39 protein-coding genes and 1 riboswitch (1 of these 40 running past the window's edge) are annotated in these 57,671 nt (G+C 39.8%); of the genes, 19 read left to right on the forward strand and 20 right to left on the reverse strand.

All coding sequences use genetic code 11. From position 1 onward, the window contains the following. Positions 1-193: 193 nt before the first annotated feature. Entirely contained in the window at positions 194-2,920 is a 2,727-nt protein-coding gene (locus N475_RS14215) for a polymorphic toxin-type HINT domain-containing protein (RefSeq protein ID WP_063365460.1), read from the forward strand. Further along, complete coding sequence (locus N475_RS14220) at positions 2,920-3,276, forward strand: DMP12 family DNA mimic protein (protein WP_063358892.1); 357 nt, start codon at positions 2,920-2,922, stop codon at positions 3,274-3,276. The genes N475_RS14215 and N475_RS14220 overlap by 1 nt, the downstream gene beginning before the upstream one ends. Positions 3,277-3,586: 310 nt before the next feature. Here N475_RS14220 and N475_RS14225 read toward each other — a convergent pair whose 3' ends face one another. From N475_RS14225 to N475_RS14235, 4 genes are read right to left on the reverse strand one after another with little or no spacing between them, the layout of a single operon-like run. Continuing rightward, entirely contained in the window at positions 3,587-4,027 is a 441-nt protein-coding gene (locus tag N475_RS14225) for a hypothetical protein (protein WP_063358891.1), read from the reverse strand. Further along, complete coding sequence (locus N475_RS26205; protein WP_264373395.1) at positions 4,024-4,146, reverse strand: hypothetical protein; 123 nt, start codon at positions 4,144-4,146, stop codon at positions 4,024-4,026. The genes N475_RS14225 and N475_RS26205 overlap by 4 nt, the downstream gene beginning before the upstream one ends. Positions 4,147-4,199: 53 nt before the next feature. Beyond that, positions 4,200-4,793, reverse strand: a complete 594-nt coding sequence (locus tag N475_RS14230; protein ID WP_063358890.1) for a Crp/Fnr family transcriptional regulator — start codon at positions 4,791-4,793, stop codon at positions 4,200-4,202. Between the two features lie 53 nt (positions 4,794-4,846). Further along, positions 4,847-5,197 carry a cupin domain-containing protein gene (locus tag N475_RS14235; RefSeq protein WP_063358889.1) on the reverse strand — a complete coding sequence of 117 codons (351 nt, stop codon included), beginning with the start codon at positions 5,195-5,197 and terminating at the stop codon, positions 4,847-4,849. Between the two features lie 204 nt (positions 5,198-5,401). Here N475_RS14235 and N475_RS14240 point away from each other — a divergent pair, with 204 nt between their 5' ends. Beyond that, positions 5,402-6,712, forward strand: coding sequence for a cysteine hydrolase family protein (locus N475_RS14240; RefSeq protein ID WP_063358888.1), 1,311 nt, complete (start codon positions 5,402-5,404; stop codon positions 6,710-6,712). Between the two features lie 64 nt (positions 6,713-6,776). Here N475_RS14240 and N475_RS14245 read toward each other — a convergent pair whose 3' ends face one another. Both N475_RS14245 and N475_RS14250 read right to left on the reverse strand, forming a co-directional pair. Next, the gene (locus N475_RS14245) at positions 6,777-7,817 is read right to left on the reverse strand and encodes an AraC family transcriptional regulator (protein ID WP_063358887.1); all 1,041 of its coding nucleotides are present in this window, start codon (positions 7,815-7,817) and stop codon (positions 6,777-6,779) included. Between the two features lie 248 nt (positions 7,818-8,065). After that, complete coding sequence (locus N475_RS14250) at positions 8,066-9,037, reverse strand: haloalkane dehalogenase (protein ID WP_162269600.1); 972 nt, start codon at positions 9,035-9,037, stop codon at positions 8,066-8,068. Between the two features lie 480 nt (positions 9,038-9,517). Between N475_RS14250 and N475_RS14255 the strand changes: the two genes are divergently transcribed. The 3 genes from N475_RS14255 to N475_RS14265 all read left to right on the forward strand — a co-directional run bounded on the left by N475_RS14255 (position 9,518) and on the right by N475_RS14265 (position 15,075). Further along, complete coding sequence (locus tag N475_RS14255) at positions 9,518-10,639, forward strand: heme-binding protein (RefSeq protein WP_063358886.1); 1,122 nt, start codon at positions 9,518-9,520, stop codon at positions 10,637-10,639. Positions 10,640-11,655: 1,016 nt separating this feature from the next. Next, positions 11,656-14,088 (forward strand): TOMM precursor leader peptide-binding protein, encoded by a 2,433-nt coding sequence (locus N475_RS14260; RefSeq protein WP_063365461.1) that lies wholly within the window; start codon positions 11,656-11,658, stop codon positions 14,086-14,088. Positions 14,089-14,103: 15 nt separating this feature from the next. Next, the gene (locus N475_RS14265; protein WP_063358884.1) at positions 14,104-15,075 is read left to right on the forward strand and encodes a Gfo/Idh/MocA family oxidoreductase; all 972 of its coding nucleotides are present in this window, start codon (positions 14,104-14,106) and stop codon (positions 15,073-15,075) included. Positions 15,076-15,507: 432 nt separating this feature from the next. Here N475_RS14265 and N475_RS14270 read toward each other — a convergent pair whose 3' ends face one another. The 4 genes from N475_RS14270 to N475_RS14285 form a co-directional block, all read right to left on the reverse strand. Beyond that, entirely contained in the window at positions 15,508-15,993 is a 486-nt protein-coding gene (locus N475_RS14270; RefSeq protein ID WP_063365462.1) for a GNAT family N-acetyltransferase, read from the reverse strand. Positions 15,994-16,287: 294 nt separating this feature from the next. Beyond that, entirely contained in the window at positions 16,288-16,962 is a 675-nt protein-coding gene (locus N475_RS14275; RefSeq protein WP_063358882.1) for an alpha/beta hydrolase family protein, read from the reverse strand. A 197-nt stretch (positions 16,963-17,159) separates the two neighbouring features. After that, the gene (locus tag N475_RS14280; protein ID WP_063358881.1) at positions 17,160-17,591 is read right to left on the reverse strand and encodes a hypothetical protein; all 432 of its coding nucleotides are present in this window, start codon (positions 17,589-17,591) and stop codon (positions 17,160-17,162) included. A 111-nt stretch (positions 17,592-17,702) separates the two neighbouring features. Next, positions 17,703-18,011 carry a hypothetical protein gene (locus N475_RS14285; protein WP_063358880.1) on the reverse strand — a complete coding sequence of 103 codons (309 nt, stop codon included), beginning with the start codon at positions 18,009-18,011 and terminating at the stop codon, positions 17,703-17,705. Between the two features lie 728 nt (positions 18,012-18,739). Next, positions 18,740-18,822: riboswitch (cyclic di-GMP riboswitch) on the forward strand. A 225-nt stretch (positions 18,823-19,047) separates the two neighbouring features. On the opposite strand from N475_RS14285, the gene N475_RS14290 reads away from it, so the two are divergent. The 3 genes from N475_RS14290 to N475_RS14300 are packed head-to-tail and all read left to right on the forward strand — an operon-like array spanning position 19,048 to position 25,286. Next, a complete protein-coding gene (locus tag N475_RS14290; RefSeq protein ID WP_063358879.1) occupies positions 19,048-20,850 on the forward strand; it encodes a cellulose binding domain-containing protein in 1,803 nt (600 codons plus the stop codon). A 12-nt stretch (positions 20,851-20,862) separates the two neighbouring features. Beyond that, positions 20,863-24,030: a DUF1592 domain-containing protein gene (locus tag N475_RS14295; RefSeq protein WP_063365463.1), complete on the forward strand. Its 3,168-nt coding sequence runs from the start codon at positions 20,863-20,865 to the stop codon at positions 24,028-24,030. A 29-nt stretch (positions 24,031-24,059) separates the two neighbouring features. Then, positions 24,060-25,286 carry a DUF1552 domain-containing protein gene (locus tag N475_RS14300; RefSeq protein ID WP_081216066.1) on the forward strand — a complete coding sequence of 409 codons (1,227 nt, stop codon included), beginning with the start codon at positions 24,060-24,062 and terminating at the stop codon, positions 25,284-25,286. A 541-nt stretch (positions 25,287-25,827) separates the two neighbouring features. Here the strand turns inward: N475_RS14300 and N475_RS14305 are convergent. Both N475_RS14305 and N475_RS14310 read right to left on the reverse strand, forming a co-directional pair. After that, the gene (locus tag N475_RS14305; protein WP_063365464.1) at positions 25,828-28,737 is read right to left on the reverse strand and encodes a hypothetical protein; all 2,910 of its coding nucleotides are present in this window, start codon (positions 28,735-28,737) and stop codon (positions 25,828-25,830) included. Beyond that, on the reverse strand, positions 28,737-29,375 hold the full coding sequence (locus tag N475_RS14310) for a hypothetical protein (protein ID WP_063365465.1): 639 nt from the start codon (positions 29,373-29,375) through the stop codon (positions 28,737-28,739). The genes N475_RS14305 and N475_RS14310 overlap by 1 nt, the downstream gene beginning before the upstream one ends. A gap of 1,105 nt (positions 29,376-30,480) precedes the next feature. Here N475_RS14310 and gdhA point away from each other — a divergent pair. Further along, entirely contained in the window at positions 30,481-31,824 is a 1,344-nt protein-coding gene (gene gdhA, locus N475_RS14315; protein ID WP_063358875.1) for an NADP-specific glutamate dehydrogenase, read from the forward strand. A gap of 153 nt (positions 31,825-31,977) precedes the next feature. Here gdhA and N475_RS14320 read toward each other — a convergent pair whose 3' ends face one another. Both N475_RS14320 and N475_RS14325 read right to left on the reverse strand, forming a co-directional pair. Continuing rightward, entirely contained in the window at positions 31,978-32,979 is a 1,002-nt protein-coding gene (locus N475_RS14320; RefSeq protein ID WP_063358874.1) for a sensor domain-containing diguanylate cyclase, read from the reverse strand. A 612-nt stretch (positions 32,980-33,591) separates the two neighbouring features. Beyond that, positions 33,592-34,014 (reverse strand): hypothetical protein, encoded by a 423-nt coding sequence (locus tag N475_RS14325; RefSeq protein WP_063358873.1) that lies wholly within the window; start codon positions 34,012-34,014, stop codon positions 33,592-33,594. 390 nt (positions 34,015-34,404) lie between these two features. On the opposite strand from N475_RS14325, the gene N475_RS25520 reads away from it, so the two are divergent. Further along, positions 34,405-34,548, forward strand: a complete 144-nt coding sequence (locus N475_RS25520) for a hypothetical protein (RefSeq protein ID WP_155732580.1) — start codon at positions 34,405-34,407, stop codon at positions 34,546-34,548. Positions 34,549-34,865: 317 nt separating this feature from the next. Here N475_RS25520 and N475_RS14330 read toward each other — a convergent pair whose 3' ends face one another. After that, entirely contained in the window at positions 34,866-36,695 is a 1,830-nt protein-coding gene (locus N475_RS14330; RefSeq protein WP_063365466.1) for a hypothetical protein, read from the reverse strand. A gap of 765 nt (positions 36,696-37,460) precedes the next feature. Between N475_RS14330 and N475_RS14335 the strand changes: the two genes are divergently transcribed. Then, positions 37,461-39,224: a S41 family peptidase gene (locus N475_RS14335; RefSeq protein ID WP_063358871.1), complete on the forward strand. Its 1,764-nt coding sequence runs from the start codon at positions 37,461-37,463 to the stop codon at positions 39,222-39,224. 104 nt (positions 39,225-39,328) lie between these two features. Here N475_RS14335 and N475_RS14340 read toward each other — a convergent pair whose 3' ends face one another. Further along, a complete protein-coding gene (locus tag N475_RS14340) occupies positions 39,329-39,856 on the reverse strand; it encodes a TerB family tellurite resistance protein (RefSeq protein ID WP_063358870.1) in 528 nt (175 codons plus the stop codon). 383 nt (positions 39,857-40,239) lie between these two features. Between N475_RS14340 and N475_RS14345 the strand changes: the two genes are divergently transcribed. The 7 genes from N475_RS14345 (at position 40,240) to N475_RS25200 (ending at position 55,965) form a co-directional block, all read left to right on the forward strand. Beyond that, positions 40,240-42,279, forward strand: coding sequence for a S9 family peptidase (locus N475_RS14345; protein ID WP_081232436.1), 2,040 nt, complete (start codon positions 40,240-40,242; stop codon positions 42,277-42,279). 667 nt (positions 42,280-42,946) lie between these two features. After that, the gene (locus tag N475_RS14350; RefSeq protein WP_063358869.1) at positions 42,947-47,038 is read left to right on the forward strand and encodes a hybrid sensor histidine kinase/response regulator; all 4,092 of its coding nucleotides are present in this window, start codon (positions 42,947-42,949) and stop codon (positions 47,036-47,038) included. A 195-nt stretch (positions 47,039-47,233) separates the two neighbouring features. Continuing rightward, the gene (locus N475_RS14355; protein WP_063365467.1) at positions 47,234-49,741 is read left to right on the forward strand and encodes a GH92 family glycosyl hydrolase; all 2,508 of its coding nucleotides are present in this window, start codon (positions 47,234-47,236) and stop codon (positions 49,739-49,741) included. A gap of 262 nt (positions 49,742-50,003) precedes the next feature. Beyond that, positions 50,004-51,383 carry a lipase family protein gene (locus N475_RS14360; RefSeq protein ID WP_063358867.1) on the forward strand — a complete coding sequence of 460 codons (1,380 nt, stop codon included), beginning with the start codon at positions 50,004-50,006 and terminating at the stop codon, positions 51,381-51,383. Between the two features lie 669 nt (positions 51,384-52,052). Continuing rightward, entirely contained in the window at positions 52,053-53,864 is a 1,812-nt protein-coding gene (locus N475_RS14365) for an RICIN domain-containing protein (RefSeq protein WP_063365468.1), read from the forward strand. 194 nt (positions 53,865-54,058) lie between these two features. Next, complete coding sequence (locus N475_RS25195) at positions 54,059-55,162, forward strand: hypothetical protein (protein ID WP_081232437.1); 1,104 nt, start codon at positions 54,059-54,061, stop codon at positions 55,160-55,162. A 47-nt stretch (positions 55,163-55,209) separates the two neighbouring features. Continuing rightward, a complete protein-coding gene (locus N475_RS25200) occupies positions 55,210-55,965 on the forward strand; it encodes an alpha/beta hydrolase family protein (RefSeq protein ID WP_162269601.1) in 756 nt (251 codons plus the stop codon). A gap of 51 nt (positions 55,966-56,016) precedes the next feature. Here N475_RS25200 and N475_RS14375 read toward each other — a convergent pair whose 3' ends face one another. From N475_RS14375 to N475_RS14390, 4 genes are all read right to left on the reverse strand, one after another. Continuing rightward, positions 56,017-56,238, reverse strand: coding sequence for a hypothetical protein (locus N475_RS14375; protein WP_063365469.1), 222 nt, complete (start codon positions 56,236-56,238; stop codon positions 56,017-56,019). A 10-nt stretch (positions 56,239-56,248) separates the two neighbouring features. Next, positions 56,249-56,941 (reverse strand): DUF2589 domain-containing protein, encoded by a 693-nt coding sequence (locus tag N475_RS14380; RefSeq protein ID WP_063365470.1) that lies wholly within the window; start codon positions 56,939-56,941, stop codon positions 56,249-56,251. A 23-nt stretch (positions 56,942-56,964) separates the two neighbouring features. Beyond that, on the reverse strand, positions 56,965-57,459 hold the full coding sequence (locus N475_RS14385; protein ID WP_063365471.1) for a DUF2589 domain-containing protein: 495 nt from the start codon (positions 57,457-57,459) through the stop codon (positions 56,965-56,967). 72 nt (positions 57,460-57,531) lie between these two features. Continuing rightward, positions 57,532-57,671: the final stretch of a DUF2589 domain-containing protein gene (locus N475_RS14390; protein WP_063365472.1), read on the reverse strand. Its footprint extends 520 nt past the window's final position; only the last 140 of its 660 coding nucleotides appear in the window; the start codon falls outside the window, past its right edge; the stop codon is at positions 57,532-57,534.

The raw sequence follows: 57,671 nt of genomic DNA on the forward strand, positions 1-57,671 counted from the left end.
CAGGGCTGTTCATGCCTAAAATCCTGCTTTTATAGCTCATTGGACAAAATAGCCGAGCAATTGCTGCATATATCACTTTTAGGAGTTGTTTGTTCCTGTTTAGAAACTTGCTTAGTGCTGTGGTAAATTAAGATGGGTGATGAGATGGACACTCCCAAATCGGCGTCAATATGAAATTTGAGATGGGTGTCATATGAAATTTGACCCAAATTCAGGTGAATCCACTTTTATATACAATGGATTAGGTCAGCTACGCCAACAGGTTGATGCTAAAAATAATAAGTTGAACTTTGACTATGATGGTTTATCACGAGTTATTAGGCGTAAACTAAATGAGAACGTTGAATCTGTATGGGTATTTGATTCAAATAAACTGGGCCAACTTACGAGTGAAGCAAGCAACAATATCAGCAAGGTATACACTTATGATGAGCACGAGCGTGTTATAACTAAGACAGTGACATTGCCGATAGAGGGCGTAAATCAAAGCTTTGAGTTTAAAAATAGGTATCACAGTGAAAGCGGCAAACTACTTGCCAAGCGTTATCCATCTGGAGAAATAATTGTAAACAGATTTGATAAATTTGGTATGCCGCATGTTTTTGAAGATGGTAACACCTCAAATATTTATCATAGCTACGATAAACTAACTGCTAGAGGTACAAATTCAGTTACGACGCATGGTAATGGCATTGTTGAAAGTGTTGACTATTTGCTTTCTGGGTTGATAGGTAAAGTCTGTGTTAGTGGGAGTGCAGCATGTGACCAAGGTATTTTAGTCAATGAAAATTACACTGAGTTTGATGGCTTTGGTAATTTAACACTTAAAGAGGACCTAGTTGCCAGTGTGGCTGAATCATATCAATACGATGCGTTGCATCGGTTGAAACAGAGTACTCGCACAGCAAGCGGATTAGTATTGCCAGAGTTTTTGCCAGGAAGTGTTATAAATTATGACTATGATGCTGCCGGCAATATATTGTTGAAGTCAGACTATGCAACGAGTTACCGTTATGACGGAGGAAATACTGGCGGACCAAATGCTGTTAAGCAGGTTACTAAGCTTGATGACACAGTGGTGACTTTTAAATACGACGCAAATGGTAATCTAGAAGTCGGTGACAATTTAACTATAAGCTATAACGCATTTAATAAACCGGTTGAAATTCAACGTGGTGGAACCAAAATTAGGTTTGAATATGGCCCTAATGGGGCGCGTTATATGCAGGAAAAAACCACAGCAAATAATAGGCAAAGTACTTACTACATAGACTCCGATTATGAACTAACTGTGACCAGTGCAAATCAAGTGGTAACTGACCGAGTTAGGCATTATTTAACTCCTCACTTGATAGTTGAGCACAATAGCTCAGGACGTTTAGTAAACTATCTCCACAAAGATAGACTAGGCTCTACAGTGGCTATTACCAGTGGTAGTGTCGACGTGAAATTGGACGAAAAGCGTAGCTTTGATCCATTTGGAAAGCCAAGAGATGAATTTTATGGAGACACAGTTGCTGGTCGGTTGCAGTCAAACTTAAATGACAGAGGGTTTACAGGTCACGAGCATTTGGATGATGTGGAGTTGATCCACATGAATGGTCGTGGTTATGACTATAACTTAGGCCGCTTTTTAAGCGTAGACCCTTATATTCAATACCCTGAAAATAGCCAAAGTATCAACCCCTATAGCTATATTTTAAATAACCCGATGGCAGGAGTCGATCCAACAGGATATAGGTCTAGTCTATTTCGTAGTGATGATTGGGTAACGACCTACAACTTAAGTACATCAAATACTAAGCAGATAAATCAGAAATCTAATGGAGTCAACCATCAGCAAGGCGATACTGGAACTAGTCAGTCTTTATTAGTTCAAGTAGGGAAGGAGTTTTGGGAAAACGCGGATGAGTATGGGAAGTTAATTTTGACTGAAGCTGTCAAGCAATTAGTTAAGCATTCCCCTCAAGCATTTGCTGATGTTTCAGGTTATTCATCAGCTCAAGACTTAGTGACAGCCTTAGAAACTGGCGAGGTCGATGATCTTGGTTGGGTTGTCGTTGGAGCGATAACCAGCCGGTTTGGAGGCAGAGTCTTTAGCAACACTATAAGGCGTAATCCTTGTAACAAAAGCTGTTTTGTTGCAGGTACAATGGTCCTTACCGATAAAGGGTATGTTCCGATAGAGTCTATTGGTGAAGGTGACAAGGTACTCGCAACAGACATCCACACAGGAGAGCAGTCATGGAAGCCTGTGACTCATACTTGGGTAGTTTTTGACAAAGATATTTATGAAGTCCAAATAAAAGCTAATGACGGAACTTATCAAACCGTTGAAGCGACAGATAGTCATCCATTTTACGTTGTTAATAAAGGCTGGGTAGAGACAATAAACTTAACTCTGGGTGATAAGTTTATAAATGAGCAAGGGGAACATTACTTAGTTACCGGGCTACGGTCTCTTGATAGAAAAGATATCGCGTATAACTTTACTGTCCAAGATTTTCATACTTATTATGTAACAGAAAAAAATATTTTAGTGCATAATTGTGGTGAAAAGCTTACTGAAAGTAATAGGGTAAAGTCAGACGCTACAAACACTGGAGCACAAAAAAGGCTGGCGGCATATTTAAAGCATAGTGCCAATTGGGCAAGTGGAAGTCTAAAAGGGACTCTTGATAAGTATGCAAAAGAAATCAAGGGAGAGCTTTCTCATGACGGAGTTAAAACAAACTTTGTAAATGAAAAGTTAGGCATAAAAGTGATGCAGGATAATGAGAACAATTATTTTAGAATCTATGATATAAACAGAAAAACATATCTTGATGCTTCAGGAAATATTCCGAAAACCGGTGCTCTAAGAGGTAAAGAAGCTAAAAACTTTCTACAAGAACAAACTCATATTAGGAATACTGACTAATGTCTGATTTATTTACGATTTTTGTTACCGATGATTCAATAGATGAGAATATTGCTGAGCATCATGAGGTTGTTCAGTGGAGCTATCAAAATTTGGAACATCCAAATGTCATTCCCGTAACCTCCAAGCAAATATATCATTTAGGTAATATTGGAGTTTTGGATATTATTTCAGAGTTAAATGGTAGTATGCTTGGTGAAGGAGAGGATGATTGGATTATTGAGAATGAAATCAAAAAAGAAATATTAGATAGGCTTGAACGAGGTTTTAATTTTGAAGATGCTCTACTAATTAAGTTAAAAGAGTTATTTAAATGCTCTATTAAAAATGAGCGAAATATCTATTTTCATTTTTGATACCAAAGCCCTTCGGGGCTTTTTCTTTGTCCAAAAAACATTAAAAAACCAATATTTATAAGTCTGAAAAATAGACTTTGATTTATTTTTAGAAAGTTTGCTGCAAGCTCCTGAACTAAACTTTTATTGTGTCACTGCATTTGTGCAAAAACTTTCTCTTTCTACTACTCTTCCGTGGTCGATTGCTTTGCTAGAGTGGAACATTGCGCCTATTTAGTTCGATGGGTACAGTTTTTGGGCTAAGCAAAAGCTTTTGCTAGGCCCAAAATGTTAGGTTGAGGGAGAGCAGCGTGATGGCTTGAATGTATATTTATTGCAGCTGTGTAAGTATGTGCAACAACCCAAAAGTCAACAAAGTACACGCGATTAGTGATAGCAGTGAGCCTGTTCTTACCATAATCTTGACCATCGATTCGGTAGTTTCGGCCGCCGAAAATCCAGCGCCAGCGATAGGAAGAGCCTTACTAGCACCTGTTACAGACGCAATAGTTATTCCGAGCCAGATCAGTATAAATCCTACTGTACAGCCATAAGCCACAAAAACCTCTAAATATAAAGGCAACTCAACCAGCGACCAAATAACACCAAAGATCGCCAGAGCCATTGCGCACTGAACAGCTGTCAAGTGACCAGAAAGAGCCATTCGAGCGTTTTTTACTGCTGGTATCAATGCACCTTGTATTAAACCAACAAGGAAAAAGACAGCTCCAATAAAGATGAGTTGTGCACCAATCTGTGTAAGTTCTATCATGACGCCTCCAATGTATCTATGGCGCTAGGCGCAGTGGCACTACTTACATTCCAAACATTGACAATGTAAAGCGAAAAGCTTTGTGCATGTTGGCTTTTAAATCTTTTAGAGGTATTCATTGTTAGTCTCCATAGAAAAAACACAGGGTAGACAACGGAATACTAAAATTCATTCACCTAGATTCATTTTTTAATTTACTCAATGTTTGGGGAGCAACACCAAGATAAGAGGCTATATGATATGACTTAACTTGTTTAAAGATATAAGGGTATTCGTCCAGTAAACGCTCATACCGTTCGGCTGCCGTCTCGGACATAAGTGAAAGCACACGCTTGTATGTTGCGGAATAATAGGTGTTGTGTATCCATATTCTTGCTAATAACTCCCACTTTTGCTCCTGAGATATAAATTTATCAAGGGCTTCTAAAGATGTGACATAAAAAACTGAATCTTCAAGAATTTCAAAATTGAGCATGGATCCTGTTTTTTCGTAAAAGCTTACACTATCGTCCATAAAGTGATTTAAACCATGTTTACTTTTTCCGCGAAAGTAGAGTTGCCAAGTATGATCTTTGCCATTCATATCACTAAAATATGATCTGGCTAAACCACTTTTAATAAACCATATTTCATTAAACACGTCACCTGCACGGTGCACTATCGTTCCTTTTTTGACATGTTTTATATCGAATATCTCGCATGCATAAGCCCATTCATCATCATTGACAGGAATATACTGCTCAATCATTTTTCTAAAGTATTTCATGGAATTAAATTTTTATTTTTAATATTACACTGTAGATAAAAGGAAAAATTAGTTTACTTTAGACTTGCTTGGATGATAAGTAACTCAATCTCACTGCTTGAAGTATTTATTAAGCCATGTGTACCAAAAGGTTTGTTTACAATCATATCTCCTGCAGTAACTTTTCTAGTTTCACCCTCAATGGTCATGGTGCCTTCTCCTTTCAATATGATATACATTTCTTCATCATTACTGTGCGTATGTTCCCCCATGGAGCTTCCTGGTGGCATAACTACCCGAAGTGCAAAGTCCCAAGCACCGGTAAAATCTTTGCGCCTAAATGCTCTATAGATATCGATTGAGCCCACACCCCCATGGCTATTTTTGTCAGTTTCTTTATCACAATTGTAAAAGTTACGTATCATTTATTCTCAACTCCTTTTTCTTGTTCTACATATCGCTACAACGCCAGCATAAACCACATACATCGCTTACAGCCAGCCTAAAAAGCAAATTAAGCACTTGATATATCCTCAATTGACTTTGTTAACAAAGCGTTTAAATATCGATGGTTGTTCATAATTTAATCGTGCGTTTACTTTGAAACAAGGATAATTAAAAGGTGATTTATGAAAAATTCTCTATTGGTAATTTCGCTGGCGCTTGGGCTGTCCGCTTGTAACATTGACGACAGGCTGCAATTAGCATCAGAAACAAAAAAGAGTGAACAGGTCCATTTGAGTGCACAAAATACGGGTCTACTCATTATTGATGCTCAGCAAGGATATGTGATGGATAGTGACGACTTTTGGGTCAAGATATATTATCCACAGTATCAAATACCAGCCCAAAATGTAGATCCTCAGTTGCACGCCAGTATTGACCGTATTGCGCAATTAGCGCAAAAAGCCAATGATTTGAATATGCCAACAACCATTACTTACGAAGCTTTTAATTCTGAGCAGGGGCTTGAGTATACACCCTATATCACACGCATTGCCCAAGCGCTCGATGAAAATACCCAGAGCTTTTTTAAACAAACATTTAATTCAACATTAGAAGCAGATATTCATGCGGCGATGACGGCTTGGTCCGATGCTGGTATCTCTCGTGTGGTAGTCGCGGGTGCAGAAACCGATGTATGTGTTATGCAAACAGTTTTAGGGCTTAAGAAAATGGGCTTTGATGTATATTTGGCGAGTGATGCGACGTTTTCTACCGAAATTTACGAGCGACCTACCTTTAAACGTTTGCAGCAAGCTGGCGTAAAGTTGGCAAAAGCCAGTGAAATTATTGAATCGATGGAATCCAAAGACAAATTAGTATATAGCCCGCGCTATGCGGTGGGACAACGTGATGAACTTTATCAGGGCGACCGTCATAAAATGGCGAAGATCAATTTTAATATGGATGATGCAAGCCTAGCTAAGGCGGAGCATGATAACAAACCAGCAACAGAGCCTAGGTTTACGTATTTAGGCTCGGAACAGGAGTTTTTATTTAGCTACATACCGAGCTTTCATGTGAATAAAAAGGGTAAGGCTTATACATCTAAATATCGCAAGAGCCCCAATGTGGTTAGCTATAAAAAAATTGATCCTGTGATTGCTGATATTAAAGCAGCTGGAAAGACTCAAGCTGTGATATCCGGTGTGGTTTCCCAATTAGGACTGTATGACGCTGTCTATAAGCTGATTGAGGCGGGTATAACGCCAATCATTTTAGAAGATGCATTGTTAGGTTCAGATGTAGATCCTATTCACTACTTAGATTACATCTATCAGCTGGGGGCAGTGCCAAGTACGCAAAAATCACATGGGTATGAGATGTTTGTCGAAATACAGTTAGGTGACTTAACAGAAGAGGAAATAGCGGCTTACTATCAAATGATAGAGCTAAATGAAGTCGTGATTCCAGAAGTATACCCACGTCTACGTTAATTACTTAGTGCTTGTTTTCTATAAAAAGCAGCATAGCTTAAGGCTAGCTGCTTTTAATTTATAATCAGTGCTTTGTAGCTTGGCTAAATCTCGTTTTGAACTCTCCAGGAGACATATCAAAAGTCTTTTTAAACTCGCGATAAAAAGTATTTTTGTTGTTAAATCCTGCATCTAAATAAAGCTCAGACACTTTTGTCTTCTTACTAGCGAGTTTTAGCATTTGTGCTGCAGCATGAACTCGGTATTTATTAACAAACTCATAAAAATTGGTATCTAGATGCTCATTAAGTAACTCAGATGTCTGATTACTGGTCAAATCTAGCTCTTTAGCCAAGCAGTTTAACGACAGTTCATTGTTTAGGTGCAACTGTTCCTTTTCAAATAGGTCTATCAATTGCTTTTTTTGTTGGTTGGCCAAATCCGGTGTAAGCTCCAAAACTCTTATGGGTTTTGCCTGCTTAACTTTAACAATATCTATAAACCCTTTAGAAAGCATCAAGATATAAATAAACGTCAGTGTATTGCTCAAATCCCAAAGTAAACGTAAGTACTCAGATCCCATTTTATGTAATGTTACTTGGGCAAAGTAGGCGCTAGAAACGACCAAAAAGAACACAACAATGGCTTTTTGGCTGATCAATTGTTGAGCGCGATTGTTATTGGTTTCACTATGACTAAACCAAGTCGATTTAGCGAGTAGGAATTGATAAAAGAGCACATGTGAAAAATACAGTAATGCTAAAAGTGTTGGGATCTCATTTTGCTCTACCAACCTTCCGGTGTAAAAGATTACAAATGGAAAGAAATGGAGAAGTGATTTAGCATAGTCAAAATGCTTTTCTGGTTTATATGTTATGTAAAAATAAATTGCTGGACCAAGTAATAGTAGAGATGAGTGCACAAATGCGATAAACGGATACGGCATATAATTAAAAGCAATGCCAATATATTCCAGCATAGGTGTGGAAAGCAGTAACCAAAAAATAAATAATGCAATCTGTTGCTCTACTGCTAATCGGCCTTGGATCAATGCCAGTGCAATGGTCACAAACACAACGTAAGCAGCTGAAACAATGTAAAGTATTTTGAGCGACTCTGCTATCACATTTAATCCTTTATAAGCAACGGGGAGGTTAGAACTCAATAAACTAACCCACAACAAAAGAAAGTAAAAGAGCACAAAGATGACCGTTTTTAATATCTATTGGCATAACGTCTGAATTTAAGGAAATGGCAATTTTTAATTTGCCTTTACTGTAATGATGGGCAACAAGGAAAAAGGTAGATGACAGCAAAAAAAATAGCCCCTAAGTAATGGAGGCTATTTTCGCGGTGAGTATTGCTGGTAGGTGGCTAGTCGTCGAGTCGGCGCAGCCAGTCATCAAGAGAGCGGCCTATCGCGTCTGGTTGGTCTTCAGGTAGATAATGCAGCCCTTGTCCAACATAAGAAGTCTCTAGCTCATCAATATTGTCAACATACCACTTGAGTACTTGGGGTGATCTTTCAACGCTTGGTGAGCCATAAATATACAAAGTTGGCATATCCGTTTTGCGCATAAAGCGTTTAATTCCTCTCATTAAGCGGTCGGCTTGCGCAGGTTCATGAGCAATAGGAAGTTGATTTGGCCAAGCAAGTAACGGCTTTCTAGACTCAGGAACAAGATATGGTGCACGATATGCTTCCATTGCATGTTCGCCTAATGTGCGGTTAACGGAAGCGGGCAAAGCTTGCTCAATCCACATATTTTGCTCAATTACCAACATTGGCCCTAATACCGGGTCTCTGAGAGCTCTAAAAAAGTCAGCAACAGGACCAAGTCTTTCATAGCTTTCGGCTGGAAATTGCGGCGGTAAAACACCTTCCATAAAGGCAAGTGCTTCTACTTTACCAGGATTTCTTTTTGCATAGAGCCACGCAATTGCCGCGCCCCAGTCATGACCAACCAAAATTACTTCATCAAGATCTAGCCCTTTTATAAAGCGGCTAAAATACTTGTATTGCTCTTTAAATGTGTACTCTATATCTGGTTTGCCCGAATCACCCATGCCGATAAGATCAACAGCAATAGCTCTGTGCGTATCAGAAATATAAGGCATAACATTACGCCAAGAATAAGATGAAGTTGGGTTGCCATGAACAAAAACCACTGCTTTACCTTCACCTTGTTCTAAATATGTCATCCAACTATCTTTTACTTCAATAGAGTGTTGTTCAATATTATGCGTTTCATCAACAACAGGTAGCGGAAATTTTACATTGCTAGCGGCCATGAATGGAGTTGAAACCCCCAATAATGCGAATAGTAAGATGCGTGCATAAGTCATATTTTTGCTCCTTGAGATTTTTAAATTACCTATAGCGCTCATCCAATCTATATGACGTTACAAGTGTATCTTTCTCTTTAGTGCAAAATGAAAAATTAATTATATTAGTATATTTTTCTTATAGTTAGATATGTCACTTTGATTAGGGTGACGGTTTGGCTAGGGGGGAATGAGGTGGCTTTCAGCACAATTGAATATTTGAAACATTGAAAAGCCAAACTCATGGGTATTTTCAAAATGCCTGTGCAGTTTTCATCCTCGCAGGGAAGTGTGTTACTAGTCTTCATCCCAATGCTCAAAGCGAATCGCGGTTAGACATCTAACGCTGATTTTAACAAATAATAATATATTCCTTTAATAATAAATGCTTATTCCTGTGTAATGGGTGTGTAATAAACTAAAAAAAACCTTGCTGATATACTCAAAATCCAGCTTAAAAATTAATCAACCGTTAATTTATGCACAGCAAGGATAGTAACCATGAGCAAGCAAGATCCAATCGCGCAATTACAAGTCGAAATCGCGCAGCTTCAATCTGCATTTGAAGATCTTAATAAACAATGTTCCACTGCAAGTGAGCACAATGCCATTTTACGTTGCGCTACATGCATTCCTCAACAGTTTAGTGACTGTACAGATAAAGCCACTAACCCGCAGCAGCCGCAGTTTGTTCCTGATTTTAATGTACCGCTGATAGCGGCAGGTGGTGGCGACCACAAGTGTGAGATCCTTGAAAAACTCGGCCCGTTGGCTAGGTTAATCGGTACTTGGGTCAGTACGCGATATGGGGGCTTCAATGTTATGCCTATTCCGCAAGATAACGCACCTAATGGCTTTATTTTAAAAAACTTTCCTTACTACGAAGTCATGACGTTTAGTGCTATTCAGGGCAAAGTAGCTAATCGCGCAGGTAATTATGAGCAAGATGCTTATACTATTTTTTATTCACAACGGGTATTTTTTGCCGATGGCCCTCAAAAAGACACTCTTGTGCATGCTGAAAATGGGAGCTGGTTACATCAGGTGATTGCGCCTCAAGGACAGGGAACATTGAATGTTGAACCTTGGGTACCAGACACTCCCAATCCATTACCAAAGCAAGAGCAAAGTCGAACAATAGTTAAACAGGTTTCTGTGCCTCATGGGAATTCTATTTTAGCGATTGGTCATCACGACCGCTTTAGAGGGGCACCTAACATTCCTGTTGCTAATGCTTTACCAACTGCTGGTGGCAACAGCTTTAAAGCACCATATGGTTCCGATATTCCAGAGAACCCAAATGTTAATCCTAATATTGTACTGCAAGTAGCCTTAGACAGCCTATATCAACAAGGCATAGGTGTGATCGATACCACTGTGTTGGATGTAGATACCGAAACCGATGGTAATATTGCCAATACTCCCTTCATGAGAGCACATTCTGATGTGCCTCGATTCAAAACTACACTGTGGCTGGAACATTTATCCAATGGCCTAGATATGCTGCAGTACACCCAAGATATAACTTTGGACTTTAGTTTGGCAAACGGGAAAGACCCAAGTAAACGCAGCCGTTATAAGTTTCCGCATGTTACTGCGAACACATTATTTAAAGTTCAATAAAGGCAATATCGCAATGTAACGAATATGTCTGGTCAAGGCATTTTGTTTGCAACGTTTGGAACACAAATGGCAAGCAACAACCCCAAGTTGTTTTTGGTATGAGGTACCAAATACAGCATTTAAATTAACTTTAAGGAAAGTATTATGAGCGAGCAAGCAATAAAAGAACTTCAATTACAAGTGACTGAGCTCACTTCAAAAGTCAAAGCGCTAGAAGCGCGTTGTAACCCTCCTAGGGTCGTAGATTGTGCTGTATGTTATTACTGCACGCCTTGTGCTCCGTGTATCACACCCACAATTTTATGCGCCCCGTGCACAACTACACAATGTGTTACCTGTGCGCCAGTTGGTACTAGCTATCAACCGTTAGGCCCTCCAACTCCATGTGTGGCATGCGTACAATGTGATGACAACTACAAATGTGTAACTTGTGAGCCTGTCGCTAACTGTGTCACTTGTTACCCTTGCATTGTTAATTTCTGCGCGCTGTGTCAACAAGGGCAAAACTTACAATGTCAGCAATGTACACACATCACCAAGTGCGAAACTTGTTATCCGTGTATTGTAAACTTCTGCCAGCAATGCGCACCTATTACTAAGTGCGAAAATTGTTATCCATGCACAGTTAATTTCTGTCAACAATGTGAGCCAGTGACGCATTGTGATACCTGTTACCCTTGCATCGTTAATTTTTGCGCTCTATGTCAATCGGAGCAAAAGGCACATTGTCAGCAGTGTACACATATTACCAAGTGTGAAACCTGTTACCCTTGTGCCATGAACTTATGTACACAGTGTTATCAATGTGCACCTCAATGCGTGCAGTGTTACCAGTGCGCTCCTCAATGTACTCAATGTGTATCGCAATGTGCACAGTGTTACCAATGTGCCCCGCAGTGTTTGCAATGTTTTCAGTGTGTAACTTGCATACCGTGTAGTACTGGCGGTTAGCACGCAGTGATTGGCATTCCCTGAGCGCAAATCAGGGAATGCCCTTAGAAATGGATGTTTAATTTATGAAAAAACTAAGATTAACCCCTGCTGCGAGCATTATTCCCAACAACAGCGGTGTGTTATTAAGTTCAGATTTGGGAGACTTTCAAATTCACGGTCGAGATACATCAGACTTTGTTGAGAAAATACTGCCGTTACTGGAGGGGGAGCTTACTGAAGCTGAAATCTGTAAGCGCCTACCTGAATATGGTGATACGAGTATTCAGGCTGTTCTGCAAATGCTTAGCCAATATGGTTTATTAGAAGAAGCCTCTGAGCAACTAGAGTTTAGGCCCCCTGGTTTAGTACAAACTCGTTTCTTACGCCCATGGCACCAAGCAAGTCAAACGCCGCATAGCCAAGAACAAATATACTCTCTTGCTCCTTGCAAAGTATTGGTCGTAGGCATAGAACCTTGGGCTGTAACTTTGTTAGAAGAGCTAGGCACAGCAGGAGTAGGCCACATTCATTTATTAGATAAAGAAAGTATCACGAGTGACGACTTAACATGCCACCGTTTTCTCTCTGCTGAGGATATTGGCAAACCAAGAGCGCAGGTATTTAAGGCTGTACTACAGCAACGTAACCCTTGGATGCAGATCAGCCACTCAGCGCTCACTTCAAATACCAAAAACTTAGGCAGTCCTTCAAATGACTGGGACTTAGCCATTGTTACTTTGGGCAAAGATGCCAACTTTTGGTCACATAAAGTATCGGAATATGTGCATCAACATACCATTAAAGCCATTTATGGCCATTTAGATGGTTTAGAAAGCTGGATAGGTCCTGCTGTCAATATAAATAACACCTCTTCAAGCTCATGTTGGAACTGCTTAAGGTTAAGAAAGTTAGGTGCAGAGCAGCATGGTGAATTGGCGCACGAATTAGAAAAAAGTAATAAAAAAAATCGTGACGGGCGAGCTCGCAGCATGTTGACTCCTATGTCTGCTATCACGGGCCAACAGCTTGCAATGGAGGCATTAAAAATTCTTTGGGGCTTTACTACGAGTGAGCTGTCATCCCATGTATATGTACAAAACCTGATTACGCACAAATCAGAAAAACATGCGATTATTCCTATTCCTTGGTGTGAAGTTTGCGGCTTTGATCATAGCCACACTAATACTCACGCTTTATCAATGCAGCGCGACAAAAAATCAGCCGCTAACCCGCTCAATCAAATACAAGACATTGAGCAATTTAAATCCCTATTTGAAGGCTGGGTGGACCCGATCACGGGGGTAGTGCGTCAGCTCACAGGTCATGCATCACATTTGCCTGATTTTCCTATCACCGCATCTGCTGGGGTATCCTCGTTTACCGAAGGTGAGTTTGATCCCAGAGCGTCAGGTCAAGTCGGTTCCGGTAAGGGGTTAGACCATATTTCTGCACATATTAGTGCGGTAGGAGAGGCACTGGAGCGATATTCAGCGGCGCGATACCAATTAAGTGATTTTAAATACGCATCTATTAGCCAGTTACACGGTGATTATGTGGACCCTGATACTTTGGTTTTGTACTCCAATAAGCAATATAGTACGCCCAACTTCCCATTTCACAAATGGCATAAAAAGCAAAAGATACACTGGTGTCGAGGTAGCTGGTTAGCGACCGATAAACCAGTTTGGGTTCCTGCTTTGGTCAGCTATTTTAATTTTGCTTGCCCCTATAAAGAGCAATTCAGTCAAGTATCTTCAAACGGACTCGCAGCAGGTCAAAACAATGATGATGCTGCGCTTAGAGCCTGTTATGAATTAATTGAGCGCGATGCCATGATGCTTACGTGGTATGCGCAATTACCTTGTGAGCGACTGTGCTATGAGGCACTTAACAAGGGCAAAATGCGGGTTATGATAGATGATTTAACTAAACTCGGCGTAGAGCTCGAATGTTACTTGCTTGAGGTGGGTTTACACGTACCAACTGTCGTATGCCTAGCAATAGGAGATGGCTATCGCACCCCAGCAGCATCAGTTGCACTGGCCACTCACGGTGATATTAAAGTTGCTATGCGCAAGGCATTATTGGAGCAAGGACATGTAATGCCGTACCTGTGCCAACTCATGCGTTCGGGGCATAAAATTCCGAATCATGTCAGTGAAGTAACGAGCCTGGAAGATCACGCCGCATATTATTTTAATACGCACAAGCTCGCCGCATTTGATTTTATGCGTCGCCCCCTAAATGAGGCTAAAACGCTGGATGACTGGCCTTATGAAGTGATCACGCAAGTTACTCAACTCAAGCAGCGTTTAGATTCGGCAGGCATAGAGGTTGCCATTGTCGATGTCACCTCACCAGACATGGCTTTAAGTCCATTTAGAGTCGCACGGGCTATTGGGGTCAATATGCAACCTATTCACTTTGGTGAGCAATTTAAGAGGGTAGACAATCCAAGGTTACGCAAATTGTTGCAAGGGCGCCCCGTTAATAAAGAGCCACATCCCATTGCTTAGAAAAAGGACAATATTATGAAAGTACTCGTGTGTGGAACCCATTATGGTTCCACTTACATTCGCGCATTAACTCGTTTTCCACAAGAGAATTTTTCATGTGCCGGCGTATTATCAAAAGGAAGTGAATACTCTCAACAGATTGCCAAGCAGGTTGGAGTACCATACTACTCTAATGTAAACGCTATTCCAGCAGACAATATTGACATTGCGTGTGTCGCAGTATCGGGAGAAGCCGGAAAAGCAATAGTATTGTCTTTGCTTAAAATGGGAGTGTCCGTATTATGTGAGCACCCCGTTGAACAAGCGTTTGTGCAAGAAGCACTAGCACTTGCCAAGCAGCACCAAGTACATTTTCATGTCAATGGACATTTTGCCGACCTATATGCACCGCAAGCATTTTTGAAATCTGTACTTGCCGCATATCAACAGGGGTTTGGCTGTATGCACTATGCAGTGGGCGCCAATTTAAGAACGTTATATTCGGCGCTGGACCTTTTGGGTCGAGCGTTAGGTGGGTTCGAAGAATTGAAAGTAGTCAAATATAGCGGTGAGCCTATGGCATTTCAGCCTGTGATGCTTAAAAATAAAAACCTCACCGTGTCTGTCTTATGTCAAAATTTTTCGTCAGTTGAAGATGACGGCAGTGCTACTTTTTTGAATCATCAGTGCTCTGCGTTATTTCCTCATGGCACTTTGACATTAAGTGAGACTACGGGTCCTTTGAGCTGGTTTCCTTCCAGTCATTGCTTGCCGGCCGAATCATGGAAAACCTATATGCCCATTGAACTCCTTCCTATGGACCAACAGCAGTTAATGGACCACAGAGACCAATGTAACCTTGCAGCTATCGCAGCATTAGCTGCCACTATCAAGGGCGAAACACAACCTGTATACCAGCAGCCACATTATTTATTGGGGTTGAGTGGATTATGGCAAGCTGTTTTGATGGAGTTGCAACCACAAGCTAAAGACAATTGTGCAGCATAATGGTGGTTTGTTGGTACACCTAGAGCATTTGGACTGCGCTAGGTGTACGGTAGTGTAGTTAAAAATATCTGACGTCAGTAAATATGTACAAGCAATAGGGTATACATTGACACCCATGCCTAAACTCATCTTGTTCTTTTTTGATGATTAATCTATACCTTCACAAGTTATTACACCCTGATGAGTTGGTTGAACCTGCCACCTATAGCAAAACTTGAGCGTAGCGAGCAGGGGACTTATCAAATTGGTGAAGCCAAACAAACATGTGAGTGCGCTTATAAGCGCATCTAGTGAATACTCACTTTAATAACAGTCTATAAAAATAGAGGAAATGTCGTGGCACTGCGCCATATAGTCGTTTTAAGCGGTAAATTTCAGTTAGCTAAATTATGTGGGCAGCCAACATCAACTAGTTACACTTGAAAGCCTTTGTCATGTTGTTAACTCTAATGTCATTAACTTGGAGTTATTTCCATAGCTTGGGCAAACTAATGCATTAGGTGTAATCGTAAACCCAAACTTAGCCCAAAACGTATCAGAGCCTTGTACTGCCACCAACATTATTTTAGTAAAGCCTTGTGATTTGGCCTTGGCTATTACATTAGTTACCAATTTCTTAGCGATACCTTTACCTCGAGCCTGTTGCGCGATAGCTAAATCATGTAAATACAAATTCGGGCTATCAGTAATTTGGGCCTTTTCATTTAACTTAGGTGGTAGTTCACTTCCCCATGGGTGAGACAACAGGTAAGCTACGATTTTGTTGTCATTATTTAAGTAAACAGCACAGGTGTTCGGAGATGCAATCCATTTACTTTTAAGCTCATTTATTTCCTCAGGTAAAATATCGGTATAAGCCTCTTCTTGAATTTTTAAAATACTATTCCATGAACTGCCTGAAATTGAGTTTATAGGCATAATTTAATCTCCTGAGATATGATGCGTTGTGTATTTAATATTAACTTGTAAATAAATTATTTGTATTTTTCTTTGTTGAATTCGATTTGGAGTTGTTTGATGTCAATTTTTCGTTCGTATATTTTGGCGCTAAGTTTATTTTTTCTCTATTATATAATGGTGTCATTATTTTAATTCTAGTTGTTTTTCTACAGGTTCCTCCTTTTATTTTTAAAAAGTAGCACATATTATCATGTGAAAACTAGGTGGGAAGAAGCATACACAAGCCGATTTCACCACTTGGTGAAATATTTTTTATAAGGCAATTAAGCTTTGGACCAATTTTGAAAAATAATGAGGATTACTCTGTACTATAAAGTGACCACCTGCGGCCTTAACCACGTTTATATTTGTACATAATTCCTTAAATGCATTCACTGATTTTTTCGACACCAAGTAATCATTGCTCGCTTGGACATAAGTACATGGAATGGATAAGCGCCGATTTGGGCGGGTCAAGTCAGCTATAACCTTAAGACGCTCTCTTAAAATTACGTTATTGATAGGCTGAAGAGAAGAGATAAATAACTTTACTAGTTTTTTGTTTTTGCGTTGAGCAAACAACAGAGTGCTCAAAACAGTGTCAGGAATTATATTCGAACGAACTAAGTTTAAAGGAAGAAGGTTGTGAAAGCGACTGAACCAGGATGGGCTTTCTAAAAAGCTGGCTGCGAAAATTACGTGTTTAATATTTAGATATGGAAGAAGCGAAAGGTGGTAAGCTATAAGCCCTGAATAAGATTCAGATAAAATTATAACTTCTTCACTACCGATTAAAGATGCTATTTCTAGTGACTGCTCTATTGGAGTTGTTGCTATTAATTCATTTAAGCATATGACGTGAGTATCTATACCGGCAGGTAATTGATCTAACAATGGACAAAATAACTTACCAGTTCCATCCATTCCTGGAATAAGTATTACTTTCATAGAATAAATCTCTTATTTGATGGCGCCTCAATATGGAGCACACAGTTGCATGCCGAGGCATAGAGGTGAAGGAGTGCAGCCATGCGTTTCGCGAGCTTATTCATAACTTGTCATGCTTCTCTCAATCTTGGCCCTCGTCACCTGCGACTATAGCTTCAAGTAATTTAGTTAGTTTTTTGCCTTTGCTCAACAGCTCATTAGATATGTAATGATAACCAGATATGGTAACTATCATTACCATCTAATTTATCTTCAGAGATGTCCTCTAAATTTTTGTAACCAATTTGAACATTATATTTACCAGGAGTAAGCTCAATGCGCATTGCCTCGGGGAAGTAGTCGGTGCAACCCGCAATAACAAGCATTCCACTTTCGCAGAGAATGGTTGTTTGATTAATAAGATCAAACTCCGCCTCAGCGATAACTTGAGCAGACTTGCTGATATGAATGGAAACTGGAACGTCCATATTACGAGCAGTTCCGACACCTATAATACTTTCAGACTCAGCTAACCGATTAGCTACAGCTTCATCAGTCCAAACATCCGCAAGATTAACATTGAGCTCTTTATCATCTTGAATGTAAAATTGAAAATAATCTGCGAACAACTCCAGCTCATAGCTTCTCATATTGCACCATATGGCCATAAAAATCGTTATAAAAAGTAGGTTGAAACTTGAGACAAAAGGCCGCTAGCCTGTTGCTTTATATCCTTTTATCAACTGCTTCGTCAGTTGCGCTCATTCGATACGGTCAACAACTTCGACTCGAGAGCCTTGTGGACAATAAATTTCAAGTGTTTCTGAATGAGCGTTGGTTTTACCCCAAGTACGTTCGATATGCCATGCTGGCAACTCATCTGACTCCTCATTAGAAGGACTAACTGCAAACGACCAGTGGCCGCTGTAAAAGCAGTGAATGAAAATTCCCTGTGATTCGTTAGGTGCACTAATCTCGAGAGTACAAATGTAACCGCCTTCTTTTAACTTGGGGTTAGCAGTGATATTAAACTCATTTGTTTCACAATCAATGCCATCGTAACAAACCATTCTGTCACTAGCCCCCAAAATATTGCTCTTTTTCCCTCGGGCTTTAACTTTTTAGTTGGTTCTTTATTCTTTTTCTTGAGTAATCCGAACAATCTTAGTTTTCCCTATATGACTATCGACTTTATAAATGGTGAAAATAGCAGGGTAAGATTAGTGATGAAAGAATGCAAGTCTAATATTTACATTTGTACTGTTTATTAATATTTATCGGTTGTTTTAATGGGTTTTAGTTAATTTTAAATTAAGAGTATGGTTTTATTTTTCCCTCGGGTTTAGCCTTTGATATGTGGGTGAGGAGGCAGCGTAAAACACTAGAGGTTAAGGTGTTTTGGATAATGGGGCGGTAAAGTTTTTATAGCGTAAAGCTGTTTTAAATGATGGTTTTTATTCTGAAAAAATTCAAATTAAGAGTGGTGCTATTATTTGTGGGGGGATTAATTTTGTAGTGCTTTCTTGGTTATAATAAATTAAATATTTATATTTATATATTGTTATTTTGGTTTTTTATTAACTAAAATTCGAATTTAGTTGAGAACTACTTTGATGTGTATAAATAAAAGTCATATTTCAACTTTTTCATAAGTTACTAATTTATATAGAAGTTATAGGAAAATACTCATAATTTGGTATGGCTGTATAGCGCTCAACAAAGTGAAATGTGCAAATACTGTGAAAGTTGAGGTGATGGCTTTGCGATTATTGCAATTTTAAGCTAATTTGCTTTAACAGGCTTAAAATAGCAAACCTTTTGAAAGAGAGGGACGCAAAGCTTCCGGTCTAAGGTGAACACTAAGATAGCGGGGTTGCTGAATGCCACTGTTTATAATGCTGTAGTGAGCATACTTTTGTGTATGCTCATTGTGCTGCTGATCGGTATTCACGCCTATGACATATGTTGTCATCCCCTTAATTTGTCAACTTTCCTTATTCCCGAACTTGCTCTAGCTATTGCGGCCTGTTAGCTCTGGTCAACGCGTATTTAGCGAGGAGCAGTAGGGAAATAGCATGCCAAACGGCAATGTTTCGGGGAATTTTCATGAGACAACATAGAGATAGCAATAAGCAGCGCAGTTTGTTAAAAATTGGACTCTGCTTTATGGCTTTGGGGCACTCCATACACAGCTTGGCTGCGCAATGCGAATTCAAAGTTAAAAATGAATGGCAAAGTGGGTATACCGCAGAAGTCACAATACATAACGCAACTGACTCCGCCATAAATGGTTGGAAAGTTGGATTGGAATTTACACAAGGTGAGTCGATAAGTAATGCTTGGCGAGCGCAACTTAGCGGCAACAACCCATATCAATTTGAAAGTCACAATTGGAATCGCAATATAAATCCAAGCTCATCTCAGTCTTTTGGGTTTAACGTTAAAAAAAGTAATGGACAGGAAGCTATTGCACCAAGGTTGTCAGGCATTTGTGAAAATGGCTCACAAGACGACGTTGATGAAGTCAAAATTGAAATTACAGCGTCAGAAACTCTGGGTACAGCACCTGCCTCAATAAGCTTTTCTAGTGAGATAGAAAACTTATCGTCAAATAATGTGAGCTACCGTTGGCGTTTTGGTGATGGCCACAGCTCCAGTGACATAAACCCGCAGCATATATTCGAGCAAACAGGCTCTTATCAAGTTTCATTGACCATAAATGATGGCAATACTGACTACCATGCAGCACCAATTGAAGTGGCGATTGGTGCTGCTGAGCCAGAAACTGCACTTTGTGCTTTTGAGGTTGAACAAGAATGGATCTCTGGCTTTCGTGGCAAAGTTACGATCACCAACACCGAGAGTGTTGCCATATCAAGCTGGAAAGTCTTAATGGCCTTTGCAGACAGCACCAAGCTGACGGGGGTTTGGCATGGTAAACATAGTGGTACTAACCCTTATGAGATTATTAATGAAAACTACAACGGTACGATCAATCCTGGTCAGAGTATAGACTTTGGTTTTAATGCGCAAAAAGCGCACGAAAATGACGAACCAAAAACCCCTTCACTTGGCGGCTTATGCACAGTAGATGGCAATATTAATCACGCCCCAACGGCTGTCGCCTCAGCCTCTGTTACACAGGGAGAGCGGCCGTTAATTGTCAACTTTGACAGCAGTGAATCTTCTGATTTAGATGGAGATGCGCTGACTTTCAATTGGGATTTTGGAAACGGAAGTACATCAAACGAACCAAGCCCAGCAGTTACTTTTGAAGAAGAGGGCATATATTCTGTTAAATTAACCGTAAGCGATGGTGTCAATAACTCGGTGAGTGAACCGATCAGCATTCAGGTATCCGAGCCTGATGTAACACCGATAGTTCAACCACTTGTGTTAAATCCCCAAAGCTCAAGCCTGCATTTTGTTTCTACCAAAAAACAGCATTTAGTCGAAGCACATACATTTGAAAATTTAAGTGGCGTTATCTCTACAGAAGGTGAGGCGAGAATAGCCATTGATCTAGCAAGTGTCGATACGGGGAACGAAACCCGAGATGACAGAATGAAAGCGTTTTTATTCGACACAGAGCTCTTTCCAACAGCCGAAGTCTCAGCCTCAGTTGATTATGCCACCGTGACATCGCTACCCATTGGCAGTACCGAAAAACAAACTATCTTAGCGACTGTTAATCTCAAAGGAATCATCGCAGAAGTAAATGCAGACATTGTGATTCGACGTCTTACGAGCAACAAAATATTGGTACAAAGCCTAACGCCCATTGTGCTAGACGCAACAGATTTTGGTTTAGAGTCTGGTATCGAAACGCTAAAAACACTGGCGGGTTTATCGGTTATCAGTTACGCGGTTCCCGTGAGCTTTAACTTAGTATTTGAAGTTCAACAATAGGAGGGTAAGAAAATGAAATTCAATAATTTACAACGTTTTGTTGCTTTTACTCGCCTTAGTTTTGTGGCGCCAGCATTTGCGAAGTTAGTCACTTATATCTGTTTACTGGCGAGTGTGCCTTTGGCTCAGGCCGCACAGTGTTCATTCACAATCCCTGATAATTGGAACAATGGATTTAAAACCGAGATAGTGATTGCAAATAACTCAGACCAAAATCTCAATGACTGGACCATTGAGCTAACATGGAATCAAGGCATATCACTACAAAACAGTTGGAATGGCAATTTTAATTGTGATGACGGCGGTTGTACGATTACTTCTCAGGGTCATACAGTCCATGCCAATCAATCATTTGGCTTAGGTTTTGTAGCCAGTAAAAATGGACTGGCCGATGAAGTAGTAATTAGCCTCACGGGTGATATTTGTACAAATTCAGAACCTACACCACCAGGTGATGTAACAGAGACGGGCTTATGGCAACTTGACAGTACTGAGTCCTTGTTGAGCTATGTTTCAGTTAAAAAAGATCATGTTGCTGAGCTGAACCAGTTTGTAGATATCGATAACTCGGCTCCTGCTGTGTCTGGCAGTATTGAGGCTGACGGGAGTGTTAAGATTGGCGTCGATCTAAATAGTATTTCTACTGGTGTGGACATCAGAAACAGCCGGATTTTGGATTTACTCTTTGAAACTGATTTATTGCCTATGGCTTATTTCAGCACTCAGATTGATCAGGCACTGTTGAGCAATCTGGATATTGGTACTTCGATGACTCAGAGTATAACAGGCGAGATTAGTCTACATGGTGTTAGCCAAGAGGTTAGTGTAGACGTTTTAGTTGCAAAACTCGCTACCGGAAGGGTTAATGTCAGTACCTTAACGCCTATGATCATCGACAGTAAATCCTTTGATATGGACTATGGGATAGAGGCTTTACGTGTTGTCGCAAACCTAAGTAGTATTGGTGAGGCCGTTCCGGTTTACTTTAACCTCACATTTTTATCAGCTGAGCAAGACAATTTCCAACCTGTTGCTATGGGTTCTAAACCCGCTGCGCCTACTCAATTAAGTGCAAGTGTGCTCTCGAGCGATAGCAAAGCGCAATTAAATTGGCGTGACAACAGTAATAACGAGACTAATTATCTGGTGCGTTTTAAAAGTGTTGAAGGCCGTTGGCAAACAGCAGCAGAGTTGGCATCTAATTCGAACTTTTATGAATCCGGTTTGCCAGAGTCAGGCGAGTTCGATTACAAGGTAATTGCGCTCAACAACTCCGTGCCGTCAGAGCCAAGTAACATTGAACGTATCGTTGTCACACAAACAGACCCAGTTGCCAGAGGCATGCAATTATATAAAACAGGCTGTGCAGGTTGCCATGGCTCAGAAGCGGGCGGTTTAGGCTCATTTCCAGCGCTCAATACTGAGCGAGATATACAAACCATGATAGATATCATTACCACAACGATGCCTTACGGCACGCCGAGCGCGTGTGACGAACAGTGTGCAACAGATATTGCTGCATATCTACAAACACTCTGGCCTGCACCTTTGACCTGCGACTTAGCTTTAACGCCTGTTGCTTATGGTGCGAGACAATTAAAGATTTTGACTCAAACTGAGTATCAAAATACCGTGGAAGACCTGTTAGGTGTTAATTTTGAGGTTTCAGATGGTTTATCGCCTGATTCTCAGGTTGGCTTTTTTATAAATAATACGCATGCCAGTGTACAGCCCTCAAACTACAGCAACTACTTATTAGTAGCTGAAGAACTTTCACAGTGGGTGGCTGAGAATAACTTTTCACCCGCTCTAAATTGCGCTGCAATTGACGAAGATTGTGCCAATAGTTTGGTTGATGAACTCGCGCCAAAGATATTCCGCCGTCCATTAACGCAAGAGGAGTTACAAAACTACAGACTGATCGCCACCGGCTTTTTCCATAATGGAGATATTGAAGCCGGAATGAAGCTGGCTTTGGAAGGGTTACTGTCTTCACCACAGTTTATCTATCGTCATGAGTTAGGGGAACGCAATCCAGATAACTCTGAATTAGATGCTGATGCCTTTGAACTTACATCGTGGGAAATGGCCACTTTCCTGTCTTACACGTTTACAGGCTCAACCCCAGATCAGCAACTTTGGCAAGCCGCTGAGCGTGATGAGCTTCGTGATGAAGATAATATCATTGCCCATGCCAATCGACTTGCAGGCAGTGCTAAGTCCGTGCTTGGAGACTTTGTTGGCAGTTGGTTAGGTACAGGTAGTTTAGAAGTGGCAACCAAAGATCAAAACGTGTACCCAGGCTTTGCTCAATTGGTGCCTGCTATGAAGGCAGAGATGAATGAAACCTTTTCATACATCATGACTCAACAGGATGAGAGCTTCAGCTCGTTTTATGCCGCAAATTTCACCTTTGTAAATCAGCTATTGGCTGAGCACTACAATATTGCGGGTATAACAGGTGATGATTTACAAAAAGTAGATACAACAGAGCGTGGTGGTATTTTAGCCAATGGGGCGTTTATGGCTCGCTGGGCGGAGGTTGCAGAATCACACCCAATTTTACGCTCAGTACGCGTACGTCGTCGCATGTTGTGTCAAGATCAACCAGATCCACCAGCTGGTACCTTTGAGGCCAGAGAGCAAAGGCTTGCCGAGTTATCTGACATGCTACAAGATCCGGCAACAACCAACCGACTCAAGTATCACAGCTTAACTGAAGGTCAGCCTTGCTCTAATTGTCATGAAAAGTACATCAACCCAATGGGATTCGGGATGGAAGACTTTGATGCTGTGGGCAAAATTAGAAGTGCGGATAACAACGGCAATGCGATAGATGCATCTGGCGTCCTCTTCGCTCCAGAAAAATACGCAGAAGTCAGTGATTCTGTCGCATTTAATGGGGCCAAACAATTAGGTGCAGTTATTGCGGATCTTTCGTCTGCGCAAAGTTGTTTACCCCAACAAATGTTCCGCTATGTCATGGGTGTTGGTCATGACTCTGTCGATCCATCAAGTGAAGAAGACCGACGCCTCTCTGAAACAGAGCAAATCGGGTACATGTGCGAAATAGACACACTCACAGACGCCATGATGCAAAACAGCCCAAGAGCCATGTTAGAGAAGTTTGGCTCATTGAAGTCTGTTCGCTATCGCAAAGCTTGGTCCAGAAATGAATAGTGCGGCTCACAATACAGAAGGTTAGCAAAATGAAAGATGAACATTTAAATAACATGATGATGTCACGCCGTAGACTATTAAAAGTGTTTATGGCATCGGGGATCTCTACCGCCTTGATCCGTACTTCACCGCTAGTATCAGGTTTACTTTTTGCAAGAGATGCGGATGCTCAGAGCGCAGGGTTGCCTAATAAAACAGTGTCGATTTATATACCTGGTGGCTCAATAGCATCGCTGTGGAACCCCACCGGAAGCGGCGACAACATGCAGTTAGGTGCTATGTCTGCTGGGTATGAAGCAGTTAAAAATGAATGTAACTTTATGGTCAATATGTCACATTCAAATGCAGGACATGGCCGTATGCCAATCCTACTTGCTCAGAATTGGGGGAGTGACAGCTATGATGTCACTATGGGTAATGCGTTAGGTCCCAACTTGCCATTTCGCTATCTGAATTTGGGCGTTCACAGTAACGGCCAAGGGCAGTTGACCAAAGACAACCGCAATCACTTGCCGTTTCAAGAAAACCCCTTCACGGTATATAAAATGGTGTTCGGCACCGCACAAGGTAGCAATAGTAAAACGCCAATCATGAATGCACATATGTCAGCAGCCAATGCGATTAAGAGCAGGCTTGCAGGGTACGAAATACAGAGGATGAATGACCACCTTGATGCGATTGCAGACACACAAAGGCGATTAGATGACCTATACGGAGGCGTTTCTTGCGGTATAGCTCCTGATGATACTGAATTTCCTTTGACCTTTGATACATTTAGTCAGCAAGCGCGTTTGCAAGCAGATATCGCGGTGGCAGCACTGCAGTGTAACCTGACGAGTTCTGTATCATTGGCGTTTGGCAATCACCAAGCTGAGTTTCGTATTCCTGAGTTGAATTTCCAAGGACACTATCACAATGCAATACATGGCGGGAGCAATGGCCAGCCTAACTATCCGTATTACACCGAGATGCGCAGTCACTTGGGTAGCTTAAGCGCATATTTGATTCAAAAGCTTAAAGCAGCAGGCATACTTGATAGTACGATTGTGTTAGAAACCTCGGATATGGGACATGCAGATAAACACTCAGCTAACCCATGTGCTTATCTAATTGCAGGCGGCGGTGATCGAGTAAATCGAGGTGTAGTCAGTGATATGGGCTCAGGTTTCAATCAACATGATGTATTGCATACCGCAGCTAAAGCATGTGGTGTTGACCTTGGCTTTGGAAAAGAGATCCCAGGGATTATTGTTTAGGAGATAAATGCTGCTCATAGCTGGCTGCTATTTACAGATGTTTTCAAGGCTTCAAATCCGATATTAGATAATAATATCGGATTTGCTCTGCAAACCTATCAAGCTTCTCGGTCCATAAACCTGAGCACTCTAATTTAAAGTCGCGAGTTTGTTGTCTATTTTTTTACTTGGCAGAGAACAGTATAAACCTCTATCGTGTTAAGTCTAAACCTGTAGGAGAGGTGGCATGTATCTCTGAGCTTGGTTTGATGAGAAAAGTAAGATGGCCTTTACCAACACTTGCATTACTACATCGGTGATAGCAATCATCAATTGAATTTTTCCTTTTTTAAGCTTTATGAATCCGCACGCTACGGATTTTCATTGCCCATGGAACTGCATTCAATGGCAAAGTTGGCTATGATGACTTTCAGTTGTATCAACCTAGAAATGACAGCTACCGGTTGAACAACCAGTCGCTATCTGAGTATGTCTGAGTGAGTGCATCTATGGCACACAAAGCCCGGAAAACGTATTGCTAACATGAATCAAGTTTGTACTGTTACTCCTGTACTGCTCCTATGAACGCCAATACAAAAGGCTCGACTTGCGATGTATGCTGACGCATTATCGTCACGCTAACTCTAACTTTGTTTGCTATTTGCTGTTTAATTGCAGTGCATTGCTCTTTTTTAACTGTGACATCCTTAGTACACTCACCTAGTGCTTCATGGAACCTGGCCAGTAAATAAATATTCTCTAGCACACCGTTGGCTATTTGGCTTCTACTGCTACTCTTTAGTGCTTTTGTATCGTCTATTATCTTTTTTGTTTTAGTTTTTGCGGCTTTTAATCCTAAAAATAGCTTGTCGTTTTGAGTGTCATACTTTTCTAGGTTATCCAAAAGAGATTTTTGTTTAACTAACTCATCTCTCAATGGTAAGGTGTGTTGATGCAAAAAAGATGTGAACACTTTTTCGCTTGTAGATTGTGCTGTTTCTTGATTTACCCCATTGGGGATGACACCTGCCAAATTAGAAATATTTGATTTTTTTATATTGAACAAAGCAATATTCTTTATTGAGTCAATCATTTCTTTCTTATCTTCGGAGTACTGTTTGATATACCAGTTTCCTATATCATCCTTAGCGACCACATAGTTGACATCTCCACCTCCTTTCACTGCAACACGGTTAATATTGTGCCAATTCTGGTTGTCTAACTTTTGTAAAATGGCATTACTTGATTGAACAAGACTCCTGTTTAAAAACCGCATTCTTTGCATAAGTTCTGAGTTATCTAGCAAGGTTGTCGGTCTCATTGTCATTCGGATTGCATCTGAAGTAGCTCGAAGAAATGAATTCTCTGAGCGAAAATATCTAGCAGTTTCCAGTGCTTTATTTAGCCTTTTAACTTTTTCTGTATCTCCGCGTTTATCTGCCAATACTCTTTCTACGGCAAGGTGATACAATAAGCTATCCCACACTTGCTCAGTATTGAGGCTGCTACTTAACTCATCGTCTTTGTTAAAGTCTGGTAAGTTGTGTTTTGTGGTGGTTTCTCGCAACTGTGTTAGGTACTCATTTAAAACCTTTTGCTCAGCGCTTTTCAACTCAAGGGATTTACCTTTTGGAGTTTGGTAATTTTTTACGATGCAGTTAACAATATTCTTAGCGCGCCAATTAACAGACACAACGTAATTGTTTGCTTCTACAGCTAAACACTTTGATTTCAATGTCGCCTTCAGGTTAGTTAATAGATCGCATTGAGCCTTATTATTGTTGTTGCATTTTGACTCTGGCTTCAAACGTTCTTCACTATCTAGCCAAAGCGCCAAATCTTCGGTGATATTTGAACTCTCTGACCTTATTGTGTTTGCAATGGCATTTTTTAGTAATTTTGCATGATCACCATTGTTTCTTTTAGTGAATTGGCTTTGTCTTTCAATATCATTTGCAAGTACTTTAGTTGAATTTCCGATTGCTTGAAGCACAGCAATAAACTTTTTAACTTGCTGCTTTGCTTTATTTTTTTCCTCTTCGCTATCATCGAGGTTCGCGTTCCCATGAAGTAAAACGAGGTTATTTGCTAAAAAGAGTATTTTCTCTGAAAAGCTCTTTAAGTCAGATTGAAATTCACGTTTGACATCCTTGGCATTTTCACACTCTATATCGTGTTTAAGCTTATTATACTGGTCATGCTCACTCTTGCTATCGGTTTCATAACAGCCTGAGTAGAGGAGCTCTTTGTAATCATTAATAACCAGTTCTAAGCCTCTACTGGTATCGCTCCCTAATCTTTTAAGCCCTCTGCTAAAGTTTAAGTCATCCCATTCCCCAGTTTGAGCGTTTAATCTTTGGTCTACGTTTGGGGCCTTTGCTAGTCGTTTATCTAAGTCTGTAGTTTTCACTCCTAATGAGTCCAGCTTAGCCTGTGCAGCGAGAACACAAATGGAAAAGAGGTGAACATCTTGGTTTATTTTTAACTCAGCGCTACATTTCGGTACACTCAATTGTTGCAGTTTTTCCAAATCTGCATTGCTAGTTAGCACTGAAAGCAACTCATTTTTTAATAGCCTCACATCCTCGTTCGTCAGTTGAGGCTCATTATTTTCATTGCTTTGTAGCAACTCTTCAAGTGAGATTACTGTTTTAGCTGCTGTTATTAAACTCTCATTAGCTGCTAACCAAGCACTATCATAATACAAGCTGAGATTCTTAAATCTTTCTGTAATACTGTTTATCTGCTCATTTTTTAAATGACTGTCAGTTAGAGAATCTATTATTTTTTTGAAATTTATATCTTTGTTGACTGCATCGATTAGGAAGTTTGAATCTTCGCAGGGCCCCATCTGATTGGGTTTACAAAACACCGATTCAAACGCTTGTTCCTTTTCAGTTAATGGTGCAATAAATGACTTAACTGCTTTGACTTCATTTGACTCATTTTTAATATTAGAAAAATTACTTTGAATAAAACTCTGGTCTTCATACTTGTTAGGCTTTAATTTTGCGTAAATACCATCTTGGTACTTGAGCTTTCTGAACAATAAGTTGTAGTTACTTTTAAAGGTCTGAAAAGCACCTTGCTCATTGGTATACATATGGAGTATTTCGTTTGCAAGATAGTAAGTTATATCTCCTTCATACGCGAGATACTTCGCAGAACTAGGATATGTACGATAACGATCTACTTCTATTGGGTTTATCCTTCTGCATGACTCTAATTTCTTTGATTTCTTTGATTTCTTTGATGATTTGGAGATTAGTTCGTCATCGCACTTATATGTATCTCTGATATATCCAAGCATAGGTCTTGCTGCGGTAACCATGGCTGCAACTTGGTCTAGACGTTCGGTTGCTTGACTATTTAACGGGCCATTGTAAACATCAACCTCAATTAACAATGTGGAGCATCCAGACATAAATGCAGTAATAGGGAAAAGTAGATTAAATCTATTTATTCTCATCATTATTCCGCTCCCTCTGTACACAAACTTGTAGAGTTGCGACAAAACCCTTCAAGAAGTTGCCTTTCTTGCGCTATGGATAAAAGTTCTTCCATCAGCATACGATTAACCGGATCATGTGCTTTGGTTTGTTCAAAGCTGAGTAATTCCCCCATCGCACTATCAATAGCAGAAAAGAAATTATGAGGAGAAGATCCCATAACAATGACGAGACGGTGATTTTCAGGGCCCTCTCTGACTCCTTCCGGACCCATTAATACAAACTTTCGCCTAGCACTGGTTATTTGTTCGCCACCATTTGCATCTACGTTTAGCCCTTGATTTGTCATTTCAACTTTGCTGGTTAATGTATCAATTGACTCTGCTGGGACCCAACCCGATGCAAACTTCATGTCACTGAATAGGTTCGACTGACCTCTAACTGTTATTCTATAAAACGTGGGAGAGATTTGATTAATGGGGTCGAAAACTCCCAAGTAATATACTTGGTATACTTCGCCAGTGACAGTGTGGGTAGTAAAGTATGTGCTTCCGCCTCCAGCTATCGCACCAACAACGCCTGCCTCTTGAGGCGTTAATCCACAGCCTCCGAGCGTGTAGCATAAAAACAAAGCAGATAATTTTGCGCGAACATGCCTCATACAAATTTCCCTATCTACATGAATTGAAGATTGCCTACAAAGTGAAATTTAAGTAAAGGCAATAGATACATACTTTTCAAGCAAAGGTGCCCTAAATTGCTAAAGTCACACATCAAAGGTATTGGCATAAATATTCATTGATACACACCATATATAATTTATCTTTGTTTGTTTTTATTGAGGTGTCGGATTAATTTTAATTGTATTTGTTAGTGTTGTTGTAAATGGTTGAAATTTTATTTGTTTAATTTAAAAAAAGGACGTTTAAGTGGTTTTTAATTTGTGGTTATTGGTGCTTGTTAATTTATTTTAATGGAGGGTTTTTTATATATTTTGTTATATGAGAATTCCATTTGTTCTTGTTGTAATGCTGGAGGTATTGAAACTGTTGTGCATCAAAGTTTGGTATTTGATTATTATTTAATGGTTTATAAATGACGGGCTATTCTAGAGGTGAAAAGTATGCTTGCTAAATTCACCAATTTTAAAAATACAGGAGCAACTTCGGAGAAAAGTCCCAGTGAAAAGGTAAATACCAGTGCTTTTGAAAGGAGAAGATCATTGGAACTCTATAATTGAACAACTTAACTTTCGATAGAACGGTATTTTTGCCACAGGGTAAATCGCTTAGGCTAATGAGACTTTCAAGTTGTGAGACTCAAAGGTGATGATCAGCAACGAATAGCTAGATTGAATGCGAGCTACTCACAAATAGTCAAGAGTATTTTCCAAGTGACAGCGGTGTACAGCGTATATGCCCTTAAATGCTTCACTTAAACAAAACCTAAATATAATCAAAATATTACTTACTTAAATTACCTGTATATATGACTTCTGGGTCAAAGCTAGCAATGCTCATTTAAGTTTTAGGCAGTGGTATGTGGTAGCAGTAGAACAGTTCTATGTAGACTAAAGAAAGGCAGCAGTTGCTATTGCTATTCATAGGTTAAAAGGTGCTCATTTAATCTATTTTTACGAACATGGTGTTCTTAAAATACCGCAAGTGGAATAGTCAAAACTAAGCTAACATCAATATCACTGAAAGAGTTTGAACGCAGCTACTTTTAAAAAGAGTAGTCAAAATATGATTTAAGTAGGTATACATATGTACGATGATTTAACACTAGAACACTTCATGGATGGATTGGTAAAACGTAACCCTTATGAGCCTGAATTTCATCAGGCGGTTAAAGAGGTTGCGGAGTCAGTTATTCCTTTTATTAATAAAAACCCAAAGTATAAACAAGCGCATATTCTCGAAAGAATGACTGAACCAGACAAAGTAGTTTCGTTCAGGGTATCTTGGGAAGATGATGAGGGGAATATCCGTATAAATCGTGGATATAGAGTGCAATTTAACAATTCAATTGGCCCATATAAGGGAGGTTTGAGGTTCGACCCTTCAGTAAATATGAGCGTGCTTAAATTTCTTGGATTTGAGCAGACCTTTAAAAATAGTCTGACAACATTGCCTATAGGCGCAGGTAAAGGTGGGTCAGATTTTAATCCAAAAGGGAAATCTGACCGTGAAATTATGCGATTTTGCCAGTCTTTTATGACGCAACTCTATCAACACATTGGCCCTAATATGGATGTGCCGGCGGGAGATATTGGTGTAGGAGCACGAGAGATTAGCTACCTTTTTGGCCAATATAAACGTTTAACTCACCAGTTTGAGAGCGTGTTAACAGGTAAGTCGCTCGAATTTGGAGGGAGCCTGATCCGAACAGAGGCGACTGGATATGGAAATGCCTATTTCATGCAGTCTATGCTAATTCATAGCGGCCAGATTATTGAAGGTAAAACCTGCCTAGTTTCGGGCTCTGGGAATGTTGCACTGTACTGTGCAGAAAAAATCATTCAATTGGGTGGTAAAGTACTCACGTTATCTGACTCGAGTGGCACACTGCTGGTTCCAAATGGTATTGAGCAAACACAACTAGATATTATCAAAGATATAAAAACAAATAAGAGACAGCGTTTAGGCGTGTTGACTGAGTTGTTTGAGTGTGAGTTTTATGAAGGTAAAAAGCCATGGAGCATCAAAGCGGATCTAGCCTTTCCGTGTGCGACACAAAATGAACTAGACGAGGACGATGCTAGTTTATTGGCTGAACATGGCTGTTTAGCTGTATCTGAAGGGGCAAATATGCCATGCACCCCTGAGGCGGTTCACACATTTCATGAACGCGGTATCCTTTACGCGCCTGGCAAGGCCGCAAACGCTGGTGGAGTTGCAGTCTCCGCACTGGAGATGTCTCAAAATAGTATTCGCATGTCCTGGTCTGAAAATGAACTTGAGCAAAAGCTACATAATATTATGCAGCAAATTCATGATCAGTGCGTCAAATACGGTGAGCATGATGGCAAAGTCAATTATGTAGATGGTGCGAATATCGCTGGGTTTATTAAAGTTGCAGATGCTATGTTGGCCTATGGTGTTGTTTAGTAAAAGCTAGCTTAGATTACGTAAATATCACCTACCTTCTACTCTATAAACCCCAAGGTAGGTGATGTATATGTGTAGATTTGTTTTTAGAGCTATGGGGGTTGGTAAGAAGAAACAGTGCACTTAAAGTGAGAGCTGTAATTTGTAAATTGATTATATTACAGTAGTTAAATTACGCCCATTTTGTTTAGATTGATAGAGTGCCTGATCAGCGCGGCAATAAACGCACTCAAGCTTATCATCCTCACGATGCACAGATGTGACACCACAACTGATTGTGATTTTGATCTTGCTTTGCTCATACTGAACAGACATATCTTCGACTGCTTGACGGATTCGCTCAGCATACTTAGATATCGATTTGTCGTTACCCTCAACCAATATGACAAACTCTTCTCCCCCCATTCTAAAAAAATGGTCGGATTTGCGAATAACTTGCCTGACTACACTGCTAAAATTTATCAGCACTTGGTCTCCTGCATTATGTCCATAGCAGTCATTAATACGTTTAAAGTTATCTATATCTATCATGATCATAGAAAATGGTTGATGTTTGATTTTCCATCTACTAAACATCTCATTGCCTACCGTGGTTAAGCACCTTCGATTACTTGTTTCGGTTAAAGGGTCCGTTTCGGCGCGCTTTTTCTGTACTGAAATTTCCATTTGAGAGTGAAGGTAGTTTGCTAACCAGTTAGCGATGCACTCTAGCATGACTGCATCCTCAGGCTGATATGCACTATCGCTTAAACTACCAATATTTAGTGTGCCAAAGCAATTGCCTAGCTTCTGTAATGGTGCATCCATACAAGAGTTTAATCCTCCTTGATGTAACTTTTTACAATCTAAATCCTCTGACTTTCTTAAATTATTTTGGATCTCAAGGGTCTTATTTTGGTACACCCTCCCTACCATTGTTCCATGGATAGGTAAGATTGTTTTCGCTTTGATGGCATTGTTACCGAACAACGCATAGACTTCTAGCGTTTCGTCTGGTCGGTTTCCTAAACAGACACTTGCTCGGTCAGATTCAATGATTTTGGGTAGCCAGTATGATATTAGGTTTAAAGTCTCATTCAGATCTTGAGAACGCGACAGTGCATTCATGAACTTTATAGGTAGGCAAATTGATTCATAGCTGGGTGACGCTGACATACTCAACTACCAAAAGATTAATTAGGTTTTTAAAATTATAGCCGAAGAACAAACATCCAATACAATTATGTGACATCTTTTGATGTTGCCTAACGTCGAGAGGAAGCAATAATGTGTATAAACTATTTATACTGTTTGTTGATATTTTTATTCTTGAGCTTCATACGGAATTGGAAAAGCGATTGAGTAAAATATTTTACGACAGCTAAATTCTTTATGTTTAGATATATAACAGGAGTTTCTACAAAGGCTATTTATAGGCTATGAGGGCTCTTTGTTAACAAGTGTTGTGCTACTTTTTGATAGCTGCATGCTGGCTAAAGTGAGTCCAAATACAGTATTTTCCACTTTTACCCGTGTTTCTATGTACTCGATAACAATAAACAATGGAAGAGGCCTTTAACTGGTAATTTCACGTTCAATTCTTTAAGGATATGAACGCATTAAGGCTCTCTTCTAAGTTCATGCATTTTAATATACAAGATTCTTTATCTTTACTAGTGACTATATTTTCGCTTTTTCAAAAAGATAACCCAGCTAGGGATTACTTACTTTTAGGTAGCTTATACTTAATTGCATTCTTGCAATGCAGTATGCTGTTTTGTGCCATGATTAAGCTTTACTACTCAGAAACATACCACTATGAGTGCTTCCTTGATTTGGCGAGTTTGAGAATAGTCCACTGACATAAGTTGACGCTTGGTTTCGAATTAGCGATTGAACCTCCGATAGTTCCTTTTCAAGATTATTTTTAAGCTCGTCCAGTTTAGTGCGTTTTTCATCGTTAAGCTCACCGGACTCAAGTTGCAATGACTTGATTTGTTGCTGTAAAGACAGAATACTTTGTACTCGCTTATCCTTAGTTTGTACGTTCTCGCTTTTTGTGTCTTCTTTATTCTCTGCGTTGGCTTTTTCCGCCTCTACTTTCTGGGGATCAGTTGTATGGGACGTCTGTGATTGATCGACCTCTTCTTCCTTGGATTTTAAAAGCGAGTTGTATCCGGTATATCCGGCAGGTAAGTTGTTAACATTCATACAGGCAGTTTCTTGACAGAAATTAAATATTTACTTGTTTAGCAAGAATAGTGCCTGCATTTTTAACTATCCTAGGTGTTACTGCGTGATGATACAAAAGAGTAAAATTAACAATAACCTTTCAAAACAATGAATACTATAACGATAGTTAGAATTATTGCCCCAAACTGGCTGTTAGTATTTCAAGTGAGAGTAAATATTCAAAATTTAATATAGTTATTTAAAATCAGTCAGTTACTTTTTTGTTCGATTTTCTCAAGGCTTGGTGAAACTTAAATGTAGCGTTTTTGTTTTTAATGTTAATTTATAAATATAATCATATTGCTCTATTCCTTTTAAAAGTTGCTCATGTAATAATCGATTTGGGTTTTAAACAAAAAGGAAATTAAAATGAAACTGAAATTAAAATTGAAAAAAACGAAACTTAGAGAGTTACAGGCAAAAGATATTCTGCGTGATGGTCAGACTAAAAAAATCGGTGGTGGCTGGTCTAATTCAGGGTGTTTTTTAGACGATCCATGTAAGCACTACTAATCGTCCAGATTTTGAAGAGTGATCAATCACTCTTCATTTGTGAACGAAAGAAAGCCACATAGCAGAAGTTTTCGTATTTCGTGATAAAAGCTAAACAACCTCCTATATTGTTTTCAGATCATCCTCTTCTATTCAATTAACGAAAAATAGCGCCATAAACGGAACTTTTCTTGTACCTGTGGAAAGCTCTAAAACATAAAAGAGTTAAATGGGTAGTACCGTGAAAAAAAGGGCCCAAGTTCGACCCCTGATTATATGCTAAGGTATGAGCAAAATCTTACACTTTAGTCTGTTTCTAAGCGCATAAAAAAGCTGTGCTAGCTGGGATTTTTATCACTTAAACATGCGCTATTTGGTCGTTCGGAAATACGACGCCATACTCCCCAAGGATCTTGACTGAATACTTTACTGGGGGCGTTACCTCCTACAATATACCATTCGTTTTTGTACTCATGACAGTCCAGAGCATCAATAACAATTTGACCAGGTTGGTTATATAGTTTACTTGGATCCCAATAACCATCCTGTACTGGAGGTGGGGGAGTGTGCGGACCATGCTCAAACGAGCAGGTGTTTTCTGATAAGGTTAACTTGAGTTGCGCGCTCAGTGATACATAGGTCTCATCTATTGTTGCTTTTAAAGCTGCAAGTGCGTTATTTGCTTCATTGGTGCAGTCATATGCTCCATCGCTCGACTTGAGTTGAACAAATTGGCCGTTGATATCAACTGCAATTCGATTTTGAGATAGCACGAATTCGTTGACATCCGCTTGAGCAGCCTCATTATTGGCGACAACTAAGGCCGTTTTATCTGTGTAGTTATATAAGTAGAATTGCTTTTTACCTTGTTCGTCGTACGGACCTCCTTCGCCTAATTCATAAATAGGTAAGTTAACCATGATTTGCTCTAGGACATGGCCAAACTGGGTTTGATAGGAAATAGTGCCATTGCTTTTTAAATTATCGAATACAGCTTTAGACGCCGATTTGGCTTTGTCTATAACGACTTTCGAATAAAAACCATAGTTTTGTAGCAAGGACAGATAATTTGCAATGTCATCCCAGCTTAATTGAGAATCGTAGGTACTACCTTGTATAGCTGCTAGTGTTAAAGTGTTAGTGACATCTGGGATTTGTCTAATATATCGCGCGCCAAAATCATTTTGTTTTTGAAAGCAGGTCCAGTCGTCCTCTAAATCTTCAGTAATTGATACACAATGATCGAATATTTCTTGAGAGCGCAGTAATTGATCTTTGGCGGCATAAGGGCCGCGATTATACATAAAAGACATGAGCATAGAGAGTGCATCAGGATCTTTAGATTGCTGTAAAAACAAGTGCATTGAGTCTTGTGATAAATCTGAGCCCTGATTCCATGGCAATGAGCCACTTACAATAGCCAGCGCTGAGCCGTTATAAAAGCCACTACTGAGTGAGGAGCCGAGTATGTTTCTAGCTGGACCTGTGTGTGAACTGAGTACCGTCCTTGGATCGAGATTTTTGAATGGAAGAGGAAACCCACCGCCAACAACTCCTTGTAGTTCAGCCCATGCGCTTCCCGGGTATTCAATTTGGAGTACACCATCATCTTCATCTACACCCGCAGGTAGATCTTTTCCCAAAGAGCTCTCTTGCAAACCTTTTGACACAAAGTAGTTTGGGTTCATTTGTCGTTCGAAGTAATCACCAAAGCGTTCGCCAGTAGCAAATGGTTTAGTGAGATCAAATGTTCCATTTGCGCCCTTTCTTAGCCCATATTGCATTTGAATTCGGCTAGAAGCACTGGCATGCGCGAACGCAATAGCCCACAATTTATGCTCTACTATTGTATTGCTAGACGGTGTACCTATGACGCTAAGGTTCACTTCTGACGGGAACTCTTCTTGCCAATTTATATGGTAGAATTGCCCAGGTTTGTTACACCCTTCTCTGTCTATGTCATAGCCTCCATCAGGGGTTTCGATAATTTCACAGTGATAATTTACAGTCACTTTGTCTGCTAACAAAATTCGGTAATCAACAGCTCCCTGATACGTAGGCATGAGTTGTTGATATTGGTTTTCATCAATTGTTTGTATGGCTGAAGCTTGGTTATATAGGCCGCAAATTACTGCTGCGTATAAAGCCTTTTTTGATAAATTTTTCATAATTTAATAGCTCTTTTCATGTTGTATTTGAATTGTGTTTTGACATCGCTGTCAGTATAAAATATACAATCTAATGTATAAAAAACAAGCGAAATGATAATGCCCGTGTAAAGGTCATAAGGATCCGCAAACTAGACTGCGCCTTTGGTTGTACTTAAAAGTCTCGAGAGCGAGCGCTTTAGAATGTGCGTAACATATTGAAGAGGAGTTCAATTAGTAGAACAATCGCATCGACATAGCGCTTGGTATTTAAGGCTCTAACAATATGAATAAGTACTCTGAACAATACGTTGAGCTGGATGAAATTGTCTTTATAAAATTTAGATGACTGGATCATTAATTATAATTGCATCGCTCTGTAGGTTTTTTGAATTTATTATTCTGTGTATTAAAGGTTTATGGAATCTAATTTTTTGCAAAGTCAGAGTTAATATAAAACTATTTATTTCTGAATCTCTGGGTTGTTTATTTTTGGTTAAATTTTGTTTTAATAAATTTTATTAATCTTTTTATCGCTTTGCTTGGTGTTTAATATCTTTATGATTTTTATGTTTATTTTTTGTTTTACATAAGTTGGCTGGTCACAGTGATTATTTTATTTAACTACACCTTTGAATGTTTTTTGTTTTTAAGTGTATGTTTTATATTGTGATTTCACTTTGTTTTTCGTTTTGATTAATTTATGCATAAAGTAGGTGAGGTCAATTGACGAGCTAGAAAAATTGAGGTTATTTTAAATTCTCCTGAAAATAAAAAGGAAATTTTATGAATAATATTAAGTTAATAGTTCCAGCTCTTCTTATTAGTGCTACCACTGTTCATGCCAATGATAATAAGGTGAATGATTACGCAATTGATAGAATTGAAGCGTTCTCTAAAATCTCCAACCTAGTTGAATTTTACCATCCTAGTGCATCAGTTCAGGCGACAAACTGGGAGGCTTTTACAAAATATGGTGCGCATTATATAAATCAGAACCCATCTCAGGACTTTGCTACTCTGTTAAAGCATTTATTTAGTGACATTGCGCCTCATGTAACCTTTAACGATTACTTGACTGAACCAGAGCGACTAAGTCGAAATAGCGAAGTCTCTGGGTGGATTAACTTTGGCTACCCAAGCAAGAGAGGACATTATTCATTTAATAGGGAAGTCAGTACGATAAATTATGGAGAACTACATACAGAACCATTCTTACCACAACAGCAAGTTTATTATACTCAGCTAAATGGTGTGTATGTACGAGTGCCAATGCTACTTGAAGCAAATACGAGTGCAAAAGAAGGGGTTCCGTATAAGGCGCCTGACAACGTCAACATACCTGACACGCTAGAAAACCCTTATTACTGCTTTGGAGCTATGAGCAAAGTGTGGGGAGTGATGGAGCACTTTGGTCAGTATTTTCATCATGTTCCAGTTAATTGGAAAGCGGAACTAAAACCGTTACTAAAAGCTTGTCTGACGCAAGACGGGAAAAAAATTGGTGATGCACTGAAGTATTCACTTACTAAGTTGCAAGACAATCACGTGAATTTATATTCCCTTGATATTCCGGTGCATTATCAGTGGCCCGATGTTGGGTTTGAAATGGTAGAAGACAAGCCTGTATTAATTTACAAAGGTGCCGGTATTGAAGGTCTTGAAATCGGGGATGAACTTGTCGCCGTTGATGGCCAAGATATCCGTGAACTGATAGAAGAGAAAGTGCCATACTCTCTATCTGCCAACATCACTGCGCAAAGCGATATTCTTAGTAGTCAAGCCTTGCTCAGAGAAAACCCAACAGATGTTGTAACCTTAGACATTAAAAATAAAGATAATCAGCTGTCATCAGTACAACTCACAACAGACAAGCTGTTTTACAATATTTACTATAGCGCTATCGACAAGTATACGCATTTTGACCAGCCAACTTATCAAGTATTGGACAATAACATTCACTACTTGGACTTGGGCAAAGTCACAAATGATGAGCTACCTAGTTTGGTCGAAAAACTAGAAACAGCCAGTGGTATTATTGTTGATTTGCGTAACTACCCGGATGATTGGTTTGCTTGGCAGAATTTCCTGATGGCAATACATGACGGAAAAATTGAAGGACCAGAATTCAACATTCGCGTATCAAACCACCCTAACTATGAGCAAAGGCACGTATTCAACCTAGATTTATCAAGACAAGGAACAAGCAAGAAGCTAAACAAACCTATGGTAGTGTTGAGTAGTCGGTATAGTATTAGCCGCAATGAATTTGTGCTCGCCTTTTTCCAAAACTTGGATATCCCTGTTGTTGGTGAAGTTACCCAAGGTATTAATGGTGACATGACGCAAGTGTACTATGGTGGCGGCGGTCAGAATCGTTTGGTTGTGAGTTTTACAGGTGCAGAAGCGAGACAGGCTGATGGTAGCAAGTTAATTGGTGTGGGTGTTCAACCAGATATTGTGGTATCTCCAACTGTGGAAGATATCGTAAATAACCATGATACGATTAAAAGTACAGCGAAAAAATACCTTGAAACGCTCATTGAATAATCGCGGCTTCATATAGGTATAATCGAAAGAGAGGCGCGCTGTTTGCGTGCCTCTTTGCATAAGTTTACTTTCATCAAACCCGAATGTTGGTAGTTACTTTCGAATTACCACTTATTTGCGGACTGGTTTGGTAACCCTTTCACAGCGCTTTTAATGTATTGAGTTTGTATAGATGTAGCTGGCCCATCTACTTGGCTTATTCTATCCAAGAGCCCGATGATTGAAGCAACTTGCTCAGGAGTAAACTTATCAAAAGAGCGTTCAATGCTTTTTGCTGGTTTAGAAAAAAACTCTTGTCCATTTCCAATTAAATACACACTGGATGTAAGTAAATCTTTTGCTTCAGCTCGATCTACACGAAACTCTGACTCAAAAGCGTGCAGAAGTGCAGATTTTTGCGTTGCGGTTATATCTCCATCTACTTTTACGACCCCTGTTACAAGTAAAGCCGCTACATCCAATGGCGAGTCTAATTTGAATACAGGATTAAGGTCATGGTTTTTACGAAACTTGCGTCTTCTATGCCACGAGAAAGGATTAAGCCACCCAATATCAAACCCTGTTTCACTTAGTCTATTCAATAAAACCAGTATTGTTATAAGTGCACCTAATACACCTAAAATTATATGCATTTTTCAGTATCCCTAATTCATGTTCCCACTATATGTTCCCATTATGAAACGGTTATGTAAACTCATGATTAAAAATATGATTTTTTTCATCCAGCGAAATCGCCCTAAAATTTCATGTACTTAGTTATTTTAACGGTAGCTTCTACTCTTGTTCTAAAAGGCTGAATAATCGAGATGCATGTGTACAGCTGCAGCAAGGCGTTTAGATGCAACTAATCCAGATTTTACCTGCTATTCACAGCGTTTTTAAGACGGGCACGCTTGTTTGTAATAGGCTATGAAGTTCAGCTATTTTGCAAACTCTAATAAATAGTTCCTTGAAAAAAGATTAACCCCAACTTGTTGTCCTGACGCATTGGGCACAGTTACGTGGAAGTATTGGTATGACAAAAAAAATAAAGCCTAAAAACTCATTTAGTAGCTTACTACTCTCAACAGCTTTGATGGCTTGTGCCTCAGGCGCATATGCCACTGATAAAAACTTGACCGGCTTAGTACCTCAAGATTATTTTGATTTTGTATTTATGGGAGAACCACAGATCTCGCCACATAATGACATGACCTTATTTGTGAAAAGTACGGTAAATGATGATGCGAGTGGCCGCAACAGCCAAATTTATAAAATCAATAAAGATGGAGTTGTTTCTGAGTTCACGCAGGGCAAAGGTGATTATGCCCCTAAGTGGTCTGCTGATGGTAGTAAAGTTGCCTTTATTCGAGCCGTTGATGGCAAGTCACAAGTATTCATCATGCCCGCTAACGGCGGAGAAGCAAAGCAAGTAACGTCATTAGAGGACAATCTTTCGAGCTTTGATTGGTTTCCTTCCGGAGATAAATTACTATTGTCTCTCAGTGTCAGCCCAGAAGCAGAGTCAGCTGAGGAAAAGATTGACGACGAACTTGAAAAGAGCACCAATGAACGTGCAGAGCCTAATATTGTTGTTGTAAAACACGCAAAGTATATAGGTAACGGCAGTGGATACCTGAGCGATAAGCGCAGGCATCTATTTGTATTTGACATAAATAAGAGTGAGCTCACACAATTAACTTTTGGCGAAGATTGGAACGCAAATGGTCCTGTTGTTTCACAGGATGGGAAATATATTTATTTTGATGCTAACAAAACTGGATTGGAGTATGAAGGCAACTCAAATTCAGATATTTTTCGCTTGGATGTCGCCACTAAAAAAGTAACGGCATTAACTCAACATAAAGGAGCTCAGTTTGATATAAGTTTGTCTCACGACAATTCATCGATCGCCTATGTACATTATGAAGATACCTTTGAGCAGGCGGACGTAATAGTGAAGGGCAAAAATGGAAAAGCCCAAAATCTTACAGCGAATTTTGATAGAAATGCCTCTAACGCCATTTGGGCGCCTGACAATAACACTCTGTACTTTACAGCCAATGATCACGGAGCCAATCGACTATTTGCCGCCTCAGTAAAGTCAGGCAAAGTGACAAAACTGATTGAAGGTAATAAAAGCATAAAGAATGTAACGCTTTCCAGTAACGGTCAATTTTTAGTATTTACCATGGAGAGTTCAACGCAGCTACCAGAACTATACCGTTTTGATCTGAGTTCAAAAACAGTCGTTAGACTCACTCAGTTTAATGATGAATTGCTTGCTAGCAAAAACCTATCCGCAGCTGAGGAAGTGTGGTTTGAGAATGAAAAAGGTATGAAAGTTCAAGGCTTTATTCATAAGCCACTGAATTTTGATAAGCACAAAAAATACCCTCTGGTACTTAATATTAAAGGTGGTCCAGGTGGAATGTGGGGGCACCAATGGTTCCATGAAAATCAGATGTATGCAGCCAAAGGCTACGCTGTTGCTTATGTAAATTACCGTGGAAGTAGCGGCTATGGTATTGCACACAGCAAAGGCGTCAGAAAAGACTATGGGGGAGCTGACTACAGAGACAATATTCAGTTCCTTGACAAAGTATTGGCAGACAATACCTGGATAGATGCAGAAAAACTGTATATCACAGGTGGTAGTCATGGCGGGTTCTTAACGAATTGGATCACAACTAAAACAGACCGTTTCAAAGCTGCGGTAACACAGCGCAGTGTAAGCTCTTGGATATCAGAAGCTGGTACTCAAGAATATACCCCAAATCAGATGACTGAAGAGTTTGGCGGCAATTTGTGGAATAACTTTGATGCGTATTGGAATAGATCTCCCCTTAAGTATGCTAATAAAGTTTCCACACCTACATTAATCATCCACAGTGACGCGGATATGATTACTCCTATTGGTCAAGGTCAGGAGTGGTTTTACGCTTTGAAAGCAAACAATGTACCGGTAGAGATGGTGATCTTCAAAGGTGAAACACATTCTTTGTCTCGCAGTGGCACACCGACAAATTTAGTTGAAAGGCTCTCTCGAATTATAGATTGGTTTGAGCGCCATTAAACGTACCGCTAAATATGCCCCTTAACTCGTTTATGGGGCAACTTCTTATATGCAAACGTTTTAACTCTGCCAATAAATTTAAGTTTATAGCCTTTTGTGCTTGGCCCAATTAAATCTTTGTTCTCAGAAAAGCAATGAATTTTAAAGCGGAGTAGGTGTGGTGTTATAGACATTTTACTACAAGTGAAGCTAACTTAAGCCTGCCTAGGTTGTTTCTAAAGTAAGTAATTGCTTCCACGTAAGCTCATTTATACCAAACATTAATCATATTTGGAAAAACAAAAATACGAAGTTGTAATAGTGACTGAGTTACAAAATTGCTCCAAGCAAGTTCTCCAACTTACTGTCTAATTCGAGTTAGTGCGGTTAGTGCGAGGAGTATCGAAGGGCTGACATTGAAGTAGCAAAAGACTGTGGATGCAAAAAACTAATATTTGCTGAATTCACATCACAAAAGGCTTAATTTACTTGGGGTGTTAAGAAAGGCACTTTTGTAGGCGCTAATCGAAGGTATATTTTTATAGAATAAACAACAAAATGCGTAGAAATAGTAGACAATATCAACTAGCCTATAAAAACGAGTATTTATATTTCGGTACCTTAAACGGTTGCTCCAATGCCTATGGGAAAACAGCTTTCTGTAATTTTATATACCACGTGGATATTAATGGCTGTTATTCCAAGCACTTGCCTAGGAAACATTCCAATACTTGCAAACCAATACTCGGTTAAAAAGCTGACTGCAGAAGATGGGTTTGCTTCATCTGAAATTTATTCAATCATTCAAGATCAACAAGGGTTTCTTTGGTTTGGCACCGCCGAAAATGGTGTAATGCGCTATGACGGTCGAAAAGTAACACTCTTTGAATTTGATAGTAAGAATATAAACGGCCTCTCTCACAACGACGCTGGTAATCTGATGTTAGATCGAAATGGTAATATTTGGGTGGGCACATGGGGAGGAGGTGCAAATCGCTATGACCCTAAGACAGGGCAGTTTGAGAGCTTTCTTCACGACCCAAAACGGGAAAATTCTATTTCGGCAAACAGAATACAATCTCTTTACCACGATCTGGATGGCACCATTTGGTTGGGATCTTATGACAAAGGTTTAAATCGTTATCTCGAGAATAATGAATTTGAACATATTCAAGTAGGTTCTAGTATCTCTCAAGGTCTATCTCATAATCGCATTTGGGACATAGAAAATAATGATGAAAACAGCCTTTGGATCGCCACTAGTTATGGCCTGAACCTATATAATAAAAAACAAAACACCTTCCGGTATTTTTTCCCAGACCCTGTAAATGATACGCCAACGGGTGCCAATGAAATTAGGCATGTTCTAAAAACTTCTAAAGGGGAATTATATGTTGGTACACAACAAGGTCCTTTTTCATTTGATGCCAAAAGTGGCGAATTTGTAGAAATAGGCGTTTTAGATGGCGTGCATTTGGGCCAAGTTAACTCGATGATTGAAGACCAAGATGGTTACATTTGGTTTGTGACCAGTAAAGGTGTGTTCAGAAAGTCGAGTGTGAACGGTCAGCTTGTGCAGCTTGACCTTGAGCACAATAATGGCCTACGAATCATTTTTGAAGACAACGCAAAAACCATTTGGATTACGAACGAAATACACGGTATTTTTAAGTTGGTTCCTCATCGCAAATTTAAGTCAATTAATAGCCCTGAACTAAGTGCGCCAAATGGGATTGTTGCGGATGCCAACGGAGACATCTTAATTGCAAACGCGGCGTCTCAATTATTGAAATGGGAAGTGTCTTCGCAGACTTTGAAACTTGTATCACCGCCAGTATTTAATGAGTCTAATGGTTTTGGTTCCAATACATTATTAGAGCGGCCAGTTTTATATTTAGATGCGCAAAACTATCTCTGGCTGGCACAGGATAGAGGAATTGCGAAATTCAATTTAGCCACTGGGCAAAGTGAGTTGATTACTTATCCCGAGGAGGACGCCCATTACCGTGAATTCAGGGAGATACGGGCACTAACCGCTGATACACACGGCAACCTATGGATAGGTACATACAAAAACGGTGTGTACATATATAACCCCAAGACGAATAATTTCAAGCATTTAGATGGCTCCTTTGGGTTATCTCATCCAGAGGTATTAACCATCTATAAAGATAAATCGCAAAATATATGGGTGGGAACAGGCGATGGTGTCAATTTATGGAATGAATCTAGCCAAAAATTCCAGTCATTTGTGAGTGATAATTACAAATCAGATAGCTTGTTGGGCAGTATCGTTCAAGATATTCATCAATCGAAAGATGGTGGCATTTGGATAGCGACTCAGCAAGGGCTCAACCTATATCAAGCAGATACAAACAACTTCAAGCATTTTAGTACGCAAAATGGTTTACCCAGTAATTTGATCCGCGCAATATCGGACGACAAACAAGGTAATTTATGGTTGACGACCAATAAAGGTATTACTAAGTTTTCGCCTTCCAGTGGCAAGATCAGCAATTTTGATAGCCGTAATGGTTTACTGGGATTAAATTATTACCCAAGTAGCTTAATTAAAGGTAGAAATAACACCCTATTTACCAGTAGTCAGCGTGGGGTTGAATACTTTAGCACACAGCCACTTAAATCAGATTTAAGCGATCCACACTTGGTGCTGACTGGGTTCAATAAAATGGGCCAACCCGTTGATCTAGACAAACCTTATTCATATGTAGACGACATCTATATTTCATATTTGGATTACATCTTCTCATTTGAATTTTCTGTGCTTGATTTCATCTCACCTAATAAGAATCAGTATGCTTATAAGCTCGAAGGGTATGATGATAACTGGATCGAAATTGGTAATAGAAACACGGCTTCTTTTACTAATTTGGATGGTGGAACTTACACTTTTCAAGTAAAAGCGACTAATAGCAATGGACTTTGGGGCTCAAATATACTGTCAATTAATCTACACGTTGCACCACCACCATGGAAGACTTGGTGGGCCTATTGCTTATATCTGTTGTCTATTGCATCGATCATTTTTACCGTTATTTACCTGCGCACAAAACTTCAAAAGGCTGAAATACGCAGGCAGAAGCAGTTTGTAATTCAACTTGAAAAACAAGTCTCTGAAAAAACTGCATCACTTAAAATGCAGGCTAAGGATCTTGAAAAAGCGTTAAAAAAGGCAGAAGAAGTTACTCGATTGAAGTCCGAATTTTTGGCGAATATGAGCCATGAAATCAGGACGCCCATGAATGGTGTATTGGGCATGCTGGAGTTGTTAAAGCACAGTGAATTAACGCCAGAGCAAGCTCATTCGGTGAATATTGCAAGTACCAGCGCACATTCGTTATTAACTTTGATCAACGACATATTAGACTTTTCTAAGATAGAAGCCGACAAACTCGAACTTGAGTTTATAGATTTTGATTTAAGGCAACTTATAGAACTTTTATGTGAATCTATGGCTTTGTCTGCTCAGTCAAAAGGTGTCAGCATGACAGTCGATTTAGTAGACATAGCATCACCGATAGTAAACTCAGATCCAGGCAGAATTAGACAAATAATTACTAACTTATTGAGCAATGCAATTAAGTTTACAGAGCAAGGTGAGATAGTTATTACCGCTAAATTGGAACCCACTGCTGTTGCCAATCAAAGCCTATTAACTTGTCAAATTAAAGATACAGGAATAGGTATTCCTGAAGAAAAGCTCTCTAGTTTATTTGACTCATTTATACAGGTAGATGCGTCTACAACACGTAAATATGGTGGAACAGGCTTGGGGCTTAGTATTACTAAAAAGCTATGTCAGTTATTAAACGGAGATGTACAAGTCTCGAGTGAAGTGGGTTCAGGAAGTCGATTTGAATTTAATTGTATTGTTCTCCAAAGTGACAAATCTGTTCAAGAAGAGGTTTCCTTTAAAAACATGGGGATAACAGCCCTGATTGTTGATCCGGCAATCTCCAGTAACAAAGCCATTTGTAAGCAGTTGACGCGCTGGGGGGTCAAAGCTCTAGATACAACGAATGCAGGACAAGCTTTAAAGGAGCTTAACGCAAACGACATCGATATTGTATTTTTTAACAAGGCGCTTCCTGATATGAGTGGGGAGTCGATGGCCAAAGAAATACGAAAGCATGAACAAAATGCGAGTATTAAGCTCATCATGATGAATTTATTAAATGAACATTATGATGCCATTGAAAACAGCTCTGTTGCTTTAGATGGTCATTTCTCAAAACCTGCAACTATGAATGACTTATTGATGGCTTTATCTACTGTAAATAGTGACATTTTAGTACAGCAAAACACATCGAGTGAGGTCGATGAAACGCAAGGCGTCTTAGACATGCACGACGACGTGTGGGCAGTGAATAAGCGAGTACTTCTTGTTGAAGACAATAAAGTGAACCAGATAGTTGCTTTACGGATTTTAAATGATATCGGTGTAACTACGGAAATAGCGGAAAATGGTGTTGAAGCAATAGAAAAGCTAGTTAAAGCAGATCCTACTCAGCCTTACGACATCGTGCTAATGGACTGTCAAATGCCGAAAATGGATGGCTATGAAACTACAAAAAACATCAGAGCAGCGAACGCGGGAGATTGCCATACAGCAATTCCCATTGTCGCCATGACCGCCAATGCTATGCAAGGAGATAAGCAAAAATGCTTGAATGCGGGTATGGACGACTACATCACGAAACCAATTGAAGCCAACAAAGTCAAAGAAAAGCTAAAAGCTTGGATCATTAAAACCCAGTAATGTCTGGGCTTAAAACAAAAGCTCTGTGTTTAAAGAAAATTAACAATAAAACTTAATAATTATGTTAACTATCGCTAATATCCTTTAAATAAACGCATTAAAATTGTACAAGCATCTAAATTAATGGCATTGTAAGTTAGTTTTTTCGAGTAGTTTAAAGTTAAATTGGAACGATCCAAATTGCGGAAGATAAAAATGATTCATAACAAAAGAGTGAAACATTTGGCCGTTTTGTCACTGTCATGCGCGATGTTGAGCGCGTGCGAAAAAGCCCCAAATGAACCAAGTCAAGTTGCTGAAGTACAAAGTACTAATACACCAAACTATGTGACAGATGTTGTGTCGTATGTTGATCCTCTCATTGGCACTAAAGGTCCCTTCAATCATCGGCAAGCTGGGAACGTGACGCCTGGTGGGGTTGTTCCGTTTGGGATGTTCAACTTTGGACCTGAACATGCTTACACCGAAGATTTACTGGCTGAATCAGAGGGTATCTCAAAAAAAATATTAGAAGAAAAAAAACGTGTACCTGTTTCACCAGGCGGCTACAATTATCAAGCTAGTCGGGTAAAAGGGTTCTCTTTTACTCGCTTGTCGGGCACTGGTTGTTTGGGGGCGTCAGGTGATATTCCAGTTATGCCATTTACTAAAGATATTACGTTTTCTCCTGCTACCGACCCAATCAATGCATACTACAGTGCAGGATTTAGTCACGAAGACGAAACGGCAATTCCTGGTTTTTATCAAGTTGGACTAGATAATGGCGTTAATGTTGAGCTAGCAGCAACAACGCGTACGGGCATTGCAAACTTTACTTTTGCAAACGCCAACAACGCTAAACTGCTATTTAGAACAGCCTATTCACAATTAGGTAGCGGTGATGCGTTCGCAAAAGTGGATGCTGAAAAAGGAGAAGTCACGGGGTATGTTACTTCAGGTAACTTTTGCGGTTACTTAGGCGAGTACAATCAGCGAGACTATTACACCCTCCATTTTGTCGCGAAAATCAACAAGACCATCTCAGGGTCTGGTGCCTGGAAAGATGATGTTGTAGATAAAAACGCTCAGTCGTCAAAAGGCGGGATGGGCTATGGAGATAATGGTTGGCCCGATATTGGTAAAGGTTCAGGTCTATGGATCAACCTTGATCTAAAAGACGGTGAGACAGCACAAATGCGTGTGGGTATTTCATACGTGAGCTTGGAAAATGCGAGGGAGAATTTAGCGAAGGAACAGGCTGAACAGAGTTTTGCTGAGGTACGTCAAAAATCTCAAAAAGCGTGGGAGACAGAATTGTCTAAGGTGAAAGTTGCTTCAGACGATACCAGCAAGTTACGGGTATTTTATACTGCCCTTTATCATAGTCTATTTCATCCGAATGTCTTTTCTGACGTAAATGGTGAGTACACTGGTTTTGACCAAAAGGTACACACTGTGAAAGGTACTCAGGCAGTGCAATATGCTAACTTTTCTGGCTGGGATGTATACCGCTCGCAGTTGCAATTAGTGACACTTTTGGATAAGAAACGTGGAAGTGATATTGCACAATCATTATTCAACCAAGCCAATCAGTTTAATGGTATCTGGGACCGGTGGACTCACAATGCGGGCCCGACAGGTGTTATGAGCGGAGATCCATCCACTATCGCAATCGCTAACTTTGTCGCTTTTGGCGCAAATGACTTTGACGTGTCGGGTTCATATAAGTCGCTACGCAAGGCCGCGACTCAACCGACAGAATTTGATTTATCAAATGTTGGTTGCCCAGTTTTTTGCCGCGGACAAAAGCCATCTTTAGATGAATGGCAAAGCTTGGGTTACATTTCAGAACAGTCTAATAGTTGGGAAGGTGCCTCTGAAACCCTTGAACAAGCTTCCAGCTACTTCTCTTTGGGGCAATTGGCTCAGCGCCTTGGTCAAAGTGAAGACGCTTCCCGATTTGTAGATGAAGCGGGATATTGGCGTAATATTTATAATCCTTTTGCAACAGAGTCATTGGGGTATATCCAAGGACGAAATAAAGATACAAGCTGGAAAGGTGAATTTGACCCATTTTCTGGACACTTGTTTGTTGAAGGTAGCCCTGCTCAGTATTTATGGATGATCCCTCATGATGGTGCCGGCCTTGCAAAAGTGCTGGGCGGAGAGCAAAAAATGAGTCAAAGGCTAGATAGCCACTTTAGAAAACCAGATGGTACTTGGGTGCTTTACCGTGACTCAGCTGAATTTTCTGATGTATCGAACCAACCGTCTATTTTGTCTCCGTGGATGTATTTGCATACTGGAGACGCTTATAAAACACAGCAAACGGTGCGTGAAACCATGGAACAACTTTGGCTAGATGCACCTGATGGTATACCGGGTCAAGATGACTTAGGCCAAATGTCGTCATGGTATGTGTTCAGCAGTCTTGGGCTATATCCTAAATACCCGGGCAGAGCCGATTTAGTGCTGTCCAGCCCGCAGTTTTCCAATGCACAAATTGGTAATCTAACTATTACTGCACCAGATGCTTCAAAGCAGCACATTTTCATCGACGAGCTTAAGGTAAATGGTAAAACAACGCTCAATAGCTGGATTGATGAAACATATATTAATCAGCCTGTAACTTTAGACTTTACTTTAAGTACTGAGCCAAATAAAGCATTCGGTAAAGCTATTGAAAATAGACCTCCAAGTTATACTCCAGCTACTATCTTATAGAGTTTACCAGTATTTTTTCATTAAAGTTGGGAAGTAAAACCAGTTAAAAAAGGAGCTTATATAAAGCTCCTTTTTTATTTATAAGTGCGGGGCAACTCAATTTTACTGAGGAGAATATAAAGTGTAGCTTGATTTTTCTAGGCTTGATTACTGCTTTTTTCTTTTTAAATTTAATTGCGACAGATGCGTCCCAGTTTGGGTGGTTAAATAAAAACCAGCTTTTTACATGTATTTTATAGCGGTTCATTCGCAAGGAACAAAAATGATTAGTTTTAAAAAAATATCAATTGTGGCGCTCGCATTGTACTCTCAATTCAATTTGGCTAGTACTGTAGAGGGTTACCCTTCCAGTAAAGTAACTTACACAACAAGTTTTGTATGGTATGACAACATGTCTCATCCTATCAGTGATGGGCAATACATCGAGTCTGAAAGCGGTCAACAATACAGAGTACAAAATGACCAACAGCTTGATCTATCGTATTCGTCATATCCTCAGTGTAGAGACACAATGCAATACATGTGTATGCCATTACCTACGGTTACAGCTCACGTCGTAAAATCTAGAGATGGCGTTTTTGATAAGCCAGTATATTTTATAAAGGGTTTAAATGTCACCGCTGATGGTATCAGCGCGAGCGGAGGTGAGTTCAATAAATATTGGTATGACCATCGCCTTAGAGATGTCTTCAAGCCGTTACTTGAAACTGGACGAGACATTGTCTTTATTGACTACACGGGTACTGACGAAAGCTTGATTCCGCAGTCAGCGCAGTTAGTTCATTTTGTGGAAACTCAAATGAAGGCTGGTAACCATCAAAGTACAATGATGGGCTACAGCTACGGTGGTTTGATAGCAAAACAAGCCCTGAATTTAATGGAGTCAAGCCGTTATAATCACGAGTTTTTTAACTATATCTCAATTGATGCCCCCCACAAAGGCGCCAATATTCCATATACCATCACTGATACGATAGGCAGAATTAAAGGGCGTCTTGAGGATGCAAGAGGATGTTCTTGGATCAGCTCATGTGATAAAGCTCGCAAAAATGCACGTCGAATGTACTCTAGTTTGACTGAAGGGTTGGCAGCTAAGTTGTTGGTTACAGGGAAAGATAGCTTTCAATATTTTAGAAAGTTAGCCAATGAAGGGTACCCATCAACTTACAATGTGGCATTCTCTAATGGGAGCTACACAGGTACTTCTGCTGGTTTACCTACCAATACCCAAATGGCACGGTTTGAGGCTGACTATCAAGTCTATGGAGATACTTATTATACATTAAAATCACTGAACATTAGTAGCCAGTATAAAATGGGACACTACTATAGAAGTCATAACTTTGACAACGCGCCAGGATCGTATGCTGTGACTGGACAGATGTTGCAAACGTTCTTTGATAACAATGGAAATATTCGTCGTGTCACTAATAATTTGTTATCCAATAATAAAAAGCCTACATTTATTACTACAGCAAGTGCTTTAGATTTAAATACGAACGACTTTACATCATCATTTAACTTAAACTCTATATCAACTCCATTTGATAAAGTTTATGCTGTATATGGTAGTAACCTTAGCCACACAAACTTTAGTTACCATAAAAATAACTTGATTTCAGAAGTTAAAAAGGCTAACTAATTATTTTTGATAAAGCGCTTTTAATTTAAGCGCTTTATAAATGGTGTTTATATGGTCGTATTTTTTAATCGATATTTTTTCTTGGTCTTTTAAAATATTGTTGTTTTAAATGTTTAATGTTCTACTTGGTGTATAAAAACCCTAGTGAGGCGCTGGCATTTTAAGAGATTCGTTCCAGTCTTACTTACTCATTTATACCAAAACCATTAATGTTTGTGATTGTGAGTATCTTCGTCTATTTCGCGTGACCCCCTTTAGATCTCATTTTGAAAAGCCCATAAGCAATCCAAGTGTGTTGTTTTAGCTGAGGCCCAAATACGTGGCAACGTTTTATCTAAATTAACCGCCAAAAGCGCATTACAATAGGAAGCGACATGCCTTCAACTATATCGATTCAATTTGAACTCTCTTAGCTATTTGCAAATTATTTACAATCCACTGCGGAAACGAACATCGGACATAGCGCCATCATTCTAAATTTACTTTAGCAAGAATAAAAATACCGGTAATTGGTATGGGGTTTTGGTTTGTTTATTATCGTTATGTTTACAACTGTAATCCCTTGTAATGGTTTTGGGTAACTCATTAATGTAGTTTATTAAACGACTCGGGCGAGTAGCAAATGGGACGGCCTGAAGTCACTAATTACATTAACTTTGGAGTATAAAAATGGGTTCACGAAAAGGGGTAGTTGGCACGGCAGTGGTGGCTTCTTTGGTCACAGGTTCGGTCGTATTTGCTAATCAAGCGAATGCATTTGGTTGGGGAAGCATCGGTGACTTTTTCAAAGACCCAGTCGGTTCAGTGGGAAGCGCTGTAAGCCAAGTGGCCAATGTGGTACATCATGTAACTAGCCCTGTCACGAACGTGGCTATTACGGTTCTAAAAGAGGGCGCAAATGTTGTTAATCAGGCAACAGATATAGTAGGAGTTGACTCTAGAGCAATTACAAATCAAGCAATTGCAGTTGCACAAAGCCTTACGTCAATCAACCAATTGGGCACTTACTTTACATCAGAGCAGCAAAAATTAGCACAGTTAGAAAGTTTTGCTGGTACAGCTGTTAATAATGTGCATCACCTTTCTCAGCTGGAGTCATTAGTTGATGGTGTAAATTCAAATAATGTGGAATTGGCAAAAGAAATTGTCTATGCCCTGATCCGAGATATCGACTATAACAGCCTTAAACGAGTTGCCGATGAAGTTAAAAACCGTGACAGTGCTCAGTCGCTCATGTTCATGGTTAATAAAGGTAATATCGGGGTGGGTGTTGCAGTTGATATCAATGAGCTCGACAGAATAAAGCATGGTCATCATACGCATCGCGACCAGCCGATTATGAGCTTTTTTGTTCAAGCTGTTAATCCAGGCACGCCCGACAATGCGGTTAAATTCGCTGTCGGTTATCATAAAAACTTACCTAAAGATGTCTCTGGCAACAGCTTTAGTATTGCCAACACAGCTAAGAATATCAAAGTCACTTTGGCTTTCGCGCCATTAGGTACAAATAGTTTGCTGAGCTTTTTTGATATTACGGCATTGAGAAATCAACACAAAATGACGGCAGTAGGGGTCAGTAGTAAATCTGTAAACATGCAAGTTGGTGGTACTTCTAGACAAGTGGTTTTTAAACAGTGTCAAAACGGTCGCTTGCTAGTGGCTGATGGAAATTGTCACAATGCGCATGAAGACTTGTCATTAAGTGCAATCTCGGGGGTAAGCCAAACCGATCAGCATACGTCAGTGGGTGGTGTTTCATTTGTATTTAAGTCATTTGGAACTGTACCTGGAATGTATTGTGTACAGACGGTAGAGCCTGCAGATCCACATACGTGGAATGACAACTATTTCTGTGCTTCTCAAGATATCGGTATGAAGTGGTCATACGCAGGCCCCATTGACGGTATGCGTTGTACTCAAATTAAAGAGTCAGCTGATCCTCATACATGGGAAGATAATTACTTGTGCTTACCTGATAGCTCAGACTTTTTATTCTCATGGAGTAGTGCCGGTAAAGCTGATATGAAAAAGACGGTAAGATGGCTTGAATCTGCTGATCCTCATACTTGGCATGACAACTTTCTAGGTATTGAAAAGCACGTAGAGCTAAAAATTCATGGTAAGTGTTTGGATATTTGGTTTGCACATCCAGCCAATGGTCAGGATATTGTAGTACATGATTGTCATGGTGGCGCTAATCAGAAATGGTTGTTCACCAATGATGGCAAAGTTAGAAGTAAAATGAACTATAACAAATGTTTAGACTACAGAAACTTTGCAACAAGCAATGGTGAAACGTTGATGATTTGGGATTGTAATACCAGCCCAACACAATCATTTAAATATGTTAATAGCCAGCTTAAAACAGTCCTAGAGCCCTCTCGTTGTGTTGATGCACCTTCTGCTCACAATGGGACAAGAACACACCTATGGGACTGCCCTGTATTACATCCAAATAATACAGTAGCAGTTTCGCAATAGCCTCTATTGAACAAGAAAAAGGAGATTCACATGTGTGTGAATCTCCTTTTCTTCCTATTATCAAATTTCAAATTGATTGGTCTAAAACCTTTTATAATGTTGTGCTGGTAAGCTAGTCGAATCAATCAATATTGAACCGAAAAGCTGTTTAGCGTAATTTAGGCAAAATTATTATAAAAAGTGAAAGAGTCGCTATGATGCGCTTATTATGGTTTGTTTTGGGAATAGGGGCCGCAATTGTACATTTTGATTCGTCGGCTAAAGACACATCTGCATTACCGATAGAAGCTTTTGCGAGTTTACCTAAGGTTAGCCAATATAAACTTTCCCCTCAGGGTTCTAAGTATGCGTATGTTGCCAATAGTAAAGGCGAACTGTATTTAGTAATCAAAGACCTGAATACAGGAAAATTATATCCTGTGACAAAAACTGATAATCTAAATATCAAGCTCAATTGGTTTGACTGGGTAGATGATAGTTTATTATTACTGGGTGTTTCATATACTGAAAAAGAGCAACATATTCGATACACTCGCACTGAGTTGCTCAGTTATGACTTAAATAGTAAGAATAAAAAAACGAAAATTGTTATTCGTCCGGGTAGAAATCAGCATGATGCACAATTCAAAGACAACGTGATAAGCATGCTTTCGAATGACCCTGAACACGTGCTTCTATCTATTGATCTCAGAAAGCCAAACTTGCCTGATGTATATAAACTCAATGTAAAAAAAGCAAAATTAAAACGCGTCAAGGGCTACAAGTCTCATGTGAAAAGTTGGATTGCTGATAGGCAAGGGAATGTAAGAATGTCCTATCACGTAGACGATACGCATATTTATTATCGGTTATTCGACCTTAAAACTGAAAAGTGGCGCACTGTTTTTGAGCACGAGGCTTTTTCTAAAGACCAAATTACGGTGTTGGGGTTTGATATTGACCCTCATATTTTTTATATCAAAGCAATTCACAATGATAAGTCATCTATATTTAAAGTAGATTCTTCAGATCCTATGTTGCCACGAACGCTGGTATCTCATGACCCTGATTATGATGTTGGTAGTTACTTATTTTATTCTCCTGTATCTGGCGCTGTCGCCAAGGTTTCTGGCTCAGAATATTGGGACGAAGACTTAAAAGCACTTCAAGCTTCAGTAGACCAAGCATTGCCTGATGCACAAAACTCCATTCAGGACATTGATAACAGAGGGAATAGTTATATTGTTTATAGCGAGTCTAAAACTGACTCTGGCAGTTATTTATTAGGAAATCGAGAAAAAATACAATTCAATATCTAGACCAAGAATATCCTCATATTTACGGTGAAACATACATAGGTAAAAAATTGGTTGTTTACAAAACGAGAGATAATATTGAAATCGAAGCCTATATAACACTGCCAAGAGCATACCAAGCAAACTTACAATATCCTGCAATCATATTGCCTCATGGAGGACCGTATACCCGAGACTATGAAACCTTTGACTATTGGTCTGAGTTTTTTGCGCACAATGGCTACATCGTCTTTCAGCCAAACTTTAGAGGGTCATTTGGTTATGGATTTGAGTTTGCCAAAGCGGCGATCGGAGGATGGGGGAAAGCGATGCAAGATGATTTAGAAGATGCAGCAAATTGGCTTGTTACTAATAAATACAGTCAACAAGACAAGATGTGTATTGCTGGAGGTAGCTATGGTGGCTATGCAGCACTGATGGCTTTAGTTAAGCACCCCGATACATTTAGATGTGCAGCAAGCTTCGCGGGCGTAAGCGATTTGGGGTTAATTTACTGGGAAGCTGAGCGTTTTACTAACAAAGATATTGTGCGTAAACAACTTGGAGGCGACAGAGCAAAGCTAGATGATGTTTCTCCAGTCAATTTCGCTAAAGTTATAAAGAACCCAGTGTTATTGATTCATGGTAGTGAGGACTCGGTGGTACCAGTTAGGCATAGTCGCAATATGGCTAAGGCACTCAAACTTGCAGGAAAAGACTTTAAGTACATTGAATTAGATGAGGGTGATCACCATTTGAGTTATCAACCCCATCGAATAACGACGCTTGAAGCCATGTTAGTATTTTTTAATAAACAATTGATGTAGAGATGCCCCAATTAAACTCAATGGTCTTTTATTGCAAGCTATGACCGCTGTTTATGTTTCATGATGGCCAGCTTGTGAAGTGGCGTTGTTACGGATCTGTTCAAATTTATTGAATGCATTTGAGACAACGTCTTTGTCGGTTGCTGTGAGTGCGATAGAGACATCGCAATTTGGATTTGAGCAAGAAAATGACTGCCCAGACAAAAGTAAATTCGACTCAAAGTAAATAGGCATATTGCACTCGGGGCAATCAAGTTTTGATTTAATACTCATGTTTTATTCCTTAGTTTTTACTTGGTAGTGGCATCATGTTTTTAGAGAAAATATCTAAAATGGTGGTGATCCCATTGGGAAGTGGTAGTTGACCTGCTTCTAGGGTCACCTCGTAACTTGCATGTGCTGCGCTTGACTGTTGTAGCTCGCCTTGACTGGATTTTGCCAGCGAGCCGTGTAATTCGGTTTCAAATTCATGTGCTTGGCTGGGCTTAGTAAGTTGTTCATTGGCGTTTTGTGCTGTGCGTTGCTTGCGGCCATGCAGTCTGCCCTGCGAACGCCCACGAGCACGTTCAGGGGCTTTACGAACTTTGCTTACATTACTTCCTTGTTGATCAAAAGAGTCTACTTTGTTAATCTCACGTGAACTCTTTACTTCCATGTTAAATGACACTTTTAGTCTCTCTATGGCGAGCGAATTTATCGGTATTAATGTCATTAAAGGAATTGAAATATCCATTTTCACTGGTGAGCTACTCACTGAGCCGTTTTTATCAATAACCGATCGTGACAATGTAAAGTTAACCATAGTAGGAACTAGCTGATTATTGTCATCTGTGCTTTTCTCGAAGCAAGTTGTGAGCAGAAACTGAGTTTGGGCATTTGCAATCATTGCATTGGCATCCGTTGCTGCTTTGAGTGGTGCACCAATGAGGGCTTTCATCGGTAATCCAGAAAACTGCGAGGCAATATTAGTGTTCATACTGAGTCCTTATTGATATTTGGTTACCCAGGGATCTGAGCTCTAAGTGCGCGTTCATAACCCTCGATTAGTTTTTTTAGACCCTCTGGTGGCTCGTGCCCTGTCATAACAATCTCTAAATGCGCATTTGCCGTGTTTTCGCCGCTATGAGGACCCATAATTTTGTCTCTCAGGCCTGTTTTTTGGGTGTTTTTAGCAAATGTAACCATCAGTTTGTGGTGTTCGTTAGTGCTGATCTCTAGGTCGGTTTTAAACTTAACTTCGGTAATGCGTGGTGAAGATATAGGCACAAGTGCAAGCAGGGGAACCTGTGCTTCAATCGTATCGATCCCATCTTCCGAGCGACTAGGAAATTGCATCGTGCATGTTTTGGGAGAGTAACTTGGAGGCAACCCTGCTTCATTTTCGTGTTCATCAAAAAACCGTTTTACGAAATCTATCGTTTCGCCTTCAACAGACTTAGCGGCGTCTTTTACACCTTTGTGTATGGCTTTCATGAGTGATTGAAATTCGATCATGGTGTTTCTCTTATTATCGTTGTTTGTATGAGGAAGCAGTGAGCTTCCTCAGTTTAGTTGTGAACCCAGACTCTAGGATGCTTTCTCAATAATCGGGTCTATGTTCTTAGTGAAGGCGTTAATAATCGTGGTGACGCCAGTAGGCAGAGGTAATTGGCCTGCATGAACATCTACCTCATACTTTGCTTTATTTGATGCTTCGTAATGCTCTT

The sequence above is a fragment of the Pseudoalteromonas luteoviolacea DSM 6061 genome (genome assembly GCF_001625655.1).
Classification (GTDB): Bacteria; Pseudomonadota; Gammaproteobacteria; order Enterobacterales; family Alteromonadaceae; genus Pseudoalteromonas; species Pseudoalteromonas luteoviolacea.

Excerpts from the sequence above, each read along its gene's own strand:
- N475_RS14340 (WP_063358870.1), bottom strand. The coding sequence starts at position 39,856 with ATGCATATAATTTTAGGTGTATTAGGTGCACTTATAACAATACTGGTT.
- N475_RS14355 (WP_063365467.1), top strand. The coding sequence starts at position 47,234 with ATGATTCATAACAAAAGAGTGAAACATTTGGCCGTTTTGTCACTGTCA.
- N475_RS14345 (WP_081232436.1), top strand. The coding sequence starts at position 40,240 with ATGACAAAAAAAATAAAGCCTAAAAACTCATTTAGTAGCTTACTACTC.
- N475_RS14290 (WP_063358879.1), top strand. The coding sequence starts at position 19,048 with ATGAGACAACATAGAGATAGCAATAAGCAGCGCAGTTTGTTAAAAATT.
- N475_RS14335 (WP_063358871.1), top strand. The coding sequence starts at position 37,461 with ATGAATAATATTAAGTTAATAGTTCCAGCTCTTCTTATTAGTGCTACC.
- N475_RS14380 (WP_063365470.1), bottom strand. The coding sequence starts at position 56,941 with ATGAACACTAATATTGCCTCGCAGTTTTCTGGATTACCGATGAAAGCC.
- gdhA (WP_063358875.1), top strand. The coding sequence starts at position 30,481 with ATGTACGATGATTTAACACTAGAACACTTCATGGATGGATTGGTAAAA.
- N475_RS25195 (WP_081232437.1), top strand. The coding sequence starts at position 54,059 with ATGATGCGCTTATTATGGTTTGTTTTGGGAATAGGGGCCGCAATTGTA.
- N475_RS14280 (WP_063358881.1), bottom strand. The coding sequence starts at position 17,591 with ATGAGAAGCTATGAGCTGGAGTTGTTCGCAGATTATTTTCAATTTTAC.
- N475_RS14285 (WP_063358880.1), bottom strand. The coding sequence starts at position 18,011 with ATGGTTTGTTACGATGGCATTGATTGTGAAACAAATGAGTTTAATATC.
- N475_RS14300 (WP_081216066.1), top strand. The coding sequence starts at position 24,060 with ATGAAAGATGAACATTTAAATAACATGATGATGTCACGCCGTAGACTA.
- N475_RS14305 (WP_063365464.1), bottom strand. The coding sequence starts at position 28,737 with ATGATGAGAATAAATAGATTTAATCTACTTTTCCCTATTACTGCATTT.
- N475_RS14235 (WP_063358889.1), bottom strand. The coding sequence starts at position 5,197 with ATGATACGTAACTTTTACAATTGTGATAAAGAAACTGACAAAAATAGC.
- N475_RS14310 (WP_063365465.1), bottom strand. The coding sequence starts at position 29,375 with ATGAGGCATGTTCGCGCAAAATTATCTGCTTTGTTTTTATGCTACACG.
- N475_RS14275 (WP_063358882.1), bottom strand. The coding sequence starts at position 16,962 with ATGAAAGTAATACTTATTCCAGGAATGGATGGAACTGGTAAGTTATTT.
- N475_RS14325 (WP_063358873.1), bottom strand. The coding sequence starts at position 34,014 with ATGAATGTTAACAACTTACCTGCCGGATATACCGGATACAACTCGCTT.
- N475_RS14375 (WP_063365469.1), bottom strand. The coding sequence starts at position 56,238 with ATGAGTATTAAATCAAAACTTGATTGCCCCGAGTGCAATATGCCTATT.
- N475_RS14330 (WP_063365466.1), bottom strand. The coding sequence starts at position 36,695 with ATGAAAAATTTATCAAAAAAGGCTTTATACGCAGCAGTAATTTGCGGC.
- N475_RS14265 (WP_063358884.1), top strand. The coding sequence starts at position 14,104 with ATGAAAGTACTCGTGTGTGGAACCCATTATGGTTCCACTTACATTCGC.
- N475_RS14350 (WP_063358869.1), top strand. The coding sequence starts at position 42,947 with ATGGCTGTTATTCCAAGCACTTGCCTAGGAAACATTCCAATACTTGCA.
- N475_RS14320 (WP_063358874.1), bottom strand. The coding sequence starts at position 32,979 with ATGTCAGCGTCACCCAGCTATGAATCAATTTGCCTACCTATAAAGTTC.
- N475_RS25520 (WP_155732580.1), top strand. The coding sequence starts at position 34,405 with ATGAAACTGAAATTAAAATTGAAAAAAACGAAACTTAGAGAGTTACAG.
- N475_RS26205 (WP_264373395.1), bottom strand. The coding sequence starts at position 4,146 with ATGAATACCTCTAAAAGATTTAAAAGCCAACATGCACAAAGCTTTTCG.
- N475_RS14255 (WP_063358886.1), top strand. The coding sequence starts at position 9,518 with ATGAGCAAGCAAGATCCAATCGCGCAATTACAAGTCGAAATCGCGCAG.
- N475_RS14260 (WP_063365461.1), top strand. The coding sequence starts at position 11,656 with ATGAAAAAACTAAGATTAACCCCTGCTGCGAGCATTATTCCCAACAAC.
- N475_RS14270 (WP_063365462.1), bottom strand. The coding sequence starts at position 15,993 with ATGCCTATAAACTCAATTTCAGGCAGTTCATGGAATAGTATTTTAAAA.
- N475_RS14360 (WP_063358867.1), top strand. The coding sequence starts at position 50,004 with ATGATTAGTTTTAAAAAAATATCAATTGTGGCGCTCGCATTGTACTCT.
- N475_RS14250 (WP_162269600.1), bottom strand. The coding sequence starts at position 9,037 with ATGACTTATGCACGCATCTTACTATTCGCATTATTGGGGGTTTCAACT.
- N475_RS14365 (WP_063365468.1), top strand. The coding sequence starts at position 52,053 with ATGGGTTCACGAAAAGGGGTAGTTGGCACGGCAGTGGTGGCTTCTTTG.
- N475_RS14220 (WP_063358892.1), top strand. The coding sequence starts at position 2,920 with ATGTCTGATTTATTTACGATTTTTGTTACCGATGATTCAATAGATGAG.
- N475_RS14240 (WP_063358888.1), top strand. The coding sequence starts at position 5,402 with ATGAAAAATTCTCTATTGGTAATTTCGCTGGCGCTTGGGCTGTCCGCT.
- N475_RS14295 (WP_063365463.1), top strand. The coding sequence starts at position 20,863 with ATGAAATTCAATAATTTACAACGTTTTGTTGCTTTTACTCGCCTTAGT.
- N475_RS14385 (WP_063365471.1), bottom strand. The coding sequence starts at position 57,459 with ATGATCGAATTTCAATCACTCATGAAAGCCATACACAAAGGTGTAAAA.
- N475_RS14225 (WP_063358891.1), bottom strand. The coding sequence starts at position 4,027 with ATGATAGAACTTACACAGATTGGTGCACAACTCATCTTTATTGGAGCT.
- N475_RS14230 (WP_063358890.1), bottom strand. The coding sequence starts at position 4,793 with ATGAAATACTTTAGAAAAATGATTGAGCAGTATATTCCTGTCAATGAT.
- N475_RS14215 (WP_063365460.1), top strand. The coding sequence starts at position 194 with ATGAAATTTGACCCAAATTCAGGTGAATCCACTTTTATATACAATGGA.